The sequence below is a fragment of the Lacihabitans lacunae genome, from assembly GCF_042649125.1.
GTDB lineage: Bacteria > Bacteroidota > Bacteroidia > Cytophagales > Spirosomataceae > Leadbetterella > Leadbetterella lacunae.
The window spans coordinates 57,672-115,342 of record NZ_JBHRYQ010000001.1; the positions used below are offsets into that span (position 1 = coordinate 57,672).

Sequence of the window (57,671 nt, forward strand, 5' to 3'; positions counted from 1 at the left end):
TAACGTATTTTAATTGCTTTGCTGTAGACATTTTAACTTTTACTCGGCCAGAATCTGAGAAGTTTATGGCGAGATTGTCCACGGTCAGTATTGGCCCCTTGTAAGCAATGAATTCCTTAACTGCTTTTTTGTCTTCACAAGAAATCAATGCGGGCGAGCCAATAAGGGCTATAAAAAAAATAGCATATAAAGACTTCATTGTTATTTAGTCAATTTTTGGTTTGTTAAACCAAGTGCTCAATAGTGAGAAGTTAGCACTTATTTTCGTGTAGTTTTCAGCTATTATTCCGCCTGAGTTCACACCCCTTTGGCCAATAGCCACTCCTAAGTCTACATAACTTGGGTTTCTGAAGCCCATCGGTACAGATATTCCGAATGAGAAGCTCTTGTCTAATATTTGAGTACCGTTTACTACAAATGGCGATTGGATTTGCTTATAACCCGCTCTGTAAAATATCTGATTGATATACTTCGATGAAGAAGCATTTGGTAACCACTCAATGCCTAGGTTTAGTTCAGTGGCATCTTTAAAAGTCGCTTGAGCTACTTTGTCGTATTGGTTTATGCCTGCCCATTTGGTCATACCATAGTCAGCCGCAAACACCCAGTGATAGGCACTTTCTAAACTCACACCAAACTTTACTGAACTTGGTAGGCTAGAACTAATATTTCTGATTCCAAGCGTGTCAGGAGCTAATATGTATGCAGGTCCGTTTCCGTTGTCTCCTAGCACACTGAATGTTCTGATTTTTTCACCTTTTAGGTCTGAGCCTAAGTTATAAACAGCTCCTATATTGGCGTTCCATTTTTTGTTTATTTTGTATTGATACGCCAAGCCACCTTTTAGGTTTACTCCGTGAAGGTTGGTTCTTGCACTGTTTCTGTAGTAGGTGTTTGTTCCTACTATTACCGAAGTGGTATCTTTTACTATATTTCCAAAAAGCACCGACGCGTCAACTCCAAAATATAATCCTTTGGCTATTTGAAACGAGTGAGCCATGTTTACTTTGGTCAAACCACCCGAAGATTTGTATTCGGTTGAGTTTTTTATGGTGCTGCCATCAAATGTCTTTTCTTTAACAGCTGTGAAGTCAGCTGAAGAGTAGGGCTTTATTCCTACCGCCATCGCCCATTTTGGCTTTAGTGGGAATGCCATTGATATTCCGCTCAAGTTTAGGCCGAAATTTTCTTGGATATTGGCCCCTTGGCTCAAAACGCTGTATGCTCCTTTTAAGCCTACATTTAATGCTACGTATTTATTGAATCCGATAGACCTGTTTTTTACGATCAAAGCAGGGTTTATTTGATTTAAATAAAAAGTGTTGGTAAACGAAACCCCAGCTCCGCCCATCATATCTTGTGCCGCAACAGTTTCAGAGTTTATTTCTCCTACACCCAATGTAGCATAGGGACTACTTCCTTGGCCTTGTGACAAGGCTTTTTGTGTGGAAATTAAAACTAAAACAACAAGTAAATTTTTAACTGTTTTCAACATTATATATTAATATTCTATTCAAACCTTCCAATACCAAATTTGGAGCTGCAAAGGTCGGGTATTTTATCTTACTTTCAAAGAAAGGAGCATCTCCTCCGCAAATAATAAGCGTTAATTTATAGATTTTTAAGTATTCTTCTATTATTCCGTTTATTTCTGCGATTAAACCGTTTATAACACCACTCTGCATACAGCTTTCGGTGGAGTCTCCCACAAGTTCTGGATATTCGTCCGAATCCAATAACGGCAGTTTTTTTGTAAAAGTATGTAAGGCATTAAATCTCATTCTTTTTCCAGGAGAAATTATGCCTCCTTTAAATATTCCTTCAGCTAAAATTAAGTCATATTTGATGGCTGTGCCAAGGTCTAATACCAAACAGTTTTTCTCAGGAAAATGCACTTGTGCTCCGATAGCAGCTGCCAATCTATCATAACCGAGGGTTTCAGGTGTGGCGTAATCATTTCTGATTGGTAGGGGCGTCTGATGGTTCAGAAAAACCAAAGATTTTAGAAATTGAAGAGCGGTTTTTATGGCATCTTGGTCTAGCGTTACCGACGAAACTATGGCGTGGTCTGCTTTTTTTTGGATTAAATAAGTCACCACTTCCTCAAGATTTAAAAATCTATCAACCGCAATAAGTTTTTGATTTTCGAAAAGGCCAATTTTAATTCTGGTATTTCCGAAATCTATACAAGCATTTTTCATAAAAAAAATAAGGCCGCTCAGTTTATGAACGGCCTTACAAATATAGGGTGAGACTAAGTTACATTAAGCAGCTTTTGCCTTTTTTTGCCAGAAAAATAAAATCGTAAATGCCACTACTAAAATAAGTGGAAAAGTTAACATGGTGCCCAAAGTAGACTGACCAGCAGCCAGTTCCATTTCGTCGCCAGTTAGGCCTAAGGCAGTTTGCTCTATTTTAGCAGTATCAATCCAGCGACCGATTATCGGTTGGAAAATAGCCGTAGAGAACATACCAATACCGCCAATTACCGACATACCCAAGGCTCCACTAAGTGGAACTTTCTCCGCAACAAAACCAACCATGTTTGGCCAGAAAAGTGCAACGCCCATTGCGAAAAATACTGCTGCTACGTATGCCATTGCTCCTGTTTGGGTACTGAACAAGTAAATACCGATAGTAGCCAAAACAGCTGAACCTAATAATACTCCTGTTTGGTCAAATTTAGCTACAATAGAACCTGCGAAGAATCTAATAACAGCCATTAAACCTGTAACCAAAGCTAAAATTAACATCGGACTTGCACCTGACTTACTCATGATAAGCCCCGTCCATTGTTGCGGGCCAAACTCCGTAATAGCAGTGATGGCCATACAGATAAACATAAATATAAATAGAGGAGAAATCATTGCTTTTAGGTTTTCGCCGATAGATTTAACTCCTTCCACTTTCGGTTTCGGAAACTCTTGACCCCAGAAAAGGTATGCATATATAAGGGTAGGGATCATAATTAGCCAAATTTGTGCTTCCCAGCCCATGTTGGCATCTGTCATAAACTTAGATAATAAACTTCCGATTACGATACCGCCAGGAAACCACATGTGGAATCTGTTAAGCATTTTGCTCATGGTAGCACCTTGGTAGGTGTCTGCTATCATTGGGTTACAAGCTGCTTCTGTACATCCGTTTCCAATTCCAATTAGAAATGTAGAAACCAATAAGCCCGTGTAACCTCCCAAAATTTGGGGATAAATAGTCAATAAAATACCTAAAGTGTGAGATACAAAAGCGATCATCATGATTTTTTTTGGACCTACGGTGTGGTAAACCAAACCACCGATTATCATGGCTACCGGAAAACCGACAAACCACATAGAATTAATGAAGCCTAGCTCTTCTCCTGATAGATTAAAATCTGTTGCAAGCTGCGGCAAAATACCTGCTCTGATACTGAAAGAAAATGCGGTAGTAATCAAGGCAAAACAGCTGCCGAGAAATAATCGTTTGTCATTTACCATATACTTTAATATTTAAGGGTTGGTTGTTAAATTTTGTAAATCTACATTTTTTTTATTTTTTGATAAAGGAAAAATAAATAATTGTAGAAAAAACACTTTCAATAAATAAAAATCGCTCTCAAAACATAAAAAAAACACCCAAATGGACAAATAGCCATACAGGTGTTTCTTGTTTTTAAAGATGTTTTGACTCAATTATGCAAAAATCGAGTAAATTCCGTAGCCTATTAGTGCCAATGGAACCACCCATGCCACTATACAAATGGCGGCCCACACAAAATAGTTAGCTTTATTTTCTTGACCAGCCGGTCGTGTTAGTTTCGCTGTTAGTTCTTCTATACTCAGAGGCAAAAGCTCGTCTAAGGGTATGCCGCACGTACCTGCGTTATACATAGTTTTTCCTTTTTGAAATGCCCTGTAAGAAGCTTTGGTATAAAACATAACGCCTATGCCCATCGACCAAATGGTCAGAATCATAGGAAACCAAAGGTTCATCCAGCCACCTGCACCTATTTCCCAGCTACCGGTGCTGCTTTCGCCTTTCCAAGAAACGTCGTTTCCGGTTACTACATGCGATATGTCATGCAAATACAAATTCTCACTTCGTGAGGCTAGGTTGGGCATCGGGATGTAGATAAATCCAAACTTAAACCAAATGATTTTTTTTTCAGCTCCTCCGTCGTTTCCTAGAGCTTCGTTTTCGTAAAATTTTCCAATGGCGTCTAATGCTGTCATATTTTTTATGATTTTATGTTCATTAGTAGAAATTCAAAAACTATACCAATTTAAAATCAAGCATTTATAAACGTTTATATTTTCTCAAAAACTTATTGAAGGAAGGTTTTTTGGAGAAATTTAAACACTAGAGTTATTGGGTTCTGATAATAATCAGTTCGCTTTCTACATAAATAGAATATGTAAAGTGTCTGATATTGAAATGTTTTATTCTGTTTTATCTACCAGAAAATAAAAAGCAGAACCGTCATTTTTCAATAATTTTTAAAATTGACTTTTTATATCGCCTTAATCTATAATTTTAGAAGGTTTAATTTTTTCGACTGCCATATTTTTCATAAAATTGCATGCATAAATTTCAACCTAAATTTTAAAAATGTCACGTAAAATAAGGATGGGCATGATTGGCGGAAGCCTTGAAGCCTTTATAGGAGCTGTTCATAGGAGAGGTGCCGCACTAGACGGCGAGATTGAATTGGTATGTGGAGCATTCAGCTCTAATCCCGAAAAATCAAAGAAAACAGGAGAGGCATTGTACTTAGACCCCAAAAGGGTGTACGGCTCTTTCGAAGAAATGATTTTAACGGAAAAAGCACTTCCAGAAGGTGAGCGAATGGACTTCGTTTCTATCGTTACCCCCAATCACGTGCATTTTGAAGCTGCCAAATTTGCCTTAGAAAATGGCTTTCATGTGGTGTTGGATAAACCCATAACCCTCAACATGGAAGAAGCAAAGGAGCTGAAAACGGTGATAGAAAACTCCGGCTTGTTGTTTGCCCTAACGCACAACTACACCGCATACCCAATGGTAAAAGAGGCCAGAGCCATAGTAAAATCTGGTGCCATAGGAAAAATCAGAAAAGTAATCGTAGAATATCCCCAAGGATGGCTGTCGCAGTTAGTAGAAGCTACCGGACAAAAGCAAGCCGCTTGGAGAACCGACCCTGCCAGATGTGGAGCTGCAGGTGGAGTAGGTGATATAGGTACGCACGCCGAAAACTTGGCCGAATACATCACAGGCTTACAAATAACGGAGCTTTGTGCAGACCTGACGATTTTTGTGGAAGGACGCCAGTTAGACGACGACGCTAATATTCTCTTAAGATTTGATAACGGTGCCAAAGGGATTTTGCACAACAGTCAGATTTGTAATGGAGAAGAAAACGACCTAAACATAAGAGTTTACGGTGAGTTTGGCGGCCTCAAGTGGAGACAAATGGAGCCGAACACCTTAGAACTTACCAACCAAGAAACAGGTTCGCGGATAATTAGAACGGGAGTGGGTAACTTGTCAAAACATGCACAAGCACATACTCGTCAGCCAGCCGGCCATCCTGAGGGTTATGTGGAAACTTTTGCGAATATCTATCGAAACTTCGCTTACGCACTTCGTGCCCGCTGGGGTACCGAAGAGAGAGCCGTGGCACAAGGTACCCTAGGCGGCACTCAAGACGATGCCAACGGTTATGATCCCGAAATTCACGATTTTCCGGGTGTGGAGGCAGGTCTGAGAGGCATGGCTTTCATAAACACCGTAGTGAAATCTAACGCAAGCGAAGAGAAGTGGACCAAATTTGAAATATAAATATAACGTTATAAGATGTCTAAAATTAAAGTTGGAGTAGTAGGAACTGGTTTTATCGGACCGGCACACATAGAAGCACTAAGGCGTTTGCCCAATATTGAGGTAACGGCCCTTTGTGAAGTAAACATAGAATTAGCTACCCAAAAAGCAGCTCAGCTGGGCATTGAAAGACCTTGCACCTTTGAGCAGCTTTTGGCTATGGAAGATATTCAGTGTGTGCACATCTGCACGCCTAACTTTCTGCATTATTCGCAGTCAAAAGCTGCTTTGCTAGCCGGTAAACACGTGGTTTGTGAAAAACCATTGGCCAAAGACCTTGTAGAGGCAGAGGAATTAGTAAAAATAGCAGCAGAAACTGGACTGGTAAACGCCGTGCATTTTAATTTGAGATACTACCCCCTTGTACGTCAAATGAAAACCATGCGTGAAAAAGGCGAATTGGGCGAGATATACTCGGTTATCGGGTCATATCTACAAGATTGGCTGTTTTATGCTACAGATTACAACTGGAGACTTGAGCCAGACAAATCAGGAGACTCAAGAGCGATTGCCGATATCGGTTCGCACTTATTGGATTTGATAGAATACGTTACAGGTCTAAAAACAGTGGAAGTTATGGCGGACTTTAATACGGTTCACAAAATCCGTAAAAAGCCACTTAAGCCTGTAGAGACTTATTCGGGCAAAATGCTCCAGCCAGAAGACTACGCAGATGTACAAATAAACACCGAAGACCACGCCAACGTGTTGCTTCGTTTCGATAATGGAAACCGTGGTTCTATCACCGTTTCGCAGGTTTCGGCAGGTAGAAAAAACCAACTTAAAGTTGAGATTTCGGGTTCAGAAAAAACGGTGGCGTGGAACTCAGAGTCGCCTAATGAAATGTGGATAGGTGTAAGAGATGGTGCAAACGGTCTTTTGATGCGTGATCCTTCGTTGGTACACGAAGAGGTTCGTTCGCTTATAACCTACCCAGGTGGGCACAACGAAGGCTTCGGAGACACCTCAAAGCAATTATTTAAAGAAGTATACGAAGCCGTAGCCGCTGGAGCTCCGCCGGCATCGCCGAAATATCCGACTTTTGCAGACGGTTATAGAGAGTTATTGATTTGTGAAAGAATCTTGGATTCGAGCCGCAGCGACCAATGGACGAAGGTTTAAATCTCGGGTTTTGAAAATTTAAATTATTCAACTTAACAGCCAACGCATGTTGGTTTATTCTAAAAAAAAATATGAAAACAATAAAAGGACCAGGTATATTTTTAGCTCAGTTTATGGGCGACGAAGCCCCATTTAACTCATTAGATACCATCACAGATTATATGGCAGACCTCGATTATAAAGGGGTGCAGCTGCCTACGTGGGACCCACGTGTAATCGATATCAAAAAAGCGGCGGAGTCTCAGACCTACTGCGATGAGCTAAAAGGAAAACTTTCTGACAAAGGATTGGTCATAACTGAGCTTTCTACACATCTGCAAGGGCAGTTGATCGCCTCGCACCCTGCTTACAATACCATGTATGACGCTTTTGCTCCTGCCGAAGTGCATGGAAACGAAACTGCCAGAAGGGCCTGGGCTACCGACCAACTTAAATATGCGGCTATTGCTTCTAAAAACTTGGGATTAACCTCACATGTTGGTTTTTCGGGTGCTTTGGCATGGCCTTTTTTATATCCATGGCCACAAAGACCGGCCGGACTTATAGAAACAGCATTTAAAGAATTAGCCGCTAGATGGAAGCCTATTCTTGACATTTACGACGAAAATGGCGTAGATTACTGCTATGAACTTCACCCTGGCGAAGACCTGTTTGACGGAACCACTTTTGAGATGTTTGTGGACTATCTCGACGGACACAAACGTGCCAATATCAACTATGATCCAAGTCACTTTGTGTTGCAATGTCTTGACTACGTACAGTTTATAGATTTGTATCACGACCGTATCAAGGCATTTCACGTAAAAGATGCCGAGTTTAATCCATCGGGTAAGCAAGGCGTTTATAGTGGTTATGCGGGTTGGGCAGACAGAGCCGGAAGATTTAGGTCATTGGGCGACGGGCAAGTGGACTTCGGAGCTATATTTTCTAAACTTTCACAGTACGACTACGACGGTTGGGCGGTGTTAGAGTGGGAGTGTTGCATCAAGTCTTCTGAGCAAGGTGCGGCCGAAGGTGCTCCGTTTATCGAAAGCCACATTATAGAAGTAGCCACCAGAGCCTTTGACGATTTCGCAGCCACAGGTGCAGACGAAGCCGTTAACAAAAGAGCATTGGGCATATAAGTTATATTAAAAGCTAAATAAAAAAATAGGCAAAAATGCCAGAAGTGGTCGGGAGTATTTCCGGCCACTTTTTTTATGGCCAGTTTTCTTTTTGAAGTGAATAAAAATTGATTTAAATCAAGTGTAAATAAATGATTATTATAGTGTTAAGGAAATAGTGTTTTTGAATTTCGATTATAGTTTTTTAAAGAGAAATATTAATAATAAGTAAAAAAATAAAAATGGCGTACATATATTTACAGTAAAATTATGTCAGAAAGAAAAATCCGGAGAATTCTACAATAATTAACAACTTTAGGAGTATTCAATTTAAAATAGTAACACAAGCATCTCCCTTTAACAGCAAAAAGTCTTTACAGACTTACAAATATCCAAACACATGAAACTAAAAACACTAACCCTCGGCATTTCAGTAGCTTACCTCATGCTCAGCTGCAACCCAAAAGAGATTTTGGAGCCTGAATTAGATACAAATCTTTATCAAATCATAAACGGAGACACTATCAAGGTGAGATCAGACCAAAGTTTAGGAAATTTTGGTATTAACACCAATCCGCAAGATTTAAGAATATTTTATGGAGATACTACCGTTCATTTTAAAAAATATCCAGTTTCAGGAAATAGTACAAAAAAACCTAACATATCAAAAATAAAGAATATTTCTGCATCTAATCAGCCATTTCGCATGATTGCCGTAGGTGGAGCAGTGGCAGCTGGTGTTCGAGATGGCGGTTATTTCAATGAGGGATTAGAAACTAGTTTTCCAAACCTAATAGCTAATCAGATGGGGGTAGATTTTAAGCAACCTTATTTTTCAGCCGAAGATTATAACGGATATGGAAGGGCAGTACCTACCAATCTTAATTTAACTGGAGGCCCAGTACCTAAATTTAAGGAAGTCAGCAACAATACTGCTTATTTAAGAAAAGGCAACAATGGAGATTTTGAATTAAAGCCCTTTTTGGGAGAGCGGAATGATAATTATTCAATTCCAGAATTTAGTACTTTTAAATCTGAAATGAATGCAAAAAATACCGGATTTCAAAGGTTCAAAAACATTGATAATAAAGCAATTAATTTTACTGAATTAATATTAAAAGAAAACTTTGATTTTATTATTGTTGCTGATGGTATTGGGATGCAAAATAATGGAAACTTATTAGATATAGAACATACTTTTCCAAATGGCTTTGATGGTTATGAAAATAATAATTCAAAGCCTTGGGAAAATACTCGAAGGAGTTCTCGTTTGGAGTTTTTATTACAGGTGAAAGAAAGGAAAGGCTTAACGGGATTAATGTTTACATACCCCAATGCTTTAAAGTTCCCCTATTTGGAGTGGGTAAAAAAAGAAGGCGTTTTAAAACAATTAGATACATATACTAAGAGATCGTTATACTTTGATGAATTAAAAACTATCTTGCCAACGCCGAGGATTGATTCATTATTAGGCAAAAATGTTAATATGAATATAAAGCCGTTCATAAGTGAAAATAAAAAGCTTTTTTATTCTGAAGGTATTACTGTAGATAAGAACAGTTTCCTTAATTATTACATTAATAAGAATAGTGAAACAATAAATATTGCAAAAACATTAGACTTTGCTTTAGTGGACTTATATAATATTTATGAAAATATTTTCAATGGTACTTACACCACCCATGATGGTATTAAAATAACCTCCAAAGAATTCTTTTCGTCAGACGGAATACATCCAAGTGTAATTGGACAGGTTGTAATAGCTAATGAATCTATTACTGCTATTAACAAGTATTATGGTTTGGAAATTCCTTTACTAAACACACGCGATTTTCTAAAATAAACCAAAATCCAACTCCAAAAAAATGAAACTAAAATCACTAACCCTCGGCATTTCAATAGCTTTCCTCATGCTCAACTGCAACCCAAAAGAGATTTTGGAGCCTACTATTGATTTTCCTGCTTTCGTGGTTATTGATGGAGATACGGTGAAGACTCGGGACGATAAAGATAAGATTTCAAAAAGAAAACTTTTGAGTATTATTACAGAAGGAGATGCAGTTATATTGCCAACTGGGGCTAAACTGAAAAAACAAAAATATGATAAAAAAAATGAAGAAATTTTAAAACTTGGGATAGATGATCCTGATTTAAAATCTAAACCCTTAAGAGTGGTGGCAAGTGGTTCAGGAGGGGGGTATACTAACTATAACAACGAATCTATTGAATTTAGTTTACCTAACCTAATAGCTAATCAAATGGGAGTAGAATTTAATAACCCTTATTTTGATATCAATGATTATAATGGTGGATGGGCGTATGTTAATTCCAATGATAATTTGACAGGAGGTCCGGTTCCTAAGTTTAAAGTTGCAAGAAACAATTTAGCCGTTGAGTTTATAGATTTAGATGGGAACCCGGTGCTGACAAAAATTAAAAAAAATACTAGAATCGATAACTTTGTGGATGTAACAGGCTTTGGTAACGGTTATAATCAAGGCGGAGACTTACCTATGTCAGTGCATTATAAAAGATTTGATACTAATATGAAGTATGATCAACGAGTACTTCAAGAAAAATTTGATTTTTTAATTGATATTTCTACGAACGATGATCAAATTATCAAGAATGGGTTTGATGGATATATTCCCAGAAAAATTGAGTACGTGAGCCCTGGCGGTATTCCCTCTCAAATACCTAATGCCAAATTAGACTTTTTTAGTGATATAGCTAAGCGTAAAAACGTAAAAGGTATAATAATTAGTGGGTTAATAACTAGTCCAAATCTTTCTTTAAATATCGTTTCAGTTGATATGGTAAGAAAAGAATTAGAAAAGTATCAGAAAGGATTCTTGCTGAACCAGAATGCTATACGAATTTTGCCTGATTCAAAAATAGACTCTCTATTAGGTACAAAAGTTAATATGAACATAAAACCATTTATTAGAAACGATGAAAAAATTACAAATTATACCAATTGGGAAGCCACTGAGACAATAAAAATTTATGACAAACCAATAAAATCTAAGTTAGCAAATCAGATGCTTTGGCCAGAATTAGATTTAAACTACATTTATGTACAAGTTTATTTGGGTAAATACATCACTCATGATGAGGTGAAAATTGACTATAAAGATTTATTCGAAGATAATTTTAGGGGCAATTCGAAATTGAGAAATATCATTATCGCAAATGAAGCACTTATAGCCATAAATGCCCACTATGGAACGACATTTCCTTTATACAATACTAGAGATTTTCTAAAATAAACCAAAATCCAACTCCAAACTCATGAAACTAAAATCATTTTTCCTCGGCATTTCAGTAGCTTACCTAATGCTCAGCTGCAACCCAAAAGAGATTTTGGAGCCAACAAACTTTGTGAATTTGGAATTCAGTATTATAGACGGAGATACAGTTAAAACAAGAAAGGATAATATAAAAATACCGCAACGCCTAGGTCTAGTTGGTCTCAATGTTGGGGATACAATTGCCACATTTAAAGACTGGAATTTAACTAAGAAAAATCAAGACAAAAATGTGATTGATAAATTAAAGAAGGATATAGAAGATCCTGAATTAAAAGGCAAGCCGCTCCGAATGGTCGTGGTCGGTGGAAGCTTGGCCGCTGGTGTAAGAAATGGAGGGTACAACAATGAAAACCTAAGCACCTCTTTCCCAAACTTAATAGCTTTGCAAATGGGAATTGATTTCTATCAGCCTTATTTTGATAATGCGGATTATAATGGCTTTGGTACAAGTCTTAAAACTAATGAAAATCTTACTGGTGGGCCTTTGCCAAAGTTTAAAACTGCCACCAACAACTTGGCAATTGAAAGTATTGACTCTAAAGGTAAAATAAAACTAAAGCCTTTTAAGGGTACTCGTATTGATAATTTTAGTTTAGATACTTTCTCGGGTTTTGAATTTCCTGAGTATTTTGGGGGTATTAGACATGATGACAGTGAGCCAGTTTACAAAAGACTCTTTAATAATGAACGATATGACAAAAGAGTCTTAAAAGAGAAGTTTGACTTTATTTTAGATTGTAGTAATCTTGGTTATACTGGCTATCTGGGCATTCATTCAGGTAATAAATACTTTAAGGGAGACATGACTACTTATAGAGATGAAAGAGGGGGCGGAGGTATGTTTCCTAATTACAGCGAACATGCCAATTTTTTGTTAGAAGTAAAAAAACGAAAAGGGTTAAAAGGTGTAATTTATAATTATCCTGCTCCTGGTTACTTACCAGCAATAGCGGATTTCTTTAAAGTTGAGGATGTTAAGAAGCAATTAGCTATTTATCAGAAAACAGGTTTGTTAGAGTCTAATATTAAGTATCTTTATCCCTATCAAGCACTAGATTCTTTAATGGGAAAAAATATAAATATGAATCTGAAACCTTACATCACAACAAACAAGCAAATTTTTGGGAGTACCTTACCACCAGAAAGAGATGAACAAATGAACAAGCAAACTAGAATGTTGGCTGAATACATGAATTTTGCTTTTGTGGACATCGAGGATATTTATATTCGTGCCTATGAAGAAAGATTATTTAGTGTTGATAATCTGAAAATTTCCAAAGCAATGTTTTTTGCAGAAGATGGCATGTCTCCAACAGTTTTGGGTAATGTGATAATAGCGAATGAAACCATAAAAGTTATTAATAACTATTACGGCATAGCTATTCCGTACATCAACACACGCGATTTTTTGAAATAAACTAATAATCATTTTTTATATCAATGTACAAGTTGCTAGAAATTTTTCTTTCCAAAAAGTCCCCAAAAAACTACAATTAAATTTTACATGTTTTAATAGCTACCTTTGTGGGGAATTTAAAATATATAGAAATTGGAAAACTTCGGTCAACTTGGCGTAAATGCCAATCTAGTTAAAGCTCTAGAAGAAAATAAAATAATAAAACCCTCTGAAATTCAGCAGCAGGTAATCCCTTATTTACTAAAAAACAATACAGACTTCATAGGTCAGGCTCAAACGGGTACAGGTAAAACAGTGGCCTTCAGTATTCCGTTGCTTCAAAGGATCAAACCCAACGAAAAGCATATTCAGGTGTTGGTGCTTTCGCCTACGCGTGAGCTGTGTCAACAAATAGCCAAGCAGATTTTTAAAATGACCCGCTATACCGAAAAGGTTTTTGCGGAGGCCGTATATGGTGGTGAGAAAATAGACATCCAAATCAGGAACCTTACCCGACCTACGCAAGTGGTAGTAGCTACACCTGGTAGGTTAATGGACTTGCTAGAGCGTAAAGCATTAGACATCAGTCAGGTGAAAACCTTGGTATTGGATGAAGCAGACGAAATGCTCAGCATGGGTTTTAAAGATGCCATAGATACCATAGTGGAGCAAATCCACGAGGACAATATCAAGTGGTTATTTTCGGCTACTATGCCAGACTCGCTCATTAGGCTGACTGAAAAATACATGGCTCCAGACACGCACACGGTTTCGGTGAGCAAGTCTACCGAAATAAACTCAAAAATCGAACACCAGTTTTTTATCTGTGAAAACAAACAGAAATTTGACTATGTGCATCATTTTCTACAATCTCAAGGTGCGGCAAGGGGTATCGTATTTACAAGAACCCGAGATGACGCACAGATGGTGGCCAAAAGGCTGAAAGCCAAAGGTGTAGAAACAGAGGCGATTCACGGAGACTTGGACCAAAAAGAACGTGATAAGGTGATGAGAGCCTTCAAAAACAAGAAAATTCAGGTGTTGGTAGCTACCGATATTTCGGCAAGAGGTATAGACATAGAAGGTTTGAGCTTTGTGGTGCATTATCAGTTGCCTGACCAAATCGAATACTACACCCACCGAAGTGGAAGAACGGCCCGTGCTGGCAAAAGAGGTATCTCTATTTCGTTTGTAACAGCAGCCGAGTTAAAGATTATTTCTCAAATAGAAAAGATACTTAAAATTAAATTTCATAAGGTGTAAAATGCTTTAGTATTTAGTTTTAAAAAAAGCTTTAGAAGAATGGATTTCAGGCATTATTTTTGCCGGAAATCTATTTTTTTATTACCTACTTATCTAACTTTTAACATGTCTAAATTTTACACAATTTTAGCTTTCGTTTTCATTTCTTTTTGTGCTTCTGCCACAGATCCTTTTCAAAATGAGTCTCTTGAAAATGACTTCAAAGAGATTAACAAAGTGGAGCAGTTTGTAAATGAAAACCCAAATACCACGCTGCAAGACCTCAAAACAAATCATTCGGAGCTAGTAGAAGAAATTACGTTTGACACGCACACGAGTTCTGCTTTGATTGTAAACGACGACCTGATTGGCATTCCTCCGTTTTGGTATGGCTTCTGTTTTGGTATAATCGGCATTGTGTTGGTGTATATCCTCACCGACAACGACAAAGAACTCACGCAGAAAGCACTCAAAGGCTGCTTAGTTTCGGCGGCAGTTGGGGTAGGGCTGTATATTGTCTATGTTGCTCTTTTGGTTGGCCTTTGGTCAAGTGCTGTTTATTCGTATTAATGCACACCTACATTTTGTTTTCAAACGAAAGTAAAGTGTTATTTAGTTATTTCTCGAGGTAAACCTTCAAGTTTTCTAAACTCTGAGTCATGTCTTTTGCCAGCATTTTCTTAAATATTGGCATAAACAAATTCATCGGAAATTTTGAGGGTCCCTCAAAAGTCCATGTGACGTCTGTGCTGTTTTCGTTTATTTTCTTTATTTCAAAATAAGACGCCGCTGTGTTTTTCATCGGTTTCTCAAATCTGAGTGCAAAGTCAATTCTGTTGGTGGGTGTAATTTTTGTAATTTCCTGTTCGCCTTGCCCCACATTTTTGTTGGTTTCGCTTTTCCAGCCGTACACAAAACCCACTTCGCCGTCAGTTCCATTGTATGTTTTGGACATATTAGGATCCGCCATGTTCCACACGCTGAATAAATCTTGATTTTTCACCAATTTTAAAAAGTCAAAAACTTCTGCGTCAGACTTGTTAACATTGATCTTGTTTTCGATTTTCATAACATTGCCCATTAAGACACTGAGTCCTATCAAAATCAGGCAAATTGCAATTATTACAATTAATATAGTCATAGTAGTATAGGGGTTAAGTTTAAAGCCTTTTTTTTGGAAAAAGTACTAATAGCATCCGACTAATCTTAAATAATATCAAAAATAGGCTTAATTTTATTAATTAGGTATATTTTCGACCTCTACTCAAAAGGACCCTAAAATTTACTAAGCGTCACCTTGCCGGTGGTGCCTTACTTTTTTTTGAAAAAAAGTAAGCAAAAAAACACTCTTAAAACAATGATCCTCTCCGAAAATTTGATTTTAAATGTTTTGAAATATTTCAAATTATCGAGTTTCAAATTTTCAGAACAGACTCGCTTCGACGCCTCGATTTTAAGATTTTAAGGAATATTATTTTTACTTATTTTTTCTCGGAATTTAATGAATAAATACCATGAGGCTCCAATAGTTAAAATAATTCCTCCTAATATATATATCCAATACGTCTGCCTTTTTGGTATTTCAGTAATGACGATTGTTTTATTAATAGCCTGATTACTAATTTCTTGGGTGTGGCCGTCAGCCCAAGTTACTCTTATCTTGTCTATTTTGGTAGCGTCAGCAAGTCCAAAATGCAGTTCGGGCGAACTCTGAGACAAATGACTAGAGCCGCCACCGTCTACTTCCCTAATGTAGATTTTATCTCCTACCCAAAGTTCCACTTTAGCCCCAATACCAAAGGCCTCATGAGCGGTGCCTTTTAGCTTAATTTTAAGCCAATTGCCATGTGGGGCGTCATTCCTAATCAAACGGGTAAACGACTCTGTCGGGAAATCTAAAACGGGTATTTGATTGATAAAGAGTATGTCTAAGTCGCCGTCGTGGTCATAATCAAACACTACAGAACCACGGCCAATTCCATAATCGTTTAGGCCAAGGTCTCTTGCTTTTTCTATAAATGACTTTCCGTTTTGGTTTTCGAAATAGAAGTTTGATATAGGTACGCAGTTTGGATTTAAGTCGCCATTCGATACAAATAAATCAAGGTCACCATCGTGGTCAAAGTCCGCAAAATTGGCTCCCCAGCTGATGGCGATAAACGTCATATTAGCGGCCTTGGTCTCATTTTTAAATGGCTTGCCTTGGCCCTGGTTTAACATGAGGTTGTTAAACCGGATGTTGGTGAAGTAGTAGTCCATCAGGCCGTCGCCGTTGTAATCGCCCAGAGCAGTTCCCATGGAGTTTATCTCCAAATCCATATTGAGCTCTTTGGCCCTGTCCACAAATTCCTTTTTGGGATATAAGTTCTCAAGCAAAAGGTTAGGGGTTCGCTTATAGCCAAAATCGTGGTTGATGATGAGGTCTTGGTCGCCGTCGTTATCAAAATCAGAAAATACCCCACCAAAGCCAAAGCCTTTGTGACTAAGGCCGTATTCTTCATATTGATTTTCAAATTTTTTACCCGCTTTGTTTATCAGTAAATACCCTTTTGATATTTGGTTGGCACCCACCACGGTTGCGTCATTTATCAGACTCAGTTTTCCTTCGTATTCGTTAAAATAGTTGCCAATATACAAGTCAGGATAGCCATCCGCGTTTACATCGCCAAAGCTAGCCGCTGTGCTAAATGAATTGAGGTTTTCAAGGCCGAAAGCCTTGGTTACATCTCTAAAAGTGCCGTTTCCATTATTGAGAAACAAAAGGTTCTCGGCCCTTGGAATGGTCTGTTTTACGTTTTTGGTGGTTATAGTCGTGATAAAAAGGTCTCGAAATCCATCTTTGTTAACATCGGCCGACACTACACCTTGGGTTATAAAATTTTGGGTTTTGTGCAAACCCGACTTCTCAAATATATTCGTAAAAGTGCCATTTTTGTTGTTGAGCAAAAGCTGATCATTTCTAAGTCCGCTGGTGAGGTAAACGTCTTCCCACCCGTCGTTATTGATGTCTATCACACATGCTCCACCGCCAAACATACCTTCGTAAACCTCAAAAACGTGGTTGATGCCCGCTTGTTTGGTTACATCTACGAAAGGTTTTGGAGCCTGTGAAAAAGTAACTTTTGAAAGAAAAACTAAAGCAATTAAAAAGAGGTTTTTTATGTTGTTTTTCATCTTTTCCATTTTAGTTTAGCGATGTTTTCTGCTATTTCTTTTCCTTTTATTTGTCCAGCCAAATTATCTTGTGGCGTATGAATGCCACCATAAAACCGTGAATCGGCAGTTTCTTTCGAGATCTGATGGAAGCTTTGAAAGGTTCTAACTTTAAAGTCCACGTCTCGCACTTGGTCGCGTCGTCTGCCTACATGTAGACTGTCAGTAATTTCAAATTTTTCTCCAAAAATACCCGACAAAACCGTAGCACATGCTTTTGCCTGTATGGCATGCCCCGAAGGGAAAGCAGGAAAAGGCGGGTCAGGCCAAAATGAGGTCCAAGTAGAATCGATATTCGCTGGTATATAGGTGTTTGGTCTTTCGGTAAAAAACTCATATTTCCACTTCCAGCAGTTTCGAAATGCATCTGCGAGACTCATGCCTAACATGGCGTAGGTTTGGGCACTATGCACCAAGTCTGCGTTTGTTTTCTTGAGGACATAGGTAGCCAAATAAAAACTATGGCCGGGCGGAGTAGGGGTTTCGTCGGGGTCGTCTCCCCACCAAATGGCCGCTTCTTTTTCGGCTTGAGTCAGGCTTCTTTCTTTTTCATAAACTGCCAAAAACTGTTTGTAATAGTCGGAGTTTTTGTCAGTACTGTAGGGGATAAATTTGGGCTTTTCTAGTTGACTGTTTGTCGAAACAAAAGTTCGGTTTTGGCCCCAATAGGGATGAAGTGGAAAGTGACTAAACGACTGTGCGTATAGCGGAGGTTGCCATCCGCCGGGCTTTTGCTCGAACTCAAGTTTTTTGTCGAAGTTTTTCAAATAGCCCCTATGTCCGCCGTCAGTTTTTGACCATTCAAAAATCTGATTGGCTATAGATACTCCATAAGCTACTGATTTTTTAACTTTAGTTTCTGCTTGATTTTCCTTGAAATAATGCTCAAAATGCTGCTCAAGAGAATCTATTTTAAGTTTATTTTGGTCGGAAGTTTGATTGTAAATGTTTTTTAAAATACGGGCCGTAGCGGCATTAAATGCAAGTTCTGTCACCAAGTCGCTTGGTGATTCTTGCGTTGTATTTAGTTTTAATCCGTTTAGTTGGTTTGCTATACTCTGAAATTCTGAAGAAGAAAACACCACCGACTCGTACATAGTGAGTCCGATATATCCAAAGCAACGCGACGCATACGTGGGTGAGTTTGCGGGCGTGTTTTTTGTGATATAAATGGCCATTTCGGCCCATTTGGTAGCCAATTCATTTTGGCTTATGTGTTCTTTCGGTTTACAGTTTAGTATACAGGCAAGGCCAGTAAACAGTAAGAATATTCTTAATACTGCTTTCATTATAGTTTAGTTTTATGTTTATAGAGGGGGTAGTTTAGGTTGAGTTTTTACTTTTTTTCTGCCATATATTATGGGTTAAGTTTATATGCTTTTATTGGTACTTGGTTTATACCAAAATACAGGGTTTCGTTTATAGAAACAATATTTTTTATATCTCCCCAAATATTAAATCCAGATTGTTTTTGAGAAACATACTCAAAGTTTCCGGCACCGTTTCCTTTAAACAGCATTCCGAAGTTCGCATCAAATTTTCCGATTCTGATTTTGGCGTAGGCATTGTTTCCACAAAGAAGCAAGTCTTGGTTTCCGTCTTTGTTAAAATCAAGCACAGCAATGGCCGAAATTGGGGAATACTGAGCCTCTTTTGGCAGGGACATAAATTTGTATTTCCCGTCTTTTTGACTTAAAAAAACGCCGCTCGCCATTTCATTTGCCTCAAATTTTAGGGCACCTTCGGTTTCTCCTGATGAAAATAGTTCTTCCATGCCTTTGTCTGCATACGATTCGTAATTGGTATACTTTGATTTCTGATAGCTAAGCTGATTTTGGAGCTCATCGCGGGTGATAAACGGTATTTTTTTACCTTGAATAAAATAACTCACGATGCCATCTATGGAGCCATTGCTATCAAAGTCTTTGGCAATTAATTCCACTGGTTTATTTGGGCTGGCGTTGAGTTGATGGTTTAGCCCCAAGTTGCCAATAATCAAATCTGGTTTGCCGTCTTTGTTGAGGTCTGCACTCGCTATTTTATTCACCCATCCTTTTAGTTTTGTATCTAAATATGAGTCGCTTACGTTTTCTAACGTATTGTTTTTTATTTCAAAAACCTGAATAGGAAGGTACTCGCCTGCAAGTACTAGTTCTGGTTTTTTATCGTTGTTTAGGTCTACCCAAAGGGCATCTTTTACCAAACTCAATGTTTTAAGTTCGGGGCAAATGCTCGCCGTTTTATCTTCAAAGCCACCTTTTTTATTATTTATCAAAATATGGCTTCCTCCCGAAAGCGGGTATTCGCCTGGAAGGAAATTGCCTCCTACAAATAAATCTACGAATCCGTCAGAATTTATATCCGCTGCACGCACACATGATTTTGAACCCGAAAGGGCAGGAGTTGCTACTTTTTTGAATTCTCCTTTTCCTAAATTTATATAAAGCCTATCGTTTAGCAAAGCGTCAGTTTTGGATAGGTTGTGGTAACCGCCAGAGCTTATGTAAATATCGCTTAGGCCGTCATTATTTACGTCAAAAATGCAAATGTCGCTGTCTACAAATGCGGTGTCTTGTGCAAATACCGCAGGGCTTTTCTCTGTAAAACTTCCTCCAGTTTTTTGATAGAATATTTTGGTGCTTTGTCCTTTATTTCCACCAATGAGTATATCTTCGAGGCCGTCTTTGTCCATATCGGCTTTGCTTATGCAAGGGCCGCTATAAGAAAGCTGGTTTACCAACAATAATTGTCTTTCAAAGTCATTGAAGTTTGACTTGGGGTCAATATAGTTTATAGGTGATTTTACTTCAGCAAAGACTAGTTTTGCTTTTGGTGTTTCAAATCTGTAAATGGTGTTCGCGTTTTTTTCTTCTAAAACCATTTTTTTGTTAATCGGAGGATTGGGTATGCTCTGACTTTTGCCCGAATTCCAAATCACCGTGATTGAATCTATTTTGGTATTTTCACCCAATCCGAAATGTAACATACCAGACACCGCCGACAGATACCCACGGGCCGTATATTTTTCTAGGATTTGAGTTCCTGACTTGGTGTAGGCAATCACTTTTGCACCAAGTCCTTGGGTGTTTTTTTCTGCTCCTTTAAGGTCTATTCCCAGAAAACCTGATTTTTTTTCTGAAGTATTTTTATAAATAAAAGCGGGCTGATTGATGTTGTTAGCTATTAGATCCAGGTCACCGTCATTGTCTAAGTCTGCATAAGCGGCACCGTTTGAATTTGATGGTGTTTGTATTCCCCAGGCTTTGCTTGCATCCGTAAAACTGGTGTTTGCCGTATTTTTGAAAATGTAATTACTCACATTAGACGCTGGCATTTGTTTGATTATTTCCAAAACATCCTCTCTTTGCAGCCGACCTTTTTGCTGAACATAGTTTTCCATGTATTTTATAAAATCCATGTTGGTGTAGTCTCTCAAATATCCGTTGCTGATAAAGAGGTCCTTCCAACCGTCGTTGTCATAATCGGCCAAAAGTGCAGACCAGCTCCAGTCAGTATTCGAAACCCCGGCTATCTGCCCAATCTCCGAAAAAGTACCGTTTTGGTTCGAAAGGTGCAGCATGTTTCGCATGTATTGATAGTAAAAACCAGAGCGAACATTCTGTTCAAACTTCGCAAAATTATCGGGAGCGATAAGTAGTTTTTGTCTTTTGTTATCTTCCGGAAGCATATCTAAGGTGAAAATATCTGAGCTGCCGTCGTTATTGATATCGGCGATATCATTTCCCATAGAAAACTGGCTCGTGTGGCCAATCATGCTGCTTATTTTGTTTTGGAAAGCACCATTTTTCTGGTTGATATATAAGTAATCAGGCACAGCATAGTCATTCGAAACGTAAAAGTCTGGCCAGCCGTCTTCGTTAATATCGGATATTCCTATTCCTAAACCATAGCTTAGTTCGGAGCCATTTATGCCCGCTTTTTGGGTGATGTCTGTAAATTTTCCGTTGTTTTGTGAAAGTAAGCGTAAGCCCATTTCAGGGTTGTCAGTGGCAAAAAGTGCCGCAGTAGCTGTTTCGTTTAGTAACGGTAAGTTTTTTGGGTTGTGGTTGAGTAGCAACATGTCTAAGTCGCCGTCTTTGTCATAATCAAAGAAATAGGCTTGGTTCGAATATCCGTTGTGGTCAAGGCCAAAAGTAGCGGCTTGCTCTTCAAATATTGGATTGCCAGCAGCATCATTTCCCTGGTTTACATATAATTCGTTTTTGCGTTTTTCGGCAGGCAGTGCTCCCGAATAACACAGATAAAAATCTAGTTTGCCATCTGCGTTTATGTCTACCACATTTACACCTGTTTTCCAAGGTCCGGGGCGTCCAGCGGTTTTGCTTTGAGTGGTAATATCTTCAAATTTGAGGTTGCCGAGGTTTTTATAAAGTTTGTTTTCACCCATGTTGGAGGTGAAATATATATCCACTAGTCCATCGGCATTAAAATCTCCTGTGGCTACGCCACCGCCGTTATAAAAATATTCATACATCAGAATATTCGTATTTGGGCCTTCTTCTAGCGTATTCTGGAAATTAACGTTGGTTTCTTCTGGTTTTAAAATCTCGAAAATAGGAGAACCAAGGTTTTCAGAGCTAGTAGAATCTGATTTTGAGCATCCGAAAATCGATAGAGTCAGAAAGGTTATAAGGTATTTATTCAAGGTTGAGTTTATTTTAATCAAATCTAAAAATAAAAAAATCTATCCCCAAGGTGAGGATAGATTTTTGCTTAAAAAATGTACGATTGTTATTGGTAAGCCGGGTTTTGAATAAGTTTGGCATTTCTGCTGATCTCATTTCTACTAAACGGCCTAAAATACATCTTGTCGTTCCACTTTCGTGTTTCGTTTTCAGTGTTGTCTACTACTGTATACGTATATGTGTACACGGTAGGGTCATATCTGTATGGCTTTCTTGGAGTAGCTCCTGGTTTAAGTTTGGCCACTATATTTAAGGCTTTTATGCCTCTTCCTACTGTGGTGGGAGCTATCATCCATCTGCGAGCGTCATGGTATCTGTGCTCTTCATAAACCAATTCTATTCTACGCTCATTTCTGTATCTAGTTTTTAGTGCAGCTCCAGTTTCGGTTATGGCTGGCATACCTGCTCTAAATCTGATTTTGTTTAACCATGCTTTTGCTTCAGCGTCTTCACCAAGTTCAATACATGCTTCGGCATAATTTAACACAGCCTCAGTGTATCTGATAAACGGCCAAGGGATAGTTTGAGCACTAGACTGGTTGTCTGCCAAAGCTGGGTTTGGGTCAATAAACTTACGCGTGTAATAGTGCGTACGGCTACCGTTCCAGTTTTCTACTGCTGACTCACGTGTGTCGATACCGTTTATAGTTCCACCGGCACCGTCGTCATAGTATCCCGTCTGAATTTGGTTTGCAGGATCTAAAGCTGCTACATCAGAAGGTCTCGGTTTCCATGGTGCTCCATCGTAAAGTATAGTAGCATAGAATCTCGGGTCTCTGTTTGTGTAAGGTGCTGCTTTGTGCTCTGGTTTTGTCCAGTCAAACTTGCTTCCGTCCATCATTTCGTAGTCATCCACAAGGTTTTGGATTGGTGTATTACCTGCCCAGTTGTGGTATCCGTTTGGTCCATTGTTGATACCGTAGTGAATTCCGCCCAGTGGCCAGTTATCCTCCTCGGTATACAAAGGTGTATGTGTTCTTTGGAAAATCAGCTCCGAAGTAGCAGACGCATCACCCACGGCACTTTGACCACCAAGGGCTATTGACATGTAGTTCATTTTACCCTCCTCAGCCGAAACCGGAGCGGTTAGGTTTAATTTATAACCCGAAGTTGCATCCAAAACAGCTTTTGATGCTGCTTTAGCCGCTTGCCATCTAGTTTTTTGATCACCAGAAGCATAAGCTATTAAGTTTAAGTTTGCAAAACCACCCAAGCTTGTAGAGTTTGCTTTTACTTTAGTGGCATCGTGTAAATCACTGGCTGCATACGTTAGCACACGAGCCTTTAGGGCCATCGCACTAATTTTTGATGCTCTACCTGGAGTTTCCGGTTTTCCTTCTAAGAGTTTTATCGCTTTATCTAAATCAGCTACTATAAAGTTCACTACTTCTTCGTAGGTATTTCTAGGTGCCGAGTAGTCGTCATCTAAGCCATAAGGCTTATCGATTAGTGGAACGCCACCGTAGAATCTTAGCAACTGCTGATAGTAGTAGGCTCTCAAAAAGTGAGATTCACCCGTTAGTCTATCTTTCAAAGTAGCATTGTTAAACGTAGCTTTCGGTAGTCTGTCAAGGGCAATGTTTGCCTGGCGAATAGCCAAGTACATATTTCCCCATTCGTAGGTAGGGCTTTTCCATGCAAGGTTTGATGGGCTTTCTGCCCCCTCGGTAAAAGTATTGATATTTCTACCCGAGTGAGTAAACATCGCTTCGTCGGTATAGGCAGCTAGGGCTTGCTCTTCAAATCCTCCGTATCCTAAAAACGAATACACATTAAATACAAATGCTTCTGAAAGCGGTCCGTCACCCCAAGTTGCCTCGCTCGATATCTTGTCGAGAGGCTGGGTGTTTAGAAACTCCTTATCACAGGAGATGGCCAACACAAGAAGTGCACTGAGTAGGCCAAGTTTTAATTTTATTTTTTTCATACTGTCAATTTTTTAGAAAGTTAAACTTAAGCCGGTGTTAATTACACGCGATTGAGGGTAGTAAACTCCTCCTTGTGCAGTAGCCTCTGGATCAAAGATTTTGCTTTTGGCAACCGTAATTAGATTGAGTCCGTTTACATACACACGTAAGCCTGAAACTTTAGCCTTGTCAAGAATATTTTGCGGAAGGTTATAACCTAACTCAAGGTTCTTAAGACGGATATAATCTTTGCTAAATAAATAGTACGTATTATTTCCGAAGTTTCCTCCAGTATAGTATGTGTCACCTCTACTAGCTAATCTTGGATGCTCCGAACTTGGGTTATCTATTGACCATCTGTTGTCATAGCTATACTTTAAGAAGTTACCGATATCACCTGATTCCGTTTGGATTCTAAGTGCAGCACCTGCAGCTCCTTGCAATAGTATGTTTAGGTCAAATCCTTTGTATCTGAAGTCAAAAGTAGAACCGAAGTTAAACGTAGGCGTGATGTTTTGATCAAGTCTAATTCTATCATCCGCATTGATTTTTCCATCGTTGTTTACATCTTCAAACTTCATATCTCCAGGCAATAACTTCCCTGTTACTTCTGAATAGTTTAATGTATTTGCATCAATCTCTGCTTGGTCTTTAAATACCCCGTCAGATTTGTATACCAAATATGCATTTATCGGCTTTCCTTCTTGAAGTTGGTAGCTTGGTGCTCCCGGAATTTCGTCCATATACACCACTTTGTTTTTAGCATATCCACCATTAACTGCAGCTCTAAACTGAAGTGCCTTAGATGCTTTGTTGTTATAACCGATGTTAAATTCAAATCCGCGGTTGTCTACTTTTCCAGCATTTACAGGTGGCAATAATGAGTTAATTCCGGACGATGCAGGAGTAGAGCCAGTTTTTTGAATTAAGATTTGTGATCTACGGTTAAAGAAATACTCTAACGTCATGTCAAACATACCATTTAACATAGTTAAATCTGTACCTATGTTATAGTTGTTTGCTCGCTCCCAAGTAAAGCTTGGGTTAGCTAAGACAGTTTCCCTTAGAGTAGTAACCACTTGGTTATTAATTGGATATGCACCAAAGCCATAAGTAGAAAGATAAGCATACTCCTGAAGTGCATTGTTGTAATAAACTTGGTCATTACCCATTTGGCCATAAGAAGCTCTGATTTTCATATAATCCACCACTTCGTTTTTGAAGAAATCTTCGTTTGAGATATTCCATCCTAACAATAGACCAGGGAAGAAACCAAAACGTGAGCTTTCAGGGAAAATATATGAACCGTCGTATCTCCAAATAAACTCAGCTAGGTATTTCTCTTTGTAGTTATACTGGGCTCTTCCGTAGTATCCAAGTCTTGCTCTTTGGTATGCACTACCACCCGTGTTTTGTTGAAGCGAACCTCCCGCAAATAACTGATCTACAGCAGCAGATATATAGTTTCTTCTAAAAGCATTGAAGTTTTCACCTTCGAAGTTTTCTTTGGTAATACCCGCCAATAAACTCAAGTTGTGATCTGCACCAATCTTTTTGTCATAGGTCAACAAACCCGTCAAGTTAGTATTTAATACTGAACTGTAACCTTGATAAAGTCTCGGGTCTTTAAAATTAGATCTTACGGCACCTACTAACAACGGCGTTTTGCCATCAGCTTCGTAGCTGGTTTTGTCCCAATAATAAAGGCTCCAAGGTGTCTGCCAAGTTTTGGTTGTTTTACTGTTTTTGTCGATAGAGGCATTCAGGGTTAACTTTAAGCCGCTTATCCACGGATTCGTAATATTTACCGATCCATTGGCCTGAGTGTAATCTGTAGGCTCGTCTTGGTAACCTGTAGCATTTGTAGTAATTACATACGGGTTTTGACCATTCTCGATATCTGGACCTGGCAAACCGTTTGGCCATACTTCAGGCTCTGTCGGTCTTCCTCTCATCAACATTCTGAAAATACTTCCTGCACTTTCTGTTGGGTATCTTCTTTTTTCTCTTCTAACCATTATACCCAAACTTGTATTTACATACTTGTTTATTTTGGCATCTACGTTGGTTCTGAAGTTATATTGTTGATAGCGAGTGGCTGAGTTGTTGTAAATGGCATCTTGGTTTACATAACCAAGAGATGACATATATTTGATATTCTCAGAACCTCCAGAAAGCTGAATGTTATGTCTCGACTGCGGTGCCCAATTTTTAAATGCATCGCCAAACCAATCGGTATCGGGGTATCCCCAAGGGTCAGAGCCATTTTGGTATTTTTGAACTGCATCTGGACTATAATTTGCATTTAGGGCACTTATACCCGCAGTTGGAGATTTATAGCTTCCGGTAGTTTTTATGCTATTCCATGCATTTCCCCATTCGTTTGAAGGGATAGTTTTGTAGATAGGCAATTCGTTCATAATAGAAGCATACTCAAAAGAATTGGCCATATTAGGAATAACTCCCGGCTGTGAAAACCCTTGGTTAAAGTCATAGGTAAGGGTTGGCTTTCCTGACTTTCCTCTTTTGGTAGTTACTATAATGGCACCGTTTGCCGCTCTTGCTCCATAAATGGCAGCAGAAGCATCTTTCAATACCGAAATAGACTCAATATCTCTTGGGTTTAGTCTACCGATACCACCGTCTCTGTCCGGAATTCCGTCAATCACGATAAGCGGAGAACTGTTACCAAGGGTGTTTGTACCTCTAATTGAAATAGTAGCACCATCGGCACCTGGCTCACCAGATTGCTGAACTACCACTAGTCCGGGTAAACGGCCAGAAAGTGAGTTAGTTAAGTCAACCGAAGGAGATTTGATTAGTTTCTCACCTTGTACCGCAACCACAGCACCGGTAACTGTAACTTTTTTCTGAGTACCATAGGCTACCACTACCACTTCTTCAAGGTTACTTGCGTCAGGAGCCATCGAAATGTTAAGCATTGATTGGTTTCCAACTATTACCTCTTGAGAAGTATACCCCACAAATGAAAACACCAAAGTAGCGTTGTCATTTTTTACATTAATGGTAAATTTTCCGTCAATGTCAGTGATAGCACCATTGAACGTGCCTTTTTCGGTGATAGTTACCCCTGGAAGGCCACCACCTGTTTCGTCGGTTACTTTACCTTTAATTTCTTTGGCCATAGCCGAAGCTGTAAAGAATATAGTAAAAAGTAGGCTGAACATGAGGAAAGTCCCACTTTTGCCGGAAGTGTTTATCCACGGCAAGGAGCATTCCCTCTTTTTAAAGAGTAAATGTTTAATCATCATAAAATGATATAATTTAAGATTGAAAATAGGTTTATGGTCCTAATTTTTTACCACTTTTAATTGCCCTTTGATTTTTTACAAAGGTTAATTTAAATAGAAGAAGACTATCAGTGGGCTGTTTAAATGCGAGTAAAAGATTAAGGATTATTTCAAAGTTAAGCTTTTTAATAAAAATTAAGGGTCAAAAGAAAATGAGATAATTTTAATAAAAAATATAATTTAACTAAAAAGTGCGTTTAGGGCATTGAAATGCGTTTTATGATGAAAATGCAAATATTTGCACAACTTTGATAGAATTGCCTTTTTTTTCTTTAGATTCATTAATAAAATCTCAATCTCAATTAATAATTGATTTGTGTCAATTTGAAAGTAGATTTGTAGGTGTAAAAGCAACTTTTTCTAAAAATCAACCTTAATTAAAAAACTAAAATGAAAAACAACGTAAGCATAAAAACTATAGCGGATAAACTACAAATTTCGATGTCTACAGTTTCTAGAGCTCTACATGGCAATACGCGAATTGGTCTAAAAACCAGAGAAAAAGTAAACGAGTTAGCCAAAGAATTACACTATGTGCCTAACCCGGGCAATGTTTATTTGCAAGGCAAACAGACCTATGAGATTGGAATAATAGTGCCTGCCCTTAAAGAAGAGTTTTTTGTCAAAATAATAGATGTATTAGAAAATGAGCTGAGACCATTAGGGTATCACCTTCATATTTTTCAAAGCCAAGAAAATGAAGACTGTCAAATTAGAGCTTTGGATTATTTTAAAAAAATGCGGGTAGATGGTATCCTTTGCTCTTTGGCTTCAAATACAAAAAGGTACGACAAGTTTTTAGAGGTAGAAGAGTTTGGTATTCCGATTGTGTTTTTTGATAGAACACCACGCGGCATTTCTTCTTTTTCGGTAAAAAGTAATACCGAAGGCGGAGCTCTGAAAGTAATGGAGTTCCTGAAAAATAAAGGAATAAATAAGGTCGCATTGATAAATGGCCCTGCCAATTTAGATACTTCTGGAGATAGACTAAACGGTTATTTGATGGGGGTTGAAAAATTTAGAATGGAAAGTTCGCCTTCGCTAATAAAGAGTGTTGCCCTTACGCCAGAGTCTGTTTTGGAGGTGGTTAAAGAGTTCGTTTCGGCTAAATGTTTGCCCGAAGCAGTTTTTACGTTTAATGATTACATAGCTCTTTACCTCATGAAAGCTATGAAAAACTTGGGCTTAGAACCCAATAAAGACATGCTAATTGCCAGTTATGGGAATTTGCCTTTTATTTCGCACCTTGAAAATCCCCCGATTGTGTCTGTAGAGCAGTTTCCGGAAAGACTGGGCCTTTCGGCATTAGAGATGCTTTTAAAAAGAATTGACTCCGAAGAGCCAATGAAGCCGCATTTTAAAATGATTGACACCGAATTAGTGATTTACCCAAGAGGGTAATGGTGTTGTAACTTTTGTTACGGTATGATGGTTATTATTGTACTATTTTTGAAAAAATGAATGTAAAGATTTTGAAAAATAAAAACCTGATTCTTCTGATTTCCATCCTTATATTTTTGGCTGCTGGTAGCTATATGATCTTTTTTAAAGAAGAAAAGGTAATGCCACTGACTAAAAGTTGGGAGATTGCTATTCCAAACCAAAAGACTCCTGCGGGTTTGGTTGACCTAAGTGCAAAAAACTGCGGAACTTGCCACGTAAACCATTACAATGAATGGAAGCAAAGTACCCATGCAAACGCGTGGACAGATATGCAGTTTCAGGCGGAACTAAAGAAAGAATCGAGTCCGTTTATGTGTATCAACTGCCATATTCCCTTACAAAATCAGCAAGAATATATTGTGACAGGCTTAGTAGGTGGCGATATATATAAACCGGTAAAAGTTAAAAATGAAGCATTTGACAGAACCCTGCAGCAGGAAGGAATTACCTGTTCGAGTTGCCATGTGCGAGATGGCCATATAGTGGGGCCCACTGGAACCAGTTTGGCTCCGCATCCTGTAAAAAAAGCTCCCGCTATGTTGGATGAAAAATTGTGTATCTCCTGTCACAATGCTACTGCTGTTATTACGCCAACATTGGCGTGTACCTTTGAAACCGGCGATGAGTGGAAGAGAGGGCCTTTTTATGGAAAGAAAAATTGTATTTCATGCCACATGCCTGAAGTAGAACGAGAAATAGTGATGGGGTATCCAAAAAGGAAAAGCCATTACCATACATTTGCGGGTTCGGGTATACCAAAGCATGACACACTTACGGCTCCGATGCTAAACGGATATGGTTTTTATCCTGAAAAAGTAGCCTTGAACACTACTTTAGATAAGCCTATCAATTATACATTACGAATAAAAAATGAGTTTGCTGGCCATAGGGTTCCTTCGGGTGATCCTGAGCGGTTTGTGTTAGTAAACTATCAATTGCTTAATAGTAAAAATGAGGTGGTTGTCAAAAAACAATATAGAATAGGTGAGGAGTGGCAATGGTATCCGGTGGCGAAAAAAATAAGCGACAACAACATGGATCCAGGCGAAGAGCGACTTTATGAGTTTAATTCTAAAGTAACTGAAAAAGGTACCTACAAACTAAAAGTGGAGGTTACAAAACATAGAATGACCGATGAAACTGCCGCCTACAATAAACTCGATAAAACCTACCCTAAGTTTATTTCGGTTTATGAAAAGAGTTATGATTTTGTGGTGAAATAGCTCTGAGGATTTGTTTTTTTGATATTTTCCTTGGTAAGTGTTTTAGATTGGGCATATTTTCATGAAATTTGTTTTTTGAATTACAAACCCCTTTTGAAATGGCTACATTTGAACTCACCAAAGAATACCTAAGTGAAATAGAAGAGGCTGTCTCAAGTCAAAACATAGATTTTTTAAATACACAACTAGAAGATCTATTTCCAGCAGATATTGCTACTATTCTCTATCAATTAGAAGGGCCTGAGGCACACTCTCTTATTCGCCTTCTTGACACTGAGAAAGCCGCTGAAGTACTTTCAAATATCGACTCTGACGATCGTAAAAAGTTCATTAAAGAACAGTTTACTGTAGAGGAGATTTCAAAATACGTAAACTTATTTGACTCTGATGATGCCGTGGATTTGCTTAACGAGCAAAGCATAGAAGTCAGAGAGCAGGTGATAGCTTTACTAGAAGACCGCGAGCAAGCCCGATTCATTATTGACTTAATGCACTATCCCGAAGATGTGGCGGGTGGATTGATGCAGAAAGAGCTTATCAAAGTAAATATTTCGGATACGGTAAGCGACTGCGTGGAGGAAATAAGGGCCCAAGCAGAATCGGTAGATAAAGTATACGCCGTTTATGTAGTAGACGACGACCAAAAACTCCGCGGTATAGTTTCGCTAAAACAGATTTTGTTGACGAGGAAAAATACCAAAATCGAAAATATTTTTGAAGACGACATCGTATTTGTGGACACCACCAAAAGTGGCGATGAAGTGGCCGAAATTATGCAGCGATATGACCTTGAGGCCATACCTGTGGTAAACGCACTGGGCAGACTTTTAGGTTTAATTACAATTGATGACGTTTTAGACTTTGTAAAAGAAAAAGCAGAAGAAGACATCCAAGTGATGACGGGTATCACCGGTGAAGTAGACGAAGACGATTCGGTTTGGCTACTTGCTAAAGCCAGGATTCCGTGGTTGGTGGTGGGCGTTATCGGAAGTTTAATGGCTGCCTCGGTCATTGGTTGGTTCGAAGGCACCATGGCTAAAGTAGCCGGCTTGGCTATTTTTATTCCTTTAATGGCTTCTACAGGTGGCAACGTGGGAATTCAAACCTCATCGCTGATTGTGCAATCGCTCGCCGAGAAGTCGCAAATAAGTTTAAGTTTGGGCAAAAGACTATCCAAGGTTATTAGAGTGGCCCTTATTAATGGCTTAGTGGTGGGGATTTTAACTGGTATTTATGTGTATGCCATTGGCAAGCCCGAGTTGTTTTATGTAGTTTGTCTGTCTTTATTTTCCGTGGTTATTTTAGCGTCTTTCATGGGTACTATTACTCCCATTTTGTTAGATAAGTTTGGTGTAAATCCAGCAATGGCTTCCGGGCCATTTATTACCACTGCCAATGACCTCATCGGCATCGGAGCTTATTTTGGTATTGCATATTTGTTACTTCCTATTTAAGAAAAAAATTTATGATTGCGGTTATTCAGCGAGTATCTGAGGCTCAAGTAAAAATTGAAGGAAACATAAAAGGAGAAATTGGTTTAGGCTTTTTAGTACTTTTGGGAATCGCCGCTGACGACACTTTGGAAGATTTAGAATGGCTTTCTAAGAAAATCGTGGGTTTGCGAGTTTTTTCTGATTCAGAACAAAAAATGAATCTTGATATTAAAGATGTAGAGGGAGAGCTTTTGCTTATTTCTCAGTTTACACTTTTAGCTTCTACCAAAAAAGGAAACAGACCTTCGTTTTTAGAATCTGCCAAACCTGACATTGCCGTGCCGCTTTATGAAAAAATGATTGACACACTTTCCGGATTATTGGGGAAAGAAATAGCTACTGGTACTTTTGGAGCTGATATGAAGGTATCGCTGTGCAACGACGGCCCAGTTACAATTGTGATAGACTCCAAAAACAAAAAATGAGACCGAAGTCTCATTTTTAAATTTCAATTACATATTTCGGTAAGCCATTATTCCACCTAACACATTGTGGACCTTATCAAATCCATTTGCGAGTAAATACTGTTTGGCTCTATCGCTTCTTGCACCACTTCTACAGTGTACATAAATGTCTTGTCCTTTTAGCGGCTCTAATTCATCAAGGCTATCAGGTAAGTCGCCCAAGGGTATCAAAGTACCGTTTAGGTTATCCTCTTCAAACTCATCTGGATTTCTTACATCAATCAAATTAAACGGCTCTCCTTTTTCTATCAAAGCTTTTAACTCCTGTACGGTTATATCAAAATTCTCTTCCATATTATTAATTTTTATTATTACAGATTATCATCGCCACTGCCTTCGCCTGAGGTTACCCATAGGTTTACAGTTGAGCCTATTTTAATTTTTTCTTCATCGCCAGAGGCTGGTCTTTGTCTTAAAACTGTTCCCGGAGCTTTATCAGAAGCCTCGTAAACAATTGTGCCAACGCTTAGGCCTAATCCCGAAAGTAAAATATCAGCCTCGTCGTAGGTCATGCCCACCACATTTGGTACATCTATTTTTTGGTTTCCATATCCGTCTCCTACTACTAAGGTTATTTTTGATCCTTTTGGGATATCATCACCCGGCTGAATTTCTCTTTCTCCAATTTTAATTTTCAATACTGTGTTTTCTTCTAATGCCGGTATAAGTTCTTCTCCAGCGGCTATTAGGCCTGAACTAAGTAGTTGGTTTTTAGCACTTGAGGTAGAACGGCCAATTATGTTGGGCATCTTAACTATTGGAGCTGAAATAGAGGCTACGGTAAGGTATATTTTTCTACCAGACTTTACGTTAGAGCCTGATTTTGGGTAGTTTGCAATAATACTCAAAGGAACTGCCCCCGGTACAAATATGCTATCACTGATTTCGTAATCAAGGTCATTTTCGTCTAAAATATTCTCTGCTTCTTCGTAAGTTAAGCCCTTGAGGTTAGGTACTTTTAGTGACTCGCCGTGGTTGGTAGTCCAGGGGAGGTACACAAAGAAAAACGCAAAGAAAAATACGAGAATAATGGAAACAATAATGCCCAGATGGACTAAAACATCAGATTTCGAATTGGTGCTAAATTTGGACATTCTTTATGTTTAGATAATTTATGTAACGACAAAGTAATTTGTTTTTGTATTAAAATGCAAATGAACATTTTTAATATAGCTCTCTTAAAATTTAAGCGGGCAATGTTCGGCCCAATATTTTTTTAATATATTTTCCTAAAATATCAAATTCGAGGTTAACCGAATCGCCCACTTTAAGACTGTGGAGGTTCGTAAACTCCCACGTATAAGGTATAATGGCCACCGAAAACTCTGCGTCTTTTGAGTTTACTACTGTTAAACTTATGCCGTTTAAACATATCGAGCCTTTCTCTACGGTCAGGTTTTCTTTTGCTGGGTCGTAGGCTATCGTAATTAACCAGCTGCCGTCTTGGTCCTCTATTGCTTTACAAGTGCCTGTTTGGTCCACGTGGCCTTGTACAATGTGCCCGTCAAATCTGCCGTCAGCTTTTAGGCATCTTTCTTGGTTTACTTTATCCCCAACTTTCAGTGTTCCTAGGCTAGTTTTTTTTAGTGTTTCTTCTATGGCGGTAACTTGGTAGGTGCCTTTTTCTGCCCAAATTTTTTCGATAGTAAGGCAAACGCCATTGTGACTTACACTCTGATCTACTTTGAGTTCGCTTGTGATTGGAGATTTAAAAATGAAACTTACGTTAGTTTGGCTTATATTTTTTTCTTCTAAAATCGCCGTATTTTCTATTATTCCGGTAAACATTTTTGTTTTATTTACTTTATGCCAGCTTGCTTGCAGGCATACTACGTTTTTTGGTTTTATTTTTTAACTTCGCAAAAATATAACATTTATATCATTATGTTCAAAAATAAGTTTTTTATAGGTTTTATAGCTTTAGCAGTCGTCTTTATTTTGTTTTATTCTTTGAGAGATAAACAGACCTATGAAGAAAAAGCTTTGGCGAAAATAGAGAAATACAAATCAGACTTGGTAAATATGGAGGAAAGCCCAATCAAAGAAAATTCTACCACAGGCTTTACTTTTTTTGACCCAAACGAAAAATGGATCATTGATGCCGACTTTGTACCAAACGAAGCCAAAGAGACATTTAATATGCAAATGACCGATAAGTCAGTAGCAGAAACCAAATTGGTAGGGACAGCCAAGTTTAATCTCAACGGTAAAAATGTAGAACTTCTGATTTTTGATGAAGAATCCACATATTTACTTCCCTTTACTGACCAAACTAACGGAACCGAAACCTACGGTGGAGGTAGATATATAAATATCAGTAAAGATGCTGTTTCGGGCAATAAGATTGAGATTGACTTTAACCAAGCTCACAATTTCTATTGTGCTTACAACGAAAACTATATTTGCCCAATCCCCCCTATAAAAAATTCGATACCTGTAAAGGTAGAGGCTGGAGAAAAGAACTATCATTTATAAATCAATCAATCAAACTATGAAAAAAACGTTAATTTTTATTTTCTTCCTCGGAGTTCAATCGGTTTTTGGACAAGAGGTGGATGCCATGCTAAAAGATTCCAAAAAACTTTCGGGATTTTTTGATTTCTACTACCAAGAGTCAAAAGGGAAAGTGTATTTAGAAGTCAAAAACCTTGGAGAGGAGTTTTTGTATTACCCAAGTTTGGCACAAGGAGTGGGTTCTAATGATATCGGCCTAGACCGTGGAAGGCTGGGAGAAGAGCATATTCTTAAATTTGAGAAGTATGGAAATAAAATAATGTTGGTAGAACCTAACTATTATTTTAGAGCTATATCTACCGACCCAGTAGAACGAAAAGCGGTAGACGAATCTTTTGCCAAATCTATTCATCATGGGTTTGATGTTTTAAAGGCTACTGATGGAAGGATTTTCATAGACTTTACTCCTTTTTTATTGCGTGATGCAGTAGATGCCGCAGGAGCCATCGCTCAAACTAAGCAAGGTACCTACAGTTATGACGCTTCGAGATCTGCCGTTTTTCCTGAAATGTGCAAGTCTTTTCCTGAAAATTCGGAATTAGAAACTATAATCACCCTGTCGGGTTCAAAAGCGGGTGCATACCTTCGTTCGGTAACCCCAACCTCGGGTTTTGTGAGCATGCATCAGCATCATTCGTTTGTTAAGCTGCCCGACTTGGCTGGCTACGAACCCCGCGAATATGACCCTAGAATAGGTTATGGCGGCATAGAATTTTACGATTATTCGTCTCCTATTAATGAGCCGATTGTTAAGAAGTTTACTTCTAGGCACCGTTTACACAAAAAAGATCCAAATGCAGTTTTGAGCGAAGCCGTTGAGCCTATTGTTTATTATCTTGATCCAGGAATTCCTGAGCCAATCCGCTCGGCACTTTTTGAAGGAGCCACGTGGTGGAATCAAGCTTTTGAAGCGGCGGGCTACAAAGACGCCTTTCAGGTAAAAATGTTGCCAGCAGATGCGGACCCAATGGACGTAAGGTACAATTTGGTGCAGTGGGTGCACAGAAGCACAAGAGGGTGGTCTTATGGGGCTTCGATAATTGATCCACGTACTGGAGAAATATTGAAAGGGAAAGTTACTTTGGGTTCGTTAAGAGTGAGACAAGACTATTTGCTTGCACAAGGTTTAGCTGGTGATTATAGCCAAACAGACGATTCGAAATTAAACAAACTAGCATTTGATAGATTAAAACAACTTGCAGCTCACGAAATAGGCCATACATTAGGTTTGCCTCATAATTATATTTCGAGTATACAAGGGCGTGCTTCAGTGATGGATTATCCGCATCCTTTGGTGTTTTTAGAAAACGGTAAAGTGAACCTTTCGGAGGCTTATGCCATGGGTATTGGAGAATACGATAAATCTTCGATTATTTGGGGCTATCAGGATTTTCCTAAAGGAACAGATGTGAAAATGCAGTTGGAGCAGATCGTGCAGACAATGTTTAAGAAAAACTTGCAGTTTCTTACCGATCAAGATGCTCGCCCTGAAGGCTCGGTGCATCCTCAAACCCACCTGTGGGACAACGGTGCGGATGCTTCTATGGAACTTGACCGCCTAATTGAGTTGCGAGGAACGGTTTTAAAGAATTTTGACCTAAAAAAACTTCCTTCAGGTATGCCATTGGCTACACTTGAAGAAGTTTTGGTGCCCATGTATATGTTCCCAAGATTCCAAATTCAGGCTTCGTCTAAAAGCCTCGGAGGGGCATTTTATTCAAATGCAATAAATGGAGACAAAGCCGTGGTTTTTGAACCTGTAACAGGTGAGCAGCAACGAAAAGCTTTGACTACACTATTGAAAACCCTTACTCCTGAATACTTGGCTTTGCCGAAGCAATTGTTAGATATGATTCCGCCGCGGCCGTTTAGATACCCAGCGAATCAAAGAGAGACTTTCAAAAGAAAAACGGGAATGGCACTCGATGTGCTTTCGCCAGCGGAAGTTAGTGCCGAGCTTACACTTAGTTTAATATTGAATAGCGAACGTGCGGCTCGTATGAGTACCCAACAGATTTACGATAAAAATCTGCCTGCATTTTCAGAGGTACTACAAGTTCTTTCTCAAAAAATTATTAAAACCGAGCTGAATGCCAGAAACAACTATTTAGGTCAAATAAACAGAGTTGTGGCCGATGTTTACCTTAAAAAAATGCTTCAATTGTATTACAACGAGGGCACGGCAGTTGAGGTAAAAGCCAATCTGGCTGCAGAATTGAAAAGTATAAAACTTTATATTCAGAAAAACTCGGTTACTTTAGGAGGCTATGGAGACTTGGTTTTGGCAGACCTAAAGAGATATGAAGACAACCCGAGCCTAGTTCAAAGTATAGAGGTTTTGGTGGCCCCAGACGGTCAGCCAATCGACCAAGACTTTGATTGGTTAGGTTCGGACTGTAAAAACTAAATTTTGATTTCGGTGGTACTTTTCACTTCCGACATCACAAAAAATGAGTTTATCAAAGAAACTCCCTCTATAGCCGAAAGCTTTAGTTGGTGAAACTGATGATAGGCATCCATGTCTGAAACGGCGATTTTTAACAAGTAGTCAAAACTGCCCGAAACAAAATGGCACTCCAGTACTTCTGGGAGGTTTCTGATTTCACTGTCAAACTTACCGGAGACTTCTTTGGTTTGCTTCAATAACGTAACTTGGGAATACACCGTAAGGTCTATTCCCAATTTTTTTTTGTTTAAAATTCCCACATATTTCTCGATGATTCCTTCATTTTCCAAACGTTTGATTCTGTCATGAACAGGCGTAAGCGAGAGGTTTATTTTTTGAGCGATTTCTTTATAAGTCCACCGGCTATTTTCTTGTAGAAGCCTTAATATTTTACGGTCTATTTCGTCTATTTTTATTTTTGCAATGCTACTCATGTTTTCTCTAGTCTTAGGTTAAAAATCTTGATAATTTCTTAACAGAAAAATTTACTGTAAAATGGAATTAAAATACTTTAATAAAAGAAAATATTAGGGGTAAATCTATTAATATGATATGTTTTTTCTTTTATTTATAGCAAACATAAAAAAATATTCTTTAATATATATTTTTGTGCTGCGAATTATAAAAAATTCTAATCGGAAAGTCGCAATACAAATTATCAACAAATAAAAAATGATCGTCGGAGTACCAATTGAAATAAAAAACAACGAGAATCGTGTGGCAATTACGCCCGCGGGAGTAGTTGAGCTAGTTAAAAACAACCATGTTGTTTTAATACAAAAAGGAGCTGGAGAAAACTCTGGGTTTACTGACGACGAATTCGTTTCTGCTGGTGCAAAAATCCTTCCTACTATTGAAGAAATTTACGCATCGGCAGAGATGATAGTAAAAGTTAAAGAGCCTATCGCTGAGGAGTATGGTTTAATAAGAAAAGGACAGCTTGTCTTCACTTATTTTCACTTTGCTTCTTCGGAGCCTTTAACTCACGCAATGTTAAAAAGCGAAGCCATTTGTTTGGCTTATGAAACTGTAGAATCTGCAGATCGCTCACTTCCGTTGCTTATTCCGATGTCAGAAGTGGCAGGTAGAATGGCGATTCAAGAAGGAGCGAAGTATTTAGAAAAACCACTCAAAGGAAAAGGTGTATTGTTAGGTGGAGTGCCCGGAGTACCTCCTGGCAAAGTGCTTGTGTTAGGTGGTGGTATAGTAGGTACTCAAGCCGCTAAAATGGCCGCAGGTTTAGGTGCCAAAGTAGTAATCATGGACATAAGTCTTCCTAGATTAAGAGTCTTAAATGACATAATGCCCGCTAACGTAGTTACTATTCTTTCAAACGAATACAACATCAAAAATGCCATTAAAACAGCAGATCTAATTGTTGGAGCAGTATTGATTCCAGGTGCCAAAGCCCCTAATTTGATTACGCGTGACATGTTGAAATTAATGAGACCCGGTACTGTAGTTGTAGACGTAGCGGTGGATCAAGGCGGATGTATAGAAACCTGTAAACCAACTACCCACGAAGATCCAATTTTTATAATTGACGATGTGGTTCACTACTGTGTAGCCAATATGCCAGGTGCGGTTCCATATACCTCTACATTAGCTCTTACAAACGCAACCTTGCCCTACGTGTTACAGCTAGCCAACAAAGGCTGGAAAAACGCATGTGCTGAAAACGCTGCTTTAAAAAGAGGATTAAATGTAATAGCAGGTAAAGTTGTGTACCAAGGTGTAGCAGATGCTTGGAATTTGCCTATGAGCAAAATCGAAGATTTCTTTAATTAAGTATTTTCCCCCCAAACGTTATATTTTATTTTGGAATGAATTCTCGAATTTTCGGGAATTCATTTTTTTTTGTAGCCAGTCGCTAATTTTAAGTAGAAAGAATTTCTGTATTTTTAATATTCTATTAATTTTTTTGTACGTTTAAATACAAAAGGATTATCCTTAACCATAAGAATTTAAGAAAGATAGAAGCTTTCCTCCCCAAAATGAAGAAATTTAATTTAGTCATAATGGTTACCCTTGTATTTAGGGGGCTATTATTTGCTCAAGCCATTTCGCGTGGCCCATACCTCCAGGTCAGAACTCAAAATAGTATACAAGTACGATATTCAACAAATGTAGGGTGCGAAACTAAAGTGAAATACGGTTTAGCTCAAAACGCTTTGACAAACGAAGTAGTGATTGGCGGCTCTCGATACATGCACACTGCGAGCATAAGTGGCTTGGCTGCAAATTCAAAATACTATTATGCGATTTATAATGGAGCAACATTAATAGAAGGCGGCTTAAATAATTTTTTTATGACCAGCCAGGCTAAAAACTCTGAACAAAAGATTAGGATTTGGGCTACTGGTGACTGCGGAACGGGTACTCCTCAGCAACTTCAAGTTAAAAACGCGTTTTTAAATTATAACAATAATCAATATGTAGATGCGTGGCTGCTTCTAGGTGATAATGCCTATTCTTCAGGTTTAGATTTAGAATATCAGGAAAAGTTTTTTAATGTCTATCAAAATGACCCAATCATGAAACAAACCGCCATTTATCCTGTGCCGGGCAATCATGATTATTATATTTCAGCAGATGCTAAGTTTAATCATTTTGTGCCTTATTATGATATTTTTTCACCGGTAGCTAATGCCGAAATGGGCGGAGTTCCGTCTGGTCATAAAGAGTATTATTCGTATGATATTGGCAATGTTCATTTTGTAGCTCTCGATTCTTACGGGAGAGAAACAGCGAATAACTACGTAATGTCTGATACCATAAGTCCTCAAATAGTATGGCTAAAACAAGATTTAGCTGCTAATACACAGAAATGGACAGTTGTATATTGGCATCACCCGCCTTATACCATGGGTACGCATAATTCAGACACAGAGCCTGATCTTACCGCAATAAGAGAAAAACTAACTCCCATTATTGAGCGATTTAATGTTGACCTGGTTTTGACTGGGCATTCGCATAACTACGAAAGGAGTAAGTTAATAAAAGGGCATGTGGGGCTTGAAAATACATTTAATCCGCTGACACATGTAGTGAATTCATCTTCTGGGTTTTATGATGGAAGCTCAAATTCGTGCCCATACCTTAAAAAAAGCGATGGGTCTATTAAAGGAACAGTGTACGCTGTGGCTGGTTCAGCAGGGGCGGTTTTGTATGGACAAGCGAGTTTTCCACATGAGGCACTACCCCATGTGGTAGCCGACTTTAGTGGAAGTTTATTGATTGAGGTAGAAGGCGACAGGCTAGATGCAAAAATGATAGGCCACGACGGAGGTGTGAAAGACAAGTTTACGATTATGAAAGACATGAACCAAACGCATGTTCTAAAAATGCCAGTTAATGCATCAAGTTTTACGCTGAAGTCTCCATACAATGCCCCAACAAACTGGAGATTTACGACGGATAAGAGTTCTTCGATGCTAATTAATACACCAGTCAATGGCATGAAGTTTCATATTTCAGACACTAAAAATTGCCTTTCAGATATTCTACTAATAACCAATCAAGACCCATGTAAACAAGTGGTCAACGTTAGTCAGCTAATAGAAGAAAATTCGAGTATTCTGCTTAAAGCTTCGGATCAGATTTTTGCTGATTCTAAAATTTTAAGCCCTGCTGATATTATTTATGATTCAAAAAAAAGTGTGGAATTAAAACCCGGTTTTGAAACTATTCCGGGTAGTGTTTTTACTGCTAAAACAGGTGGCTGCGAAAACATAAATAATTAGAATTATTCAATGGTAATAAAGCCTAGCATTTTGCTTTTTTCGTTTTTAATTGAAATTACATAATAGGCTATTCCCTTTACATTCTTTTCGAATATAACTTTCAATTGCTTATCTTCTTCTTGAGTTTTAAACGGAATTGGGCTGCCATATTTATCAAAAAATAGCATCTCTTCGAGCTCAATGCTTTGGTCTAAAAGTTTAAATACTACAAATTCATTGAGGCCATCGCCATTTGCCGAGATTCCTTCTGATATAAAAAACTGCGGATTTTCCTGATTGGCTATCGCAAAAGCTTCATTCGAATTGGTAACATTTGATTCAGTACTATTTTCCCAATATAACTCAATATTCGAGTTTGATTTTACTTCTATTTCTTTCTCATAAAATCTTTGCCCGTCCACACTCCAATAGCTTAATGTTTGCTCATTTTTAGGATTTGCAACAAGCAAAAAAGTATTATCTCGTGGGAAACTAAACTGCTCTTTAGTGGTATTAATAGTAGCAGAATTAGTTTTTGAAGCTCCCATTGAAACCAAATATGAGCCAAGTTCGGTGTTTGTATTTTTCACTAAAACAGAATCGTATAATACATCACCCGAAAGGTTCAATAAGTGTTTTTTTACAAACGCGGGTCTAGTTTTTAAATAGTCTCTTACGTAATCGCAGTTTGCTTCCCACGCTTTTTTATCAGCAATAACTTTCCATCTTTTGGTGTGAGCGTCTATTTCTGGAGCGTATTGATTTTGAAATTTATCAAATAACAATAAGGCATTTTCTGCCTTAAAAGTAGTAGTTAGTAAGAAATTAAATCTTTCTACAAACTTTGCCTTAAAAGTGGGATTGTCTAAGAGTCTGGTAAAAATAATATTTGAAGGGTGGTATCTGGCTGTATTTAGGTTGTCAAATTCTGCATTGACGGTTTCACCTAAAGACCTTTCGGCATCGAAAAATAACCATCTCCATCTTCCATCTGCATTTTTGCTTGATTCTGAGTTAACTTCTGTTTTATACCTCCAAAGTCTCACATTGTTTTGTGGCCAGTCTATGTTACCCACATAAATGTGTGCGATTTGGAAATCTATAAAATTATCAATGTCGATTAATTCTTTTGCTTTCTCAAAGTTTCCTTCATTTCTTAAATCACTGGTTTTGAAAAAAGTAATTAAATTTTGATAGGCCGTTTTGTCTCCTTGTTCAACCTCTTCTGGGCCATAAAAAACTACTTTAATTAGGTCTAAGTTATTATCCGAAACATTGTACTTTTTCGAGATGTACTCATTGTCTACGCGTTCTCTGATATTGTGGATTCCCCAATATTCGCCATTGAGAAAGAGTACGCTCGGTTGCGATTTTTGTGTTGGTATATTTAGGTCTTTTACCAAAGTGTGAATGTAGGCGTCTTTAAACAATGTTTTGTTATAGTCATTTCCGCTATTTCTTATCAAAATACTATTTTGTCTCAAGCCATTTCCTTCATTAAAAAAGTCATACCCTTGGAAGTTTTCGTCCTCATAAATCCTGAAAGATTTGTATGCAAATGCTCGTGTACACGCACCGTGTATTCGAGCCCTGATTTTGAAATTTACAGACGCTTGGTTTTTCTTTATGTATTCTATGTTGCCTATTTTTTCGTTTAAACTGCCCCTTAGGTTGTAGTTTCCTTCGGTGCAGAGGCCTATTGGGTCCAGATTATAGGTTCTAAAAGTGTCAAATATTTGCCCGGCAGTATAGATTCCTTTTTTGTAATCGAAGAGCTCATTTTCGTCAATCATTAAAGAAAGCACAGGGAAGGTATACGGTTTATCTCCGCTAGAATTTATAAAGAAGCTACTGCTTATAGGTTCACTGGGTAATCTGTTTTTCTTTACTGCTATTGCTCTTATTGTATTAGTTTTGTCTATTGCGTAGTTTGGAAAATAGTTTGGTGATCGGTGATATGTGGATGACTTTAGACTCGTTCGGTTAGGGTTTAAACTAGCGTCTTCTAATTTCAGTTTTTTGCTGTAGGTGTACGTGTCTATTTGGTCAGTTAGTAAAGGTGCATTAGCAGGGTCTGAGCTTTTTTCTCTATAACTATTTTTATAAGTGTATTTTTTGCCTTCTAAGTTATTTGGACTTGGTGTAGAAGCGTCAGTGGTATAATATATTTCAGTAAAAAGAGAGCGTTTCTTTATTTTAAGCGTGAGTGAGTTTTTGTGATAACCGCCACTTTTTGTAAAATATGGAGTTCGAGTAAAGCCTTTGTATGCAGTAGCTTCGTTGTTGGTAATGTTTGGAGTTGGAAATTCAAAATACCTCCATTTTCTGCTGCCATCTGTTTCTCTGCCGCTTGAATAGTTTGTTTTTTGAGATTTGTAAGTAATTCGGTCTATTTTTTTGCCATTCGAATCAAATAAATATAGGCGTTGGCCGCTTTTGTTTAATTTGAATCCCAAATGTTTATCACCTTTGTTAGGTTCACCACTGGCAAATAATATTAAGTATCCTTTTGCAGGAATATTTAAATTTTTGGATGTGAGCGAAAGGCTATATTTTGAGTTTTTTGATTCCCCGATTTGATATCCTGCTAGGTCAATGCTTTCATCAGATTCATTGTAGAGTTCTATCCAGTCGTAGGTTTCACCGGTGGCATCTGGTAGTGAGGTATTGTTAGATGCCAGGATCTCGTTTATGCAAACTTGACTAAATACACGCTCCGCTAAAAATAGCAGGGATATAATAAGTAGGGCTTTTTTCATATGAGTTTTAGATGTAATTACGTTTTTTTTTAAAATTGGGACTAACTTTAAAAAACCTTTTTTCAAAAGGCAGGCATAATTTTTCGATCTATAGGGGTAAACTCGAGCCCAAAAATAAGTTTTATTTTCTTATAAAAGGAAAGAAAAGCGAATGTTTTATTTTAAAACCGTGAAAAATCCGACGTAGTTATTGGGGTCAGTTTTGGTTTTGTAACTATAAAAATAAGTGCCTGAGTTTAGAATCTCAGTACCTGTTAAGTTTTGACTGCTACCGTCCCAAAGTATTTTATTGTCTAAAATATCTGTTTCTGAAAAGCCTTTGATTTTTTGACCAAAGCGATCAAATATTTCTAAGTATTCTAATACCAATCCTTTGGGAATTAAGATTTCAAAGTTGTCGTTTTTACCATCTGCATTCGGTGAAAACCCATCTCTGATTTGTATTTGGTTAAACGGTTCTACACTAAACATAAAAACAGTTGGGTCTGATAGTAAAGGAATTATGAATTTTCCAGAATTAGAAGTGTCAGAAACCCAAGTAGAAGTTGGTGTTTGAGCTTTTATGAGGCTGTTATTAAAAAATGGGCCACTGTTTTTATCGCTAGCAATTCGGAAACTAAAAAATACACTGTCGAGTTGCCCAACTTCTAAGGTGTTGGTGTAAGTACTGTCGAGTAAATTTGTATGTAAATATCCATCAAAATCGGTACTCGCTTTCAAGTTACCACTTGTGCTGACACTGGGCGTTCCGAGAATTTTAAAATTGGAATTTGGCCCAAAAGTTGATCTTAGATTTTGAGAAATATGAATATTTTTCAGAACTGTATTTCCTAAGTTTTTGATCAAAACCAATAGGGTGTACTCCGATTGGTCGTTCGTGATTTTTACAGAATCCACTATTAATTGGGAACAAGCTATGGCGGAATAAGCAGGTCCCAAATCAAACTTTATGAGGGTAGGAGCTTGGTTATTTGTGGGGTCTCCATCTTGGTCTGGATCATGGTTATTTCCGTCAGTGGAGATATCCAAAGTGCTGTTTGCTTGCTCTGCCCATGCGTTTGCATAAAAATTTGGAGTGGTAGCTTTGCTTAAGTTAACTTTAAAACTAAGAGAAATACTGTTTTTTGAACGTGCCGAAATAGTGCTAAGGCTATCAATTAAGAGACTTATTCTTTTTGTTTTGCCTTCATAAGTTGGATTTACGTATAGAGACTTATCTGCTGTAACAGTTAAGGAGTTTTCCACCAAAGAGGCTCCATTTCCAAAAGTTTTGGCTAAGTCGAGCTTAATATCTATCGGATTTATACTATTTTCAGTAATGTTATTTATGTCTATTTTGAGTACAGCAGCATAAATCCCATTTGAGATTTTCTGAGTTTCTTCTGCCCTCATATTTAAGCCCACTGCTCGAACTTCAGTTTTACTGTTTAATACCCAAAACGCTGAGTTATTTTCTTTGTTTTCGTCTATTTGATCTAATGAAATCAAGTTAGCGGAAATTTTGGTTTCTGCTTTTGCATTAAGTATCAAATTGATGGTTTTCTCTATACTAGCACTAGTTTTTAGCTCTTCTATTTTAAACACCCAATATCCGTTTTCATATTTCCCTTCAGAGCCTGTGGTCTGAATTTCGTAATTAGCTAAGATTGGCACACCTACAATTATATTCTTTGCCGAATTTTTACCTATGTTTTCAATGCTTATTTTAAGCTGGATGGGTTCATTTTTTTGAGCTATATTTTTATCTGAAGAAATTGAAATTTTTATATCTGTATAATCGCTATTGGCGGGCAATTTGATTTCATCCGTACACGGATTACTTATTGCTTTTAATTTGGAAGAATTAGAAATACAACCGCTGTTATTTCTATTAAAAATATAATATGTTCCGGCTTTTGCCAATTTCGAATTTGGGTATATGGGTGAATTCGGGTCGTTTATTTCATGAAATGTATAAAGATCGGTCTCTTTTGTATTTAGTAAGGCATCTGTAAGATTTACCGTACTGTAGCCACATACATTTGCTATTTCTACAAGGTTATCTGGCGAAGTAGGATTTTCGAAGGCTTCAATACTCGTTTCGGCAGACCAATTGCTGACACAATCGCCATCTTTTGATTTACATTTTGCTTTATATTTGGTGACACTTTTTGCGGTTGGAGTTACTTTCAAAACTTCCCCTTTAAATCCATTTGACCATTCTACTAAACCCGTGCAGCCTTCGGCGGTTAATTGAGCACTTTGACCCAAGCATATAGTCGAGCTGCTTGTTTTAATTTTAGGAGTAGGTGGCAATCCGAGTTTGAGATCTATTTTGTTTGAAACTTCACTTAAACACTGATTTGCATAGCAAGATGCTGTATAGCTAACATTTGAAGTAGGTTTTACCAAAAGTAATGCACCTTCCAGGCCATTTGACCAGATTGTTTTTCCGGCACATTCACTTACTGATAAGCTTACGGTTTCGCCCAAACATAATATTTCTTTATCTGATGAGATCAGTGGAGGTGTGGCACGTTGTGATCGTTTTATTTCTACTTCGGCAGATACGTCAGACACGCCGCAAGTGGAACTGCAATACGCAGAATATTTCCCCTCGGCCACCTGTAGTGTTTTTCCTGTTGCTCCGTTTGACCAAAATACCGTTCCGTTTATACAACCAAGTGCATTTATTTTAATTTTTTCGGTACCGCAAATAATTAATTTTTCTGCTTCAAGGGTTGGAGTTTTAGGTCGGTTTTTTGAATAATCGGCTGCTATGGAATATGTGATATTTTGAACTTTTATATGGTCGGTTTGACTTTCAGTCAATGCTGTTTTTTTATAGGAGTCAATGCTAGAAAAGCCTTCTGCTTGGGTCGCACCATATAATCCGACTTGAGGTGCCACTTTAGTTTTAAAATTAATGTCGTCTAAAGTGAGAGCGTCTCTTGCACCTGATTTACCTGAGCCGGTGTAATAATATTTCCAAAAAAACTGTACGTATGGTTTTTTGAGGGCATCGTCTGGAACTCTAATCGCGGTAAATGTTTTTGAGTCATTTTCTGTGTTAGAACCTTGGTAGGTGCTGTTTTCTATTTCTTTAAATGAACCGTTTTCGCCCACTCTATAAAACAGCGAAATTGCATATTTTCGGGTGCCAACTATGCTTGTTTTGCATGTCCATGATACATTTAGCGAGTCAAGTCCTTCGGTGTTGGCTGCCATCACGAAGCCTCCTAATTGTCCATATGGATAGCCCGTGTGCTCGTTTGGTCCCGAAGTATTGATAAATGTTACGCCATTTTGGCCTTCACCCATTATTCTACTTCTAGTGTCATAGTCAAAGAGTCCGTCTGTAAAACCAGCTATGCCTGCAGATTTGTCTGGGTCGCGTTTGTCTAAAAACACAAACTTTGAATTCGGAGGATTGCTTCCTTTAGAATTTATGGCAGCCCATTCTTCAAAAAAATATCCACAATCAGCCAATGAGGCAGGCGGTATATTTGAAATGTCGGGTAAGTTAGTTTGCTCAAAAAAGGCTTTATAACTTGTGTTTTTATTCGAAATAACCACTATGGTTTTTTCGGTAGAAATGGCTCCGTCGTGCTCCCACCTCAGAAACCTGAAACCTGGTTTTTCTTCTGCCGTTATTGTTATGGGTTTGTTTTTATAATATTTTCCTTCCCATTCTAAATTTGCATTGAGTACTACTCCATCTGTCTCAGGCGAAATCAGCATTTGATTCACGCTGGCCACGCCCATTTTTAAGTCATTGGTAGCAATTTTTAAAGTAAAAGTAGTCTCTAATCCAAAAGTTTGTTGAAGCTGCTGACGCATCGCTTCGGGCCTTTCTGAAAGATATTTCTGTACTACGTTGCATTGGCTTATCCAGTTTGTTTTACTTCCCAGTGTGTTCCAACGTTCGTTATGCTTCGTAATTTCAGAGTCGTAAAGATTTCTAAATGTCTGCAGTAATTTAAGTGAGTTTTCAGTCTTAAAAGTTGTGTTTAGTTTGTCCGAAAATCTGGCGATAAAAAGGTTTTTGAAACTTTCATTTTCTAAGAATTTCCTGAAAATGAAATTCTCTTCTTTGGTTAAGGCTTGTTGTAGGTTGGTAAAATTGGCATCTACCACCATTCCTAAACTTTTTTCGGCATCATAAAATAGATACCGCCATCTACCGTCTTGTCCATAAGCGGCAAAAGGCGAATAGGTTTCGGTTCGGTTTCTCCAAAGACGCACATTGTTTTGTGGCCAATCAATATTCCCAACAAAAATCTCCGCAATTTGATAATCAATCAGATTGTCTATGTCAAAATAAGTCTTTGCTTTTTCATAGTTTGGGGTGGTCGTTAAGTTATTGGCCTTCAAAAAAGACATCATCTCATCGTAGTGAACGCCATCGCCATATTCAATTTCGTCAGGTCCGGTCCAAACTATTTTTCTTAAGTCTATTTGGTCTGTTTTTACGCCATAATGTGTGTTTAAATAGTATTTGTCTAGCCTTTCTCTGATATTATGAATTCCCCAATATTCTCCATTTAGATATACCACAGAAGCTTTTGAGCGTTGAATTCCAAATTGGAAGTTTTGAACCAAAGTATGAATAAAGCTATCTCTGAAAAGTGTGCCGTTGTAATCATTTCCTGAGTTTCTAAGTATAATATTGCGTGATACTAGCTCAGGTGAATCATTAAAAAATGCATAGTTGTCAAAGTAGTTATTTCCATAAACCCGAAGTGATTTATAAGGCAAAGAACGCGAACATGCTCCGTGAATTTTGAAACTTAAACTCTGATTTAAAACTTGTTTTTTTTGGTCGAATAATTCAAAATTTCCTGGCATTTCCCATTCGTCTCCTTCGTTTGAGAAGTTCCCTGGCGTACAAAAGTCAGATTTTAAATTTGGGTTTACTTTTCTATAATCGTCAAAACTTTTGCCTGCGGTATAAAAACCCGAGTTGTAATCAAAAAGGTTTTTTTCTGGAATAGTTACCGATATAACCGGAAAGTCAGTTGAACTAGACCCATTGTGATTTATAAAATAACTCTGCGTAACAATGTCACTGGGCAAATATCCGGGCTTAACGGCCACCGCACGCACCACTGTGGCTTTTGCTATGTTTACTTTTGGAAAATAAGTGGGTGCGTTGTCCCAAGTACTTGAGATTAAACTTAGGCTGTTTGCGGTATTGGTTTTATCTAATACCTTGATGGGCTCAGCGTTTGTGAGCGACTTGTATATCCGAGTCAGAAGAGGCCCTTCACTGTCGCCCTGATTTTGAATATATTTGTTTTTGTAAGAATACGTTTGGGTTGTAAGGTTGGCAAGGCTTGGTTCAGAGCCATCGGTGCTTACATAAACTTTAATGTCTGTTGTTTCTGCAGATATTTTTAAATCAAATGCAGTAGTATAGAAGCCGCCTTTTTGAGAAAAAATTGGAGCAGGAGTAAAGCCTAGGTATGCCTCGTTCACGTTGTTGGTGGTTTTAGGCGTAGCTTTAGTAAAATACTTTAAATTTTGAGAGCCGTCGGGTTGTCTGCCATAGGCTACGTCTTGTCGTTGATTTTCAAAATCGATTTTATTTATGATAGTTTTTCCATCAGGTGAAACCAATAGGAAGGATTCTTTTATGGCAGAAAGAGCAAAAGGAAGGTGGGTGTTATTGACAGTAGGTGCATTACTACACCACAGAACCAGAAACCCTTTGGGTGATATTTTTAAGCTTTGACTTCCTGCTTTTAATTGAAATTTATTTAGATTTTCGGGGTCATCACTGACATAATATCCGGTGATATCCACGGTCTGATTTCCGGCATTGTAGAGTTCTACCCAATCGGAGTAGTTTCCTTTTTCGTCTTTAAAGGTTTTGCTATTTGAAGCCTGTAATTCATTAATATACAGCTGACCATGTACTACTGAATAGTAACATAAGACAATTATAATTAATATGAATCTCTTTGTTTTCATGCAATAAATTAAAACCGAACATCATATGTAAATAATATGATTATTAGAATTTATAGGTGAAAAGCACAAATGTAAAGAGCCGCTTGATAACTGATTCAAGAAGAGTATTAAATCAGCCTGGATTTTTATTTTTCGGTTATTCCGGGCCGTAAATCTGCATTAAATCAGATATTTCTTGGTCAACAGTGACGCTTGGTACTTTCAATTTACAAATATTATACCAATATCGTGCATTGAAGGCATCGCCTTCTATTCGGTGTATTAAAGCATGGAGCCTGTCAAAGTCAGGATGACCTTCTTTAGATTGTGCTATTTCGTGGGCTTCATGCCATTTTCCTTCTTTTGCAAATACAAGTCCCTTGTAGATTTTTTCATTATAATTCATAAATATCGAATTTTCTATATAAAAAAATAAGTACTGTAATTTCTGAATTTATTTACTATTTTGAATTGATTATATTTTAAATAAATATTGTAATTTCAATTTCTTCTGAAAATTAAATAATGACATTTACTTTTTCAAATACTCCTTCAAATGAGATTAGCTTTGCCTCGTAGCCAAGCTCTATTTTTCCAAATTTCCTGTTAGATTTTATCAATGAAGCAGGAGTAGAGGTGCTCATTTTTAAGGCTAGCTCTAAGGGGATATTTAAAAACTTTATGGCATTCTTAACCGCGTCTTTCATAGAGATTGCTGCCCCGGCGAGGTTTCCTTCACTGTTTGTATAGGCGTTATCCTTTAAAACTGCATCAAATTCCTCCCATTTAAATTCCTTCTTTTTGTAGTTTTGAAACAGTGCATCTGATATTAAAAACAACCCCTCTCTTTTTTCATTCAATGCCACTTTAGCCGAATTGTAACTTACATGCACACCATCTAAAATTATAGGAGCAAAAACCTGTGGGTTTAAAAATGTAGCCCCAACTAACCCTGGTTCACGATGTCCAAAAGCAGACATCGCATTAAATAAATGCGTTACCAGTTTTATTCCTTTTTTAAATGCCCGATCGGCTTCTTCAAAAGTAGCATTTGAATGCCCCGCAGAAATTTGAATATTGGAGTTCAGTAGCAATTCTAAACACTCATCGTTAAACAACTCAGGATCGATTGTAATTATTTTTATATAATCTTCGGCCGCTTTTAATATATTCTGAAGGTTGTTTAAAGAAGGTTTTTGTAGGTATTTTTCCAAATGGGCTCCTCTTTTTACAGGATTAAGGAATGGCCCTTCGAGGTGCATGCCCAATACGCCAGAATTTGTATTTTGCTTTAAATAAGATTTTATTGCGGATATTCCTGTATTTATATTTTCAAAAGAGGACGTAATTAGGGTCGGGAGCGTATGGGTAACTCCGTTTTTTAATGCTGCCGTTTCTATATCATGAATAGTTTCCTCTGTGGGTTTGTTGGTGAAGTGAAACTCTTCGCCACCATTTATATGTAGGTCAACTAGCCCTGGCGATACACATTCAAAATCAAAAGTGCTATGTTGGCTTATTTCTTTTATTGAAATGATTTTGTTGTCAGCAATTTCTATTTCTTGATTATTTAAAATCACACCATTTGAAAAGCTTTTTTTTGCTGAAACTTTCATTTTTTTACCAAGCTTTTATTTTTTCTTAATAATTCTAAAAAACTATAGACTACACCAAGCTCGCCCAAGGTATTTATTACCCTATTATAGTCAATAGCAAACATATCATAATCAAAAATGATATTTTGACTGATTAAAAAATCACTTAGAAATATAAATAGTGCGGCAACAATAAAGATAATTTTGGTGTCTGATTTTAAAGGTTTTATGTTAATGGCATAAATAATTAGTAGTGCCTCTATCATATATAATATAAATTCAAAAAGTACGCCGAGTTTAAATTCTATTTGGTCTATAATAAAGTATTGATTGCCAATAAATAGTAACGCAAATGCTAAAATGATTATATAGTTATTTATGTTTTTAAAGGCAGTTTTAAAAGGTTCGATACAGCAAAATACCGATAAAAATAAGGTTCTGACACCGATATGGATTCCGAAATAAATGAGGGGAATATTTATATCTGAATCATTTAGCGTTACATAAGTTTCGATATAAGAATAACTGGCTAAGATAAAATAACCAACAGCATAAGCGATTCTTTTTTTAGGAAAACCGAGGTTCTTTTTTGTTAAAATATAAATGCCTAAGAGTAAGTAATCATATATGTAAAGCGAGCAGTTAAGTACAAATTCGGTGATGTTTGATGGACTTAAAAGATTGGGGGTCATAAAAATATATATACTCACCAAAATGGTAGTGCTTAAGAAAAAGTATATAAATCTATTGCTCATTATAATTTTGGATTATTTTGAAAGGTTTTTAGCGAGCTTTTGTGCTTCTTTTGTACTTATCAGATAGTTGTAAGGAGACCAAAAATCAGGATTTAGTGATTTGCTTGCACTAAAATTATTGGTAGATTTTAAGATTTCTTCCTCATATATACTTGATTTGATTAGCGGAAGGTTCTCGAATGCCACGTAACGCATCAATATTTCGGAGGTTATTTTAAATTTTTTATCGAGTTTGTCTTCAAAGTTTACATTGAAAACAATTTTAGACTCTTGCAGTCGCCATTTGTTTTGAAAGAGCTGATACTGCGTATATGCATGCACCTCATTTCCGCTAATTTTAATTGGTCCGGCATTTATGTCAATCAAGTCTTTTATACCATCTTTGGTCAGAGCATACTCTATTCTCACAATAGATTTTGACTCGGGTTCTAAATATATATTGCCTTCTTTGGCTCCCTTTACTCGTTTGTTTATTGGCCAAAAGTGAATAATAAAAAGCGGCATTCCGTCGTATACGGTCATTAGAGAGTCTATTCTAAAATCGTAGCTCTTCATTTGTTTTTTCTGCAAAAACTCAGGAACTATGGTCTCCAAAGACTTACATACTATTTGAGTACCATTTTGAAAACCCCAGCCTTCAGTTTTAGATGTTTGGCCAGTCCATTCTATTCTTCGTCCTCGCAAAAGCTTCACCTTTTCGAATTTCTCTTTTTCATCAGGAAAACGCTCCACACGCACCACCGCCTCATTTACTTTTATGGCACCTACCTGCGGCAAAAGGATTTGCTCTTGATAAAAACCATTTTGGTATACGGGCTTATCTGGGTAGTTTTTTGGAATAGAATCTATAGCTGCTAAAAGCATTATTCTCACGTCTGAAAGTCCATAAGATGCATTGAAAAGTGGGACTTTTTTGAGTTGAATTAGATTATTGTCTGCGTTGAGATTTCTAGCTAAAAAACGCTTGGTTTCGTATCCGAGGCAGGTTACCACCACCTCGGAGTCAATATTAATATTCGGAAACTGAAAAATAAAGGCTCCATCTATATTTGGAGATGTTCCAAAGCCCGTTGACGGAATACCAATAAAGGCAGAAGTTAAGGGTTCCTCTGTCTCGAGGTCCATTATTTTCCCTTTAGATACAGCATAACCACCTTGAGCAGATGCTGCTACACTTAATACCAACAAACATAAGACAGCACAAAGGCTTCGCATTTTATTTTTAGTTATAAGATGAAGTTTTAAGTGAGACTATTTTAAAAAAGTCCTAGCTGACCTTCAGAATCGTGATCGTCGTCTTTCGGTTTTTTAGTTGCTTTTGGCTCCTCTTTTTCCTCGTTTTCTGACACTTCTGTTGCTTCTGACGCTGAGTCATCATCTTCTTCATTGTCGTCGCTTTGGTCTTCCAAAACTTGGTCTACTACTTCTTCATCTTCTGTTTCTTCGGGTATTTCAGGTTCTAGCATTTTAATGTCAACTATTTTTTCATAGTTAAGCTTATTTCCCAATGCTTTCCATCCTTTCACCTCAATTAACTCTTCAACTTTAAAAAGCTCAGTTTCTTGTTCTGACTTCCTAGTTTTTTTGTATTTGATTTCAATTCTCGGTTTGGCATCATACGAGGCCATCAATAACTCAGTGCGGTTATGATCGGTCAAGAACAAAAACTTCTTATCTAAAGTACTAGTCTCTATTATAAATCGCTTAATATGGTAGTTTCTTTGATCACCGTCGTAATATATACACGAAATCACGCCTTTTTCATTGTATTTGGCTATGGTATGTACTTGGCGTGGCTCATAGTGGTTGGTAAGCTCAAAATTAGTAAGCTCGTACTCACCATTTTTATAAATTACCAATACTTTGTCGTTTGGCCCAAAATTACCTAGATACTGTCCGTGCTCGTCTTTGTTTAGTCGGCCAATCATAGGTGTATACCAAATGTCTACGCCACCGAGTGTACTAACTCCAGCTGACTTCATTACGATTTTTCGTACCGAATATTTGGTAACCAAATTTCCCATTGCAGACTTATTTTTAATCAATAGATCAGCAAAGTTGAAGTCGAATATTTTCTTTTTGGCATTTGAACTTGCCGTAAGGTTTATGGTTACTATTTCGGCTTCTCCGTTTTCATTGGCAGAAAAATACAATACTTTAGATCGGCTAGACCCTTTGGTTACATCATATTCTTTGTCGCGTGTTACGCCCGTAACCGCAAAGCGTTTTCCGAAGGTTCTGCCTGAGGTTCCATCCAGATATATGACGTTATAAATCATACGCTCGTCATTTTTTCTAAATACCGAAGTATGAATTATGCCCTTGCCCACAAAGACCTTCTCTTGAATTTTTACCACTGAATATTTACCGTCAGCTTTGAAAACTATTATGTCGTCAATGTCTGAGCAATCCATCACATATTCGTCTTTTTTGAGACCATAGCCAATAAAACCGCCCTCTTTGTCTACATATAGTTTTTGGTTATTTGCTGCTACAACTGAGGCCTGCACTTCACCAAATTGCAATATTTCGGTTCTTCTTTCTCTTCCTTTCCCATATTTTTTGATAAGGTCTTGGAAGAAATCTACCGTGTATCTGATAATGTTGGCGAGGTTGTCTTCTACTTGTAGTAGTTCTTCCTCTTGCCTTTTCATCAGTTCTTCGGCCTTAAAACTATCGTACTTAGAGATTCTTTTGATTTTGATATCTGTCAATCTCAAAATATCCTCTCGGGTAATAACTCTATAGAAATCTTTTTTGAAAGGCTCTAAACCCTTATCAATAGTTTCTAGTACGGCTTCGAAGGTTTCACATTCCTCTATATCTCTATAAATTCTGTTTTCGATAAAAATCTTTTCAAGAGAGCTGTAAAGTAGCTTCTCCATCAATTCCGACTTACGAATCTCAAGTTCTCGCTTAAGTAAATGTACCGTTTGGTCGGTCGAAGATTTTAAAATTTCAGAAACACTCAGAAAGTGCGGCTTTTGGTCAATAATTACTACTGCATTTGGCGAAGCCGAAACTTCACAGTTTGTAAATGCATATAGGGCATCTATTGTAATGTCAGGAGAGGTGTTTGGAGCAAGGTGGATCAAAATCTCCACGTCGCGTGCTGTATTATCCTCAACTTTCTTGATTTTTATTTTTCCACTATCATTAGCCTTAATGATAGATTCTATAATACTACCGGTAGTAGTAGAAAACGGTATTTCAGAAATCTTAAGTGTTTTTTTATCAAGCTCCGATATTTTCGCTCGCATTTTTACTTTTCCACCACGAGCACCGTCATTGTAATGCGACACATCGATAAAACCGCCCGTTAAGAAATCGGGATAAAGTACAAATTCTTGTTTTTTGAGGTATTTGATAGAAGCTTCACAAAGTTCTATAAAATTATGAGGCAATATTTTAGTCGAAAGGCCCACCGCAATACCTTCAACTCCAAGCTCTAGCACCAGAGGAAACTTAGCAGGAAGCGTAACGGGTTCACGTTTACGCCCATCATATGACATTTGCCAGTCGGTGGTATCTTCGTTAAATAGAACCTCAAGGGCAAACTTAGATAGCCTCACCTCAATGTACCTAGGTGCCGCTGAGGGGTCGCCTGTCCTAATGTCTCCCCAGTTACCTTGAATATCGAGCAAAAGTTCTTTTTGGCCAATATTAACTATCGCGTCTCCAATAGAGGTATCTCCGTGTGGGTGATACTGCATAGTAGAGCCAATCACGTTGGCTACTTTGTTAAATCTACCATCGTCCATTTCTTTAAGGGCGTGTAGAAGTCTTCTTTGTACGGGTTTTAGTCCATCTTCTCCAGCTGGAACAGCTCTTTCTAATATTACATAAGATGCATATTCAAGAAAATATTTCTCAAACATGTCATCGATTACTTCGTTTTGTTGGGTAGGGTCGTAATTGCCTTTATCCTCACTCATAGGTTAGATTCAAATTTCTATTTACATGCTATGCAAATATAAAAAAAATGATTCTTTTTCTTTCTAATATTGTCAATTTCTCTGAATATTAAGTAGGTTTATAAGATTTTTTAAAAAATCGAAAAATCATAAAAAAGGGCAAATGTGTGTGAGTACCTGGAAGACGTTATTAATGGTAATATTTTAATAATATTTTGTAGTAATCAAATTATCAATATAAGATACTTGAATTGCAATCGTATCCGAAATAAAATTTAGTTTTTAGTTATTGATAAAAACTCCTTATTTTTGCCTGAAGACAAAATACGAAACAAATTTTTAGATGAAAAAAATAGCGGTTTTTACATCAGGTGGCGATGCTCCAGGAATGAACGCTTGTATCAGAGCTGTAGTTAGAGGTGCCATCTATCATGGATTAGAAGTATACGGAATTAGAAGAGGATATAATGGCATGATCTCAGGGGATATTATTCCAATGAATTCACAGTCAGTAAGTAACATTGTTCAGCTAGGCGGTACAGTTTTGAAATCTGCAAGAAGTAAGGAGTTTATGACTCCTGAAGGAAGAAAAAAAGCGTACGAAAACTTAATGGCTCACGGCATTGAAGGTTTAGTAGCTATCGGAGGAAACGGAACTTTTACGGGTGCAGAGGTATTTTTTAACGAATATCAATTGCCAACAGTTGGTTGTCCAGGAACTATCGATAATGATTTGTACGGAACAGACTATACCATAGGTTTTGATACTGCCGTAAATACTTCGCTTGAAGCGATTGACAAAATCAGAGATACAGCAGATTCACATGACCGTGTATTCTTTATTGAGGTGATGGGAAGAGACTCAGGCTATATCGCGATTCAGTCAGGAATAGGCGGTGGTGCCGAAATTGTAATGGTACCAGAAACCCGTACGCCTCTGAAAAAAGTGGTGGGAACACTAAAGGAAGGGTGGACGCGTAAAAAGACTTCGTCTATTATAGTAGTAGCAGAAGGCGATGAAGAAGGACACGCCGCCGAAATAGCAGATAAAATTAAGAGTCAAGTAGGAGATAAGTTAGATATCAGAGTTACTACGCTTGGGCACATTCAAAGAGGTGGTTCGCCAACGGCCTACGACAGAATATTGGCGTCAAGAATGGGCTTAAACGCAGTAGAAGGTTTAATTAAAGGTGAGAAAAACGTAATGGCGGGGATAATTAACAACGAAGTTGTGTTTACGCCTTTCATAGATACCATCAAAAAACAAAAGCCTATTCACGAGGACTTGCTAAGAATGGTACACATTTTAAGTATCTAATCTGAAAAGAAATATTCTAAGTCCCTTATTCATCTTGAATAGGGGACTTTTTTTTATAAGTACCCCATCAGTTTATAACTTGCTATTCCGATCCATTCATTTATCACATAGTCTAAGTTTCTTAATGCAAGTGATTTCGGAATAAAGTCTAAAATGCCAGTTTTACTCTTTCTACCCAAAAAAGCCGCACAAACGGGAGTCGTGTTTAGATTAACTTTATTAAAACACGCAGTGGCTCGTCGCATATGAAAGGCCGAAGTTATCAACGCCAAATCTCCGACTAGGTGTTCTTTTTTTAATAATTCTGCGGTGTAAAGTGCATTTTCTCTTGTATTTCTAGATTTTTTTTCTTGATAAATGTCTTCTGGTTTTACACCACTTTCTATCAGGAAGTCTCGAGCACCATCGTTTTCTAGCAATTTATTTTCATCAATTTGAATTTCAGCATCGCCGCCACTTATTATTATTTTCGAGATTTTATGTGCTCTATATAACCGCAATGCCTGATAGATTCTGTCGGCGTGGTCACCCAAGTAAATCTGGTTTTTGGTCGAAAACTCTTCCCTGATTATACCTCCAGTAAGTACAATTCCTATTTTAGCATTCGGAATATTTGTATCAGGTATAGGTTCCCATTTCGAAATCAAGTAATTGCTAAATGCCGGACAAAAGAATAAATATGTTAATGAAACTGTTAAGAATTTAACTTTTTTGGTTTTGGTATGATTTTTATTAAATATTAGATAAGACATGAAAACTAGAATTATTCCGGCTGGTTTGAGCAAAAACGCGACTAGCTTTGATAAAATAAAAAACATAATAAAAAGTTAATAATTTTAGAGTGATTGTAAAACACGTAAATTTGCAAAAATAAAGACACCCGTTTATGAAAAACATTAAGCTAATAATTTTATTCTTTTCAATTTTAAGTTTTAAGGTTTTCGCACA

The 57,671-nt window shown here is 37.8% G+C and carries 41 protein-coding genes (2 of these 41 cut by a window edge); 18 read left to right on the plus strand and 23 right to left on the minus strand.

What is annotated here, in order from left to right; genetic code table 11:
* The 5 genes from lptC to ACFOOI_RS00205 form a co-directional block, all read right to left on the minus strand.
* Nucleotides 1–199: the beginning of an LPS export ABC transporter periplasmic protein LptC gene (gene lptC / locus ACFOOI_RS00185; RefSeq protein WP_379833543.1), read on the minus strand. 371 nt of this gene lie to the left of the window's left edge; the window shows 199 of its 570 coding nt (coding positions 1–199); its start codon is at nucleotides 197–199; the stop codon falls past the left edge of the window.
* A 6-nt stretch (nucleotides 200–205) separates the two neighbouring features.
* Complete coding sequence (locus ACFOOI_RS00190) at nucleotides 206–1,495, minus strand: hypothetical protein (RefSeq protein WP_379833546.1); 1,290 nt, start codon at nucleotides 1,493–1,495, stop codon at nucleotides 206–208.
* A complete protein-coding gene (locus ACFOOI_RS00195) occupies nucleotides 1,479–2,201 on the minus strand; it encodes a type III pantothenate kinase (protein ID WP_379833549.1) in 723 nt (240 codons plus the stop codon). Before ACFOOI_RS00195 ends, ACFOOI_RS00190 begins: the two co-directional genes overlap by 17 nt.
* 63 nt (nucleotides 2,202–2,264) lie before the next feature.
* On the minus strand, nucleotides 2,265–3,476 hold the full coding sequence (locus tag ACFOOI_RS00200; protein WP_379833552.1) for an MFS transporter: 1,212 nt from the start codon (nucleotides 3,474–3,476) through the stop codon (nucleotides 2,265–2,267).
* Between the two features lie 195 nt (nucleotides 3,477–3,671).
* Nucleotides 3,672–4,211 (minus strand): hypothetical protein, encoded by a 540-nt coding sequence (locus ACFOOI_RS00205; RefSeq protein ID WP_379833555.1) that lies wholly within the window; start codon nucleotides 4,209–4,211, stop codon nucleotides 3,672–3,674.
* Between the two features lie 394 nt (nucleotides 4,212–4,605).
* Between ACFOOI_RS00205 and ACFOOI_RS00210 the strand changes: the two genes are divergently transcribed.
* The 8 genes from ACFOOI_RS00210 to ACFOOI_RS00245 all read left to right on the plus strand — a co-directional run bounded on the left by ACFOOI_RS00210 (nucleotide 4,606) and on the right by ACFOOI_RS00245 (nucleotide 14,579).
* Complete coding sequence (locus tag ACFOOI_RS00210; RefSeq protein WP_379840161.1) at nucleotides 4,606–5,796, plus strand: Gfo/Idh/MocA family protein; 1,191 nt, start codon at nucleotides 4,606–4,608, stop codon at nucleotides 5,794–5,796.
* A 15-nt stretch (nucleotides 5,797–5,811) separates the two neighbouring features.
* Complete coding sequence (locus ACFOOI_RS00215; RefSeq protein ID WP_379833558.1) at nucleotides 5,812–6,957, plus strand: Gfo/Idh/MocA family protein; 1,146 nt, start codon at nucleotides 5,812–5,814, stop codon at nucleotides 6,955–6,957.
* Nucleotides 6,958–7,028: 71 nt separating this feature from the next.
* Nucleotides 7,029–8,081 (plus strand): sugar phosphate isomerase/epimerase family protein, encoded by a 1,053-nt coding sequence (locus tag ACFOOI_RS00220; RefSeq protein ID WP_379833560.1) that lies wholly within the window; start codon nucleotides 7,029–7,031, stop codon nucleotides 8,079–8,081.
* A gap of 379 nt (nucleotides 8,082–8,460) precedes the next feature.
* A complete protein-coding gene (locus tag ACFOOI_RS00225; RefSeq protein WP_379833563.1) occupies nucleotides 8,461–9,903 on the plus strand; it encodes a hypothetical protein in 1,443 nt (480 codons plus the stop codon).
* Nucleotides 9,904–9,925: 22 nt separating this feature from the next.
* Nucleotides 9,926–11,329 (plus strand): hypothetical protein, encoded by a 1,404-nt coding sequence (locus ACFOOI_RS00230; protein ID WP_379833566.1) that lies wholly within the window; start codon nucleotides 9,926–9,928, stop codon nucleotides 11,327–11,329.
* A gap of 22 nt (nucleotides 11,330–11,351) precedes the next feature.
* The gene (locus tag ACFOOI_RS00235) at nucleotides 11,352–12,788 is read left to right on the plus strand and encodes a hypothetical protein (protein WP_379833568.1); all 1,437 of its coding nucleotides are present in this window, start codon (nucleotides 11,352–11,354) and stop codon (nucleotides 12,786–12,788) included.
* Between the two features lie 132 nt (nucleotides 12,789–12,920).
* Nucleotides 12,921–14,030, plus strand: coding sequence for a DEAD/DEAH box helicase (locus ACFOOI_RS00240; RefSeq protein ID WP_379833571.1), 1,110 nt, complete (start codon nucleotides 12,921–12,923; stop codon nucleotides 14,028–14,030).
* A 105-nt stretch (nucleotides 14,031–14,135) separates the two neighbouring features.
* Nucleotides 14,136–14,579, plus strand: a complete 444-nt coding sequence (locus tag ACFOOI_RS00245) for a hypothetical protein (RefSeq protein WP_379833573.1) — start codon at nucleotides 14,136–14,138, stop codon at nucleotides 14,577–14,579.
* Between the two features lie 46 nt (nucleotides 14,580–14,625).
* Here ACFOOI_RS00245 and ACFOOI_RS00250 read toward each other — a convergent pair whose 3' ends face one another.
* The 6 genes from ACFOOI_RS00250 to ACFOOI_RS00275 all read right to left on the minus strand — a co-directional run bounded on the left by ACFOOI_RS00250 (nucleotide 14,626) and on the right by ACFOOI_RS00275 (nucleotide 27,023).
* Nucleotides 14,626–15,150, minus strand: coding sequence for an SRPBCC family protein (locus tag ACFOOI_RS00250; RefSeq protein WP_379833576.1), 525 nt, complete (start codon nucleotides 15,148–15,150; stop codon nucleotides 14,626–14,628).
* 320 nt (nucleotides 15,151–15,470) lie between these two features.
* Nucleotides 15,471–17,183, minus strand: coding sequence for a CRTAC1 family protein (locus ACFOOI_RS00255; protein ID WP_379833579.1), 1,713 nt, complete (start codon nucleotides 17,181–17,183; stop codon nucleotides 15,471–15,473).
* Nucleotides 17,180–18,511 carry a vanadium-dependent haloperoxidase gene (locus ACFOOI_RS00260; RefSeq protein ID WP_379833581.1) on the minus strand — a complete coding sequence of 444 codons (1,332 nt, stop codon included), beginning with the start codon at nucleotides 18,509–18,511 and terminating at the stop codon, nucleotides 17,180–17,182. Before ACFOOI_RS00260 ends, ACFOOI_RS00255 begins: the two co-directional genes overlap by 4 nt.
* 68 nt (nucleotides 18,512–18,579) lie before the next feature.
* Nucleotides 18,580–21,888 carry a VCBS repeat-containing protein gene (locus ACFOOI_RS00265; RefSeq protein ID WP_379833585.1) on the minus strand — a complete coding sequence of 1,103 codons (3,309 nt, stop codon included), beginning with the start codon at nucleotides 21,886–21,888 and terminating at the stop codon, nucleotides 18,580–18,582.
* Nucleotides 21,889–21,974: 86 nt separating this feature from the next.
* The gene (locus tag ACFOOI_RS00270; protein WP_379833588.1) at nucleotides 21,975–23,855 is read right to left on the minus strand and encodes a RagB/SusD family nutrient uptake outer membrane protein; all 1,881 of its coding nucleotides are present in this window, start codon (nucleotides 23,853–23,855) and stop codon (nucleotides 21,975–21,977) included.
* 12 nt (nucleotides 23,856–23,867) lie between these two features.
* A complete protein-coding gene (locus ACFOOI_RS00275) occupies nucleotides 23,868–27,023 on the minus strand; it encodes a SusC/RagA family TonB-linked outer membrane protein (protein WP_379833591.1) in 3,156 nt (1,051 codons plus the stop codon).
* 513 nt (nucleotides 27,024–27,536) lie between these two features.
* Here ACFOOI_RS00275 and ACFOOI_RS00280 point away from each other — a divergent pair.
* The 4 genes from ACFOOI_RS00280 to dtd all read left to right on the plus strand — a co-directional run bounded on the left by ACFOOI_RS00280 (nucleotide 27,537) and on the right by dtd (nucleotide 31,730).
* Nucleotides 27,537–28,547 carry a LacI family DNA-binding transcriptional regulator gene (locus tag ACFOOI_RS00280; protein WP_379833594.1) on the plus strand — a complete coding sequence of 337 codons (1,011 nt, stop codon included), beginning with the start codon at nucleotides 27,537–27,539 and terminating at the stop codon, nucleotides 28,545–28,547.
* 56 nt (nucleotides 28,548–28,603) lie between these two features.
* Entirely contained in the window at nucleotides 28,604–29,812 is a 1,209-nt protein-coding gene (locus tag ACFOOI_RS00285; RefSeq protein WP_379833597.1) for a multiheme c-type cytochrome, read from the plus strand.
* Nucleotides 29,813–29,910: 98 nt separating this feature from the next.
* Nucleotides 29,911–31,266, plus strand: coding sequence for a magnesium transporter (mgtE, locus tag ACFOOI_RS00290; protein WP_379833600.1), 1,356 nt, complete (start codon nucleotides 29,911–29,913; stop codon nucleotides 31,264–31,266).
* Nucleotides 31,267–31,277: 11 nt separating this feature from the next.
* On the plus strand, nucleotides 31,278–31,730 hold the full coding sequence (gene dtd, locus ACFOOI_RS00295) for a D-aminoacyl-tRNA deacylase (protein ID WP_379833605.1): 453 nt from the start codon (nucleotides 31,278–31,280) through the stop codon (nucleotides 31,728–31,730).
* 27 nt (nucleotides 31,731–31,757) lie between these two features.
* Here the strand turns inward: dtd and ACFOOI_RS00300 are convergent, their stop codons facing one another.
* The 3 genes from ACFOOI_RS00300 to ACFOOI_RS00310 all read right to left on the minus strand — a co-directional run bounded on the left by ACFOOI_RS00300 (nucleotide 31,758) and on the right by ACFOOI_RS00310 (nucleotide 33,557).
* Nucleotides 31,758–32,063: a rhodanese-like domain-containing protein gene (locus tag ACFOOI_RS00300; RefSeq protein ID WP_379833608.1), complete on the minus strand. Its 306-nt coding sequence runs from the start codon at nucleotides 32,061–32,063 to the stop codon at nucleotides 31,758–31,760.
* A gap of 17 nt (nucleotides 32,064–32,080) precedes the next feature.
* The gene (locus ACFOOI_RS00305; protein ID WP_379833610.1) at nucleotides 32,081–32,863 is read right to left on the minus strand and encodes a PASTA domain-containing protein; all 783 of its coding nucleotides are present in this window, start codon (nucleotides 32,861–32,863) and stop codon (nucleotides 32,081–32,083) included.
* A 91-nt stretch (nucleotides 32,864–32,954) separates the two neighbouring features.
* Nucleotides 32,955–33,557, minus strand: a complete 603-nt coding sequence (locus ACFOOI_RS00310) for a riboflavin synthase (RefSeq protein WP_379833613.1) — start codon at nucleotides 33,555–33,557, stop codon at nucleotides 32,955–32,957.
* Between the two features lie 96 nt (nucleotides 33,558–33,653).
* Here ACFOOI_RS00310 and ACFOOI_RS00315 point away from each other — a divergent pair, with 96 nt between their 5' ends.
* Complete coding sequence (locus tag ACFOOI_RS00315; RefSeq protein WP_379833616.1) at nucleotides 33,654–34,244, plus strand: DUF1684 domain-containing protein; 591 nt, start codon at nucleotides 33,654–33,656, stop codon at nucleotides 34,242–34,244.
* Nucleotides 34,245–34,260: 16 nt separating this feature from the next.
* Nucleotides 34,261–36,690, plus strand: a complete 2,430-nt coding sequence (locus ACFOOI_RS00320; RefSeq protein ID WP_379833618.1) for a zinc-dependent metalloprotease — start codon at nucleotides 34,261–34,263, stop codon at nucleotides 36,688–36,690.
* Here the strand turns inward: ACFOOI_RS00320 and ACFOOI_RS00325 are convergent.
* Nucleotides 36,687–37,163 (minus strand): Lrp/AsnC family transcriptional regulator, encoded by a 477-nt coding sequence (locus ACFOOI_RS00325; protein ID WP_379833621.1) that lies wholly within the window; start codon nucleotides 37,161–37,163, stop codon nucleotides 36,687–36,689. The two genes, ACFOOI_RS00320 and ACFOOI_RS00325, sit on opposite strands and share 4 nt — an antisense overlap.
* A gap of 238 nt (nucleotides 37,164–37,401) precedes the next feature.
* Between ACFOOI_RS00325 and ald the strand changes: the two genes are divergently transcribed.
* Together ald and ACFOOI_RS00335 are read left to right on the plus strand one after the other, a co-directional pair.
* Nucleotides 37,402–38,517 (plus strand): alanine dehydrogenase, encoded by a 1,116-nt coding sequence (gene ald / locus ACFOOI_RS00330; protein WP_379833624.1) that lies wholly within the window; start codon nucleotides 37,402–37,404, stop codon nucleotides 38,515–38,517.
* 206 nt (nucleotides 38,518–38,723) lie between these two features.
* Entirely contained in the window at nucleotides 38,724–40,472 is a 1,749-nt protein-coding gene (locus tag ACFOOI_RS00335; RefSeq protein WP_379833627.1) for a metallophosphoesterase, read from the plus strand.
* Between the two features lie 2 nt (nucleotides 40,473–40,474).
* Here ACFOOI_RS00335 and ACFOOI_RS00340 read toward each other — a convergent pair whose 3' ends face one another.
* The 7 genes from ACFOOI_RS00340 to ACFOOI_RS00370 form a co-directional block, all read right to left on the minus strand.
* Nucleotides 40,475–43,210 (minus strand): CotH kinase family protein, encoded by a 2,736-nt coding sequence (locus ACFOOI_RS00340; RefSeq protein ID WP_379833629.1) that lies wholly within the window; start codon nucleotides 43,208–43,210, stop codon nucleotides 40,475–40,477.
* 156 nt (nucleotides 43,211–43,366) lie between these two features.
* On the minus strand, nucleotides 43,367–49,162 hold the full coding sequence (locus tag ACFOOI_RS00345) for a CotH kinase family protein (protein WP_379833632.1): 5,796 nt from the start codon (nucleotides 49,160–49,162) through the stop codon (nucleotides 43,367–43,369).
* A 136-nt stretch (nucleotides 49,163–49,298) separates the two neighbouring features.
* Nucleotides 49,299–49,547: a hypothetical protein gene (locus tag ACFOOI_RS00350; RefSeq protein WP_379833635.1), complete on the minus strand. Its 249-nt coding sequence runs from the start codon at nucleotides 49,545–49,547 to the stop codon at nucleotides 49,299–49,301.
* Nucleotides 49,548–49,659: 112 nt separating this feature from the next.
* A complete protein-coding gene (gene nagA / locus ACFOOI_RS00355) occupies nucleotides 49,660–50,757 on the minus strand; it encodes an N-acetylglucosamine-6-phosphate deacetylase (RefSeq protein ID WP_379833638.1) in 1,098 nt (365 codons plus the stop codon).
* On the minus strand, nucleotides 50,754–51,491 hold the full coding sequence (locus ACFOOI_RS00360; protein WP_379833640.1) for a hypothetical protein: 738 nt from the start codon (nucleotides 51,489–51,491) through the stop codon (nucleotides 50,754–50,756). The genes nagA and ACFOOI_RS00360 overlap by 4 nt, the downstream gene beginning before the upstream one ends.
* 12 nt (nucleotides 51,492–51,503) lie before the next feature.
* Nucleotides 51,504–52,706, minus strand: a complete 1,203-nt coding sequence (locus tag ACFOOI_RS00365; RefSeq protein ID WP_379833643.1) for a carboxypeptidase-like regulatory domain-containing protein — start codon at nucleotides 52,704–52,706, stop codon at nucleotides 51,504–51,506.
* A gap of 41 nt (nucleotides 52,707–52,747) precedes the next feature.
* Nucleotides 52,748–55,426, minus strand: coding sequence for a DNA gyrase/topoisomerase IV subunit A (locus ACFOOI_RS00370; protein WP_379833646.1), 2,679 nt, complete (start codon nucleotides 55,424–55,426; stop codon nucleotides 52,748–52,750).
* 322 nt (nucleotides 55,427–55,748) lie between these two features.
* Between ACFOOI_RS00370 and pfkA the strand changes: the two genes are divergently transcribed.
* Nucleotides 55,749–56,723, plus strand: a complete 975-nt coding sequence (gene pfkA, locus ACFOOI_RS00375; protein WP_379833649.1) for a 6-phosphofructokinase — start codon at nucleotides 55,749–55,751, stop codon at nucleotides 56,721–56,723.
* 53 nt (nucleotides 56,724–56,776) lie between these two features.
* On the opposite strand, the gene ACFOOI_RS00380 is transcribed toward pfkA, so the two are convergent.
* A complete protein-coding gene (locus tag ACFOOI_RS00380; RefSeq protein WP_379833652.1) occupies nucleotides 56,777–57,475 on the minus strand; it encodes a YdcF family protein in 699 nt (232 codons plus the stop codon).
* A gap of 134 nt (nucleotides 57,476–57,609) precedes the next feature.
* Here ACFOOI_RS00380 and ACFOOI_RS00385 point away from each other — a divergent pair, with 134 nt between their 5' ends.
* Nucleotides 57,610–57,671 carry the start of a thioredoxin-like domain-containing protein gene (locus ACFOOI_RS00385; RefSeq protein WP_379833655.1) on the plus strand. Its footprint extends 1,381 nt past the window's final position, so 62 of the gene's 1,443 nt are visible here — the first part of the coding sequence; the start codon lies at nucleotides 57,610–57,612; the stop codon falls past the right edge of the window.

Coding starts and splice junctions, on each gene's coding strand:
- ACFOOI_RS00190 (WP_379833546.1), bottom strand. CDS start 1,495: ATGTTGAAAACAGTTAAAAATTTACTTGTTGTTTTAGTTTTAATTTCC.
- ACFOOI_RS00195 (WP_379833549.1), bottom strand. CDS start 2,201: ATGAAAAATGCTTGTATAGATTTCGGAAATACCAGAATTAAAATTGGC.
- ACFOOI_RS00200 (WP_379833552.1), bottom strand. CDS start 3,476: ATGGTAAATGACAAACGATTATTTCTCGGCAGCTGTTTTGCCTTGATT.
- ACFOOI_RS00205 (WP_379833555.1), bottom strand. CDS start 4,211: ATGACAGCATTAGACGCCATTGGAAAATTTTACGAAAACGAAGCTCTA.
- ACFOOI_RS00210 (WP_379840161.1), top strand. CDS start 4,606: ATGGGCATGATTGGCGGAAGCCTTGAAGCCTTTATAGGAGCTGTTCAT.
- ACFOOI_RS00215 (WP_379833558.1), top strand. CDS start 5,812: ATGTCTAAAATTAAAGTTGGAGTAGTAGGAACTGGTTTTATCGGACCG.
- ACFOOI_RS00220 (WP_379833560.1), top strand. CDS start 7,029: ATGAAAACAATAAAAGGACCAGGTATATTTTTAGCTCAGTTTATGGGC.
- ACFOOI_RS00225 (WP_379833563.1), top strand. CDS start 8,461: ATGAAACTAAAAACACTAACCCTCGGCATTTCAGTAGCTTACCTCATG.
- ACFOOI_RS00230 (WP_379833566.1), top strand. CDS start 9,926: ATGAAACTAAAATCACTAACCCTCGGCATTTCAATAGCTTTCCTCATG.
- ACFOOI_RS00235 (WP_379833568.1), top strand. CDS start 11,352: ATGAAACTAAAATCATTTTTCCTCGGCATTTCAGTAGCTTACCTAATG.
- ACFOOI_RS00245 (WP_379833573.1), top strand. CDS start 14,136: ATGTCTAAATTTTACACAATTTTAGCTTTCGTTTTCATTTCTTTTTGT.
- ACFOOI_RS00250 (WP_379833576.1), bottom strand. CDS start 15,150: ATGACTATATTAATTGTAATAATTGCAATTTGCCTGATTTTGATAGGA.
- ACFOOI_RS00255 (WP_379833579.1), bottom strand. CDS start 17,183: ATGAAAAACAACATAAAAAACCTCTTTTTAATTGCTTTAGTTTTTCTT.
- ACFOOI_RS00260 (WP_379833581.1), bottom strand. CDS start 18,511: ATGAAAGCAGTATTAAGAATATTCTTACTGTTTACTGGCCTTGCCTGT.
- ACFOOI_RS00270 (WP_379833588.1), bottom strand. CDS start 23,855: ATGAAAAAAATAAAATTAAAACTTGGCCTACTCAGTGCACTTCTTGTG.
- ACFOOI_RS00275 (WP_379833591.1), bottom strand. CDS start 27,023: ATGTTCAGCCTACTTTTTACTATATTCTTTACAGCTTCGGCTATGGCC.
- ACFOOI_RS00280 (WP_379833594.1), top strand. CDS start 27,537: ATGAAAAACAACGTAAGCATAAAAACTATAGCGGATAAACTACAAATT.
- ACFOOI_RS00285 (WP_379833597.1), top strand. CDS start 28,604: ATGAATGTAAAGATTTTGAAAAATAAAAACCTGATTCTTCTGATTTCC.
- mgtE (WP_379833600.1), top strand. CDS start 29,911: ATGGCTACATTTGAACTCACCAAAGAATACCTAAGTGAAATAGAAGAG.
- dtd (WP_379833605.1), top strand. CDS start 31,278: ATGATTGCGGTTATTCAGCGAGTATCTGAGGCTCAAGTAAAAATTGAA.
- ACFOOI_RS00300 (WP_379833608.1), bottom strand. CDS start 32,063: ATGGAAGAGAATTTTGATATAACCGTACAGGAGTTAAAAGCTTTGATA.
- ACFOOI_RS00305 (WP_379833610.1), bottom strand. CDS start 32,863: ATGTCCAAATTTAGCACCAATTCGAAATCTGATGTTTTAGTCCATCTG.
- ACFOOI_RS00310 (WP_379833613.1), bottom strand. CDS start 33,557: ATGTTTACCGGAATAATAGAAAATACGGCGATTTTAGAAGAAAAAAAT.
- ACFOOI_RS00315 (WP_379833616.1), top strand. CDS start 33,654: ATGTTCAAAAATAAGTTTTTTATAGGTTTTATAGCTTTAGCAGTCGTC.
- ACFOOI_RS00320 (WP_379833618.1), top strand. CDS start 34,261: ATGAAAAAAACGTTAATTTTTATTTTCTTCCTCGGAGTTCAATCGGTT.
- ACFOOI_RS00325 (WP_379833621.1), bottom strand. CDS start 37,163: ATGAGTAGCATTGCAAAAATAAAAATAGACGAAATAGACCGTAAAATA.
- ald (WP_379833624.1), top strand. CDS start 37,402: ATGATCGTCGGAGTACCAATTGAAATAAAAAACAACGAGAATCGTGTG.
- ACFOOI_RS00335 (WP_379833627.1), top strand. CDS start 38,724: ATGAAGAAATTTAATTTAGTCATAATGGTTACCCTTGTATTTAGGGGG.
- ACFOOI_RS00340 (WP_379833629.1), bottom strand. CDS start 43,210: ATGAAAAAAGCCCTACTTATTATATCCCTGCTATTTTTAGCGGAGCGT.
- ACFOOI_RS00345 (WP_379833632.1), bottom strand. CDS start 49,162: ATGAAAACAAAGAGATTCATATTAATTATAATTGTCTTATGTTACTAT.
- ACFOOI_RS00350 (WP_379833635.1), bottom strand. CDS start 49,547: ATGAATTATAATGAAAAAATCTACAAGGGACTTGTATTTGCAAAAGAA.
- nagA (WP_379833638.1), bottom strand. CDS start 50,757: ATGAAAGTTTCAGCAAAAAAAAGCTTTTCAAATGGTGTGATTTTAAAT.
- ACFOOI_RS00360 (WP_379833640.1), bottom strand. CDS start 51,491: ATGAGCAATAGATTTATATACTTTTTCTTAAGCACTACCATTTTGGTG.
- ACFOOI_RS00365 (WP_379833643.1), bottom strand. CDS start 52,706: ATGCGAAGCCTTTGTGCTGTCTTATGTTTGTTGGTATTAAGTGTAGCA.
- ACFOOI_RS00370 (WP_379833646.1), bottom strand. CDS start 55,426: ATGAGTGAGGATAAAGGCAATTACGACCCTACCCAACAAAACGAAGTA.
- pfkA (WP_379833649.1), top strand. CDS start 55,749: ATGAAAAAAATAGCGGTTTTTACATCAGGTGGCGATGCTCCAGGAATG.
- ACFOOI_RS00380 (WP_379833652.1), bottom strand. CDS start 57,475: ATGTCTTATCTAATATTTAATAAAAATCATACCAAAACCAAAAAAGTT.